This is a genomic window from Vibrio sp. LaRot3 (genome assembly GCF_027587025.1).
GTDB lineage: Bacteria > Pseudomonadota > Gammaproteobacteria > Enterobacterales > Vibrionaceae > Vibrio.
This window is the reverse complement of record NZ_JAPPTI010000001.1, coordinates 1,094,168-1,151,838: the sequence shown is the minus strand read 5'-3', so window position 1 is coordinate 1,151,838 and position 57,671 is coordinate 1,094,168. Positions and strand designations below refer to the sequence as shown.

The 57,671-nt window shown below is 44.2% G+C and carries 50 protein-coding genes and 4 tRNA genes (1 of these 54 cut by a window edge); 42 read left to right on the top strand and 12 right to left on the bottom strand.

Translation table 11 applies throughout. From position 1 onward, the window contains the following. On the bottom strand, window positions 1–71 hold the start of the coding sequence (locus OH461_RS05265; protein ID WP_270019555.1) for an EAL domain-containing protein. 2,941 nt of this gene lie to the left of the window's left edge; 71 of the gene's 3,012 nt are visible here — the first part of the coding sequence; its start codon is at window positions 69–71; its stop codon lies beyond the left edge, outside the window. A 319-nt stretch (window positions 72–390) separates the two neighbouring features. Between OH461_RS05265 and OH461_RS05260 the strand changes: the two genes are divergently transcribed. The 6 genes from OH461_RS05260 (at window position 391) to OH461_RS05235 (ending at window position 3,189) form a co-directional block, all read left to right on the top strand. Further along, window positions 391–464, top strand: a tRNA-Cys gene (locus tag OH461_RS05260). A gap of 4 nt (window positions 465–468) precedes the next feature. Next, window positions 469–544, top strand: a tRNA-Gly gene (locus OH461_RS05255). A gap of 86 nt (window positions 545–630) precedes the next feature. Next, window positions 631–717: transfer RNA gene (locus tag OH461_RS05250), tRNA-Leu, on the top strand. Window positions 718–732: 15 nt separating this feature from the next. Continuing rightward, window positions 733–808, top strand: a tRNA-Gly gene (locus OH461_RS05245). Between the two features lie 366 nt (window positions 809–1,174). Continuing rightward, window positions 1,175–1,681, top strand: a complete 507-nt coding sequence (locus OH461_RS05240) for a hypothetical protein (RefSeq protein WP_270019554.1) — start codon at window positions 1,175–1,177, stop codon at window positions 1,679–1,681. A gap of 17 nt (window positions 1,682–1,698) precedes the next feature. Then, window positions 1,699–3,189: a GGDEF domain-containing protein gene (locus OH461_RS05235; RefSeq protein WP_270019553.1), complete on the top strand. Its 1,491-nt coding sequence runs from the start codon at window positions 1,699–1,701 to the stop codon at window positions 3,187–3,189. 1 nt (window position 3,190) lies between these two features. On the opposite strand, the gene OH461_RS05230 is transcribed toward OH461_RS05235, so the two are convergent. After that, window positions 3,191–4,300 (bottom strand): PQQ-dependent sugar dehydrogenase, encoded by a 1,110-nt coding sequence (locus tag OH461_RS05230; protein WP_270019552.1) that lies wholly within the window; start codon window positions 4,298–4,300, stop codon window positions 3,191–3,193. Window positions 4,301–4,524: 224 nt separating this feature from the next. Here OH461_RS05230 and OH461_RS05225 point away from each other — a divergent pair, with 224 nt between their 5' ends. From OH461_RS05225 to OH461_RS05205, 5 genes are all read left to right on the top strand, one after another. Continuing rightward, window positions 4,525–5,298 carry a TetR/AcrR family transcriptional regulator gene (locus OH461_RS05225; RefSeq protein ID WP_270019551.1) on the top strand — a complete coding sequence of 258 codons (774 nt, stop codon included), beginning with the start codon at window positions 4,525–4,527 and terminating at the stop codon, window positions 5,296–5,298. 211 nt (window positions 5,299–5,509) lie between these two features. Further along, window positions 5,510–7,888 (top strand): efflux RND transporter permease subunit, encoded by a 2,379-nt coding sequence (locus tag OH461_RS05220; protein WP_270019550.1) that lies wholly within the window; start codon window positions 5,510–5,512, stop codon window positions 7,886–7,888. Between the two features lie 27 nt (window positions 7,889–7,915). Then, the gene (locus tag OH461_RS05215; protein WP_270019549.1) at window positions 7,916–8,716 is read left to right on the top strand and encodes an outer membrane lipoprotein-sorting protein; all 801 of its coding nucleotides are present in this window, start codon (window positions 7,916–7,918) and stop codon (window positions 8,714–8,716) included. 9 nt (window positions 8,717–8,725) lie between these two features. Beyond that, complete coding sequence (locus OH461_RS05210; protein ID WP_270019548.1) at window positions 8,726–9,913, top strand: hypothetical protein; 1,188 nt, start codon at window positions 8,726–8,728, stop codon at window positions 9,911–9,913. A 178-nt stretch (window positions 9,914–10,091) separates the two neighbouring features. Beyond that, on the top strand, window positions 10,092–11,207 hold the full coding sequence (locus OH461_RS05205) for a GGDEF domain-containing protein (RefSeq protein ID WP_270019547.1): 1,116 nt from the start codon (window positions 10,092–10,094) through the stop codon (window positions 11,205–11,207). Between the two features lie 28 nt (window positions 11,208–11,235). On the opposite strand, the gene OH461_RS05200 is transcribed toward OH461_RS05205, so the two are convergent. Continuing rightward, entirely contained in the window at window positions 11,236–11,721 is a 486-nt protein-coding gene (locus OH461_RS05200; protein WP_270019546.1) for a GNAT family N-acetyltransferase, read from the bottom strand. 236 nt (window positions 11,722–11,957) lie between these two features. Between OH461_RS05200 and pheS the strand changes: the two genes are divergently transcribed. Together pheS and pheT are read left to right on the top strand one after the other, a co-directional pair. Next, window positions 11,958–12,941: a phenylalanine--tRNA ligase subunit alpha gene (pheS, locus tag OH461_RS05195; RefSeq protein WP_260259188.1), complete on the top strand. Its 984-nt coding sequence runs from the start codon at window positions 11,958–11,960 to the stop codon at window positions 12,939–12,941. A 16-nt stretch (window positions 12,942–12,957) separates the two neighbouring features. Beyond that, a complete protein-coding gene (gene pheT, locus OH461_RS05190; RefSeq protein WP_270019545.1) occupies window positions 12,958–15,363 on the top strand; it encodes a phenylalanine--tRNA ligase subunit beta in 2,406 nt (801 codons plus the stop codon). A 302-nt stretch (window positions 15,364–15,665) separates the two neighbouring features. Here pheT and OH461_RS05185 read toward each other — a convergent pair whose 3' ends face one another. Next, complete coding sequence (locus OH461_RS05185) at window positions 15,666–16,226, bottom strand: hypothetical protein (protein WP_270019544.1); 561 nt, start codon at window positions 16,224–16,226, stop codon at window positions 15,666–15,668. 719 nt (window positions 16,227–16,945) lie between these two features. On the opposite strand from OH461_RS05185, the gene OH461_RS05180 reads away from it, so the two are divergent. The 4 genes from OH461_RS05180 (at window position 16,946) to OH461_RS05165 (ending at window position 22,968) form a co-directional block, all read left to right on the top strand. Further along, the gene (locus OH461_RS05180) at window positions 16,946–18,634 is read left to right on the top strand and encodes an Hsp70 family protein (protein ID WP_270019543.1); all 1,689 of its coding nucleotides are present in this window, start codon (window positions 16,946–16,948) and stop codon (window positions 18,632–18,634) included. A gap of 3 nt (window positions 18,635–18,637) precedes the next feature. Continuing rightward, window positions 18,638–19,396, top strand: a complete 759-nt coding sequence (locus OH461_RS05175; RefSeq protein WP_270019542.1) for a DUF1266 domain-containing protein — start codon at window positions 18,638–18,640, stop codon at window positions 19,394–19,396. After that, window positions 19,396–22,179: a J domain-containing protein gene (locus OH461_RS05170; protein WP_270019541.1), complete on the top strand. Its 2,784-nt coding sequence runs from the start codon at window positions 19,396–19,398 to the stop codon at window positions 22,177–22,179. Before OH461_RS05175 ends, OH461_RS05170 begins: the two co-directional genes overlap by 1 nt. 108 nt (window positions 22,180–22,287) lie before the next feature. Next, window positions 22,288–22,968 (top strand): pirin family protein, encoded by a 681-nt coding sequence (locus OH461_RS05165; protein ID WP_270019540.1) that lies wholly within the window; start codon window positions 22,288–22,290, stop codon window positions 22,966–22,968. Between the two features lie 53 nt (window positions 22,969–23,021). On the opposite strand, the gene OH461_RS05160 is transcribed toward OH461_RS05165, so the two are convergent. The 4 genes from OH461_RS05160 to OH461_RS05145 all read right to left on the bottom strand — a co-directional run bounded on the left by OH461_RS05160 (window position 23,022) and on the right by OH461_RS05145 (window position 27,374). Beyond that, a complete protein-coding gene (locus tag OH461_RS05160; protein WP_270019539.1) occupies window positions 23,022–23,486 on the bottom strand; it encodes a GNAT family N-acetyltransferase in 465 nt (154 codons plus the stop codon). A gap of 204 nt (window positions 23,487–23,690) precedes the next feature. Beyond that, on the bottom strand, window positions 23,691–25,052 hold the full coding sequence (locus tag OH461_RS05155) for an L-serine ammonia-lyase (RefSeq protein ID WP_270019538.1): 1,362 nt from the start codon (window positions 25,050–25,052) through the stop codon (window positions 23,691–23,693). Window positions 25,053–25,141: 89 nt separating this feature from the next. Further along, entirely contained in the window at window positions 25,142–26,395 is a 1,254-nt protein-coding gene (locus OH461_RS05150) for an aromatic amino acid transport family protein (RefSeq protein WP_270019537.1), read from the bottom strand. 367 nt (window positions 26,396–26,762) lie between these two features. Beyond that, window positions 26,763–27,374, bottom strand: a complete 612-nt coding sequence (locus OH461_RS05145; RefSeq protein WP_443088439.1) for a CoA pyrophosphatase — start codon at window positions 27,372–27,374, stop codon at window positions 26,763–26,765. 244 nt (window positions 27,375–27,618) lie between these two features. On the opposite strand from OH461_RS05145, the gene OH461_RS05140 reads away from it, so the two are divergent. Together OH461_RS05140 and OH461_RS05135 are read left to right on the top strand one after the other, a co-directional pair. Continuing rightward, a complete protein-coding gene (locus tag OH461_RS05140; protein ID WP_270019536.1) occupies window positions 27,619–28,161 on the top strand; it encodes a heme NO-binding domain-containing protein in 543 nt (180 codons plus the stop codon). Window positions 28,162–28,182: 21 nt separating this feature from the next. Then, window positions 28,183–29,874: an ATP-binding protein gene (locus tag OH461_RS05135; protein WP_270019535.1), complete on the top strand. Its 1,692-nt coding sequence runs from the start codon at window positions 28,183–28,185 to the stop codon at window positions 29,872–29,874. A gap of 8 nt (window positions 29,875–29,882) precedes the next feature. Here OH461_RS05135 and pabB read toward each other — a convergent pair whose 3' ends face one another. Further along, complete coding sequence (gene pabB / locus OH461_RS05130) at window positions 29,883–31,253, bottom strand: aminodeoxychorismate synthase component I (RefSeq protein WP_270019868.1); 1,371 nt, start codon at window positions 31,251–31,253, stop codon at window positions 29,883–29,885. A gap of 172 nt (window positions 31,254–31,425) precedes the next feature. On the opposite strand from pabB, the gene OH461_RS05125 reads away from it, so the two are divergent. Together OH461_RS05125 and OH461_RS05120 are read left to right on the top strand one after the other, a co-directional pair. After that, window positions 31,426–32,946, top strand: a complete 1,521-nt coding sequence (locus OH461_RS05125) for a fumarate hydratase (RefSeq protein WP_270019534.1) — start codon at window positions 31,426–31,428, stop codon at window positions 32,944–32,946. A 107-nt stretch (window positions 32,947–33,053) separates the two neighbouring features. Beyond that, window positions 33,054–33,239, top strand: a complete 186-nt coding sequence (locus OH461_RS05120; RefSeq protein WP_270019533.1) for a hypothetical protein — start codon at window positions 33,054–33,056, stop codon at window positions 33,237–33,239. A 60-nt stretch (window positions 33,240–33,299) separates the two neighbouring features. Here the strand turns inward: OH461_RS05120 and OH461_RS05115 are convergent, their stop codons facing one another. Further along, window positions 33,300–34,265, bottom strand: coding sequence for a sensor domain-containing diguanylate cyclase (locus OH461_RS05115; protein WP_270019532.1), 966 nt, complete (start codon window positions 34,263–34,265; stop codon window positions 33,300–33,302). After that, a complete protein-coding gene (locus OH461_RS05110) occupies window positions 34,262–35,242 on the bottom strand; it encodes a response regulator (RefSeq protein WP_270019531.1) in 981 nt (326 codons plus the stop codon). Before OH461_RS05110 ends, OH461_RS05115 begins: the two co-directional genes overlap by 4 nt. Before the next feature lie 248 nt (window positions 35,243–35,490). Between OH461_RS05110 and OH461_RS05105 the strand changes: the two genes are divergently transcribed. The 15 genes from OH461_RS05105 to OH461_RS05035 all read left to right on the top strand — a co-directional run bounded on the left by OH461_RS05105 (window position 35,491) and on the right by OH461_RS05035 (window position 50,765). Next, window positions 35,491–36,867: a YcjX family protein gene (locus OH461_RS05105; RefSeq protein WP_270019530.1), complete on the top strand. Its 1,377-nt coding sequence runs from the start codon at window positions 35,491–35,493 to the stop codon at window positions 36,865–36,867. Beyond that, on the top strand, window positions 36,864–37,892 hold the full coding sequence (locus OH461_RS05100; protein WP_270019529.1) for a YcjF family protein: 1,029 nt from the start codon (window positions 36,864–36,866) through the stop codon (window positions 37,890–37,892). The genes OH461_RS05105 and OH461_RS05100 overlap by 4 nt, the downstream gene beginning before the upstream one ends. A gap of 101 nt (window positions 37,893–37,993) precedes the next feature. After that, entirely contained in the window at window positions 37,994–39,538 is a 1,545-nt protein-coding gene (gene tyrR, locus OH461_RS05095; protein WP_270019528.1) for a transcriptional regulator TyrR, read from the top strand. Next, window positions 39,538–40,119: a ribosomal protein S5-alanine N-acetyltransferase gene (gene rimJ, locus OH461_RS05090; protein ID WP_270019527.1), complete on the top strand. Its 582-nt coding sequence runs from the start codon at window positions 39,538–39,540 to the stop codon at window positions 40,117–40,119. Before tyrR ends, rimJ begins: the two co-directional genes overlap by 1 nt. Before the next feature lie 2 nt (window positions 40,120–40,121). After that, window positions 40,122–40,709 carry an HD domain-containing protein gene (locus OH461_RS05085; protein ID WP_270019526.1) on the top strand — a complete coding sequence of 196 codons (588 nt, stop codon included), beginning with the start codon at window positions 40,122–40,124 and terminating at the stop codon, window positions 40,707–40,709. A 13-nt stretch (window positions 40,710–40,722) separates the two neighbouring features. After that, window positions 40,723–41,196, top strand: coding sequence for a DUF2947 domain-containing protein (locus tag OH461_RS05080; protein WP_270019525.1), 474 nt, complete (start codon window positions 40,723–40,725; stop codon window positions 41,194–41,196). Window positions 41,197–41,448: 252 nt separating this feature from the next. After that, window positions 41,449–41,625 carry a hypothetical protein gene (locus tag OH461_RS05075; RefSeq protein WP_270019524.1) on the top strand — a complete coding sequence of 59 codons (177 nt, stop codon included), beginning with the start codon at window positions 41,449–41,451 and terminating at the stop codon, window positions 41,623–41,625. A 198-nt stretch (window positions 41,626–41,823) separates the two neighbouring features. Beyond that, entirely contained in the window at window positions 41,824–42,462 is a 639-nt protein-coding gene (locus OH461_RS05070) for a GTP cyclohydrolase II (protein ID WP_270019523.1), read from the top strand. A 165-nt stretch (window positions 42,463–42,627) separates the two neighbouring features. Further along, complete coding sequence (locus tag OH461_RS05065) at window positions 42,628–43,890, top strand: imelysin family protein (protein ID WP_270019522.1); 1,263 nt, start codon at window positions 42,628–42,630, stop codon at window positions 43,888–43,890. Between the two features lie 148 nt (window positions 43,891–44,038). Next, the gene (locus OH461_RS05060) at window positions 44,039–45,454 is read left to right on the top strand and encodes a di-heme oxidoreductase family protein (protein ID WP_443088438.1); all 1,416 of its coding nucleotides are present in this window, start codon (window positions 44,039–44,041) and stop codon (window positions 45,452–45,454) included. Between the two features lie 9 nt (window positions 45,455–45,463). Beyond that, a complete protein-coding gene (locus OH461_RS05055) occupies window positions 45,464–46,486 on the top strand; it encodes an imelysin family protein (protein WP_270019520.1) in 1,023 nt (340 codons plus the stop codon). Beyond that, window positions 46,467–47,555: a DUF1513 domain-containing protein gene (locus tag OH461_RS05050; protein ID WP_270019519.1), complete on the top strand. Its 1,089-nt coding sequence runs from the start codon at window positions 46,467–46,469 to the stop codon at window positions 47,553–47,555. Before OH461_RS05055 ends, OH461_RS05050 begins: the two co-directional genes overlap by 20 nt. A 134-nt stretch (window positions 47,556–47,689) precedes the next feature. Continuing rightward, window positions 47,690–49,228 carry a L,D-transpeptidase family protein gene (locus OH461_RS05045; protein ID WP_270019518.1) on the top strand — a complete coding sequence of 513 codons (1,539 nt, stop codon included), beginning with the start codon at window positions 47,690–47,692 and terminating at the stop codon, window positions 49,226–49,228. Between the two features lie 208 nt (window positions 49,229–49,436). After that, window positions 49,437–49,979 (top strand): YcbK family protein, encoded by a 543-nt coding sequence (locus tag OH461_RS05040; RefSeq protein WP_270019517.1) that lies wholly within the window; start codon window positions 49,437–49,439, stop codon window positions 49,977–49,979. A 129-nt stretch (window positions 49,980–50,108) separates the two neighbouring features. Continuing rightward, window positions 50,109–50,765: an MBL fold metallo-hydrolase gene (locus OH461_RS05035; protein ID WP_270019516.1), complete on the top strand. Its 657-nt coding sequence runs from the start codon at window positions 50,109–50,111 to the stop codon at window positions 50,763–50,765. A gap of 48 nt (window positions 50,766–50,813) precedes the next feature. Here OH461_RS05035 and OH461_RS05030 read toward each other — a convergent pair whose 3' ends face one another. Beyond that, complete coding sequence (locus OH461_RS05030; protein ID WP_270019515.1) at window positions 50,814–51,476, bottom strand: DUF2982 domain-containing protein; 663 nt, start codon at window positions 51,474–51,476, stop codon at window positions 50,814–50,816. A 217-nt stretch (window positions 51,477–51,693) separates the two neighbouring features. Here OH461_RS05030 and OH461_RS05025 point away from each other — a divergent pair, with 217 nt between their 5' ends. From OH461_RS05025 to OH461_RS05000, 6 genes are all read left to right on the top strand, one after another. Further along, window positions 51,694–52,065, top strand: coding sequence for a MarR family transcriptional regulator (locus OH461_RS05025; RefSeq protein WP_260261831.1), 372 nt, complete (start codon window positions 51,694–51,696; stop codon window positions 52,063–52,065). A gap of 373 nt (window positions 52,066–52,438) precedes the next feature. Further along, window positions 52,439–53,527: a TRAP transporter substrate-binding protein gene (locus OH461_RS05020; RefSeq protein ID WP_270019514.1), complete on the top strand. Its 1,089-nt coding sequence runs from the start codon at window positions 52,439–52,441 to the stop codon at window positions 53,525–53,527. A 134-nt stretch (window positions 53,528–53,661) separates the two neighbouring features. Next, window positions 53,662–54,195, top strand: coding sequence for a TRAP transporter small permease subunit (locus tag OH461_RS05015; RefSeq protein WP_270019513.1), 534 nt, complete (start codon window positions 53,662–53,664; stop codon window positions 54,193–54,195). Window positions 54,196–54,204: 9 nt separating this feature from the next. After that, a complete protein-coding gene (locus tag OH461_RS05010; RefSeq protein WP_270019512.1) occupies window positions 54,205–55,488 on the top strand; it encodes a TRAP transporter large permease in 1,284 nt (427 codons plus the stop codon). Between the two features lie 106 nt (window positions 55,489–55,594). Then, on the top strand, window positions 55,595–56,950 hold the full coding sequence (locus tag OH461_RS05005) for a cache domain-containing protein (protein WP_270019511.1): 1,356 nt from the start codon (window positions 55,595–55,597) through the stop codon (window positions 56,948–56,950). After that, entirely contained in the window at window positions 56,943–57,578 is a 636-nt protein-coding gene (locus OH461_RS05000) for a response regulator transcription factor (protein ID WP_270019510.1), read from the top strand. The genes OH461_RS05005 and OH461_RS05000 overlap by 8 nt, the downstream gene beginning before the upstream one ends. Window positions 57,579–57,671 lie beyond the last annotated feature (93 nt).

Here is a 57,671-nt window from a genome sequence, read left to right as displayed (position 1 = left end):
ATGTAAAAGCCACTTAACATTGGCATTATAATGCCGATCGTTGGTCTGTAATCGTTTCGTTGATTTCTCATAACTTGAATACCAATCGAGCTCCCCGCAAGCATTACGTTTTGGAGCTCCATTTTAAAGGCGATTGAATAACATTGCATCGAATCTGTAAACTCGCTCACGAAGCGCGCGTGGCCAGTAGAATGGCAAAAGAGTGTGTTCAACAGTAATCGGCTTGTATTTTTGCGATTTGATGACTAAGAAAAGTACAAATTAAAGCGCCTTTGAACGTAATTTGCTCAAACGATTAGAAAAATTAAAATTAGTGTTGACTCGTTAGTTCGAATCCGTAGAATGCATCCCGTACCCAAGAGGAACGCGATAAACGTTCTGGGATACGAAGGCGCCTTGGCAGAGTGGCTATGCAGCGGATTGCAAATCCGTGGACCTCGGTTCGACTCCGGGAGGCGCCTCCATTTTGCGACACTAGCTCAGTTGGTAGAGCGCAACCTTGCCAAGGTTGAGGTCACGAGTTCGAACCTCGTGTGTCGCTCCAAATTAAAAGATAGCGATTAACCAAAATCGATATCTAGATGGTGTTTTACTTACTTCAGTAAAGGCCTCACAAATTTAGATTTGTGTGCCCTGGTGGTGGAATTGGTAGACACAAGGGATTTAAAATCCCTCGACGTTCGCGTTGTGCCGGTTCAAGTCCGGCCCGGGGCACCATCTAAACCTTACATTGCGACACTAGCTCAGTTGGTAGAGCGCAACCTTGCCAAGGTTGAGGTCACGAGTTCGAACCTCGTGTGTCGCTCCAAACAGAAAGCCTCGACTAACGTCGGGGCTTTTTTGTGTCTCTTTAGCGTCATGATCTCCTATTTCAGTAGCACTTTTTATGACAACTCTCACAGCATGATTAAGCGCTAAACAGCGAATAGTTAAGCAGATTCATTTAAAGTTAGCGCCATTTTAGCGAGGAAACTAATGAAACAGCGCGCTATTTTTATGATTCAGCACACACGCTTAAGAGTCGCTGTCGCTTCCCAAGCAAAAACAATACTAATCCCCCATAGAATCGAATAAGATCAATTTTGCAATAGATGTAAATCTTTATTTCAATTAGATAAACATCAATAAAATATTAATGACATTTGGCATTTCAGCGTGCATTGATAGGTTGAGAATGAAAGCACTGTCGATTTTTATCGTAATTCAGGCTCTTTTCCTTTCTCCAAGTTTAAGAGCTGAGTCACTTGCAAGTTATCCAGTTGGTTGGGAATCATGGACTGTGGTGAAAGAAACCATGAATTACCCAGCGGATACCGTTTTGCCTGCAGACGCTTCACTCTTTTTTCAACAAACCGTTCAAGCATACAGTTGGATTAATGATGGGCAGGGCTCTCCTGTCACCATTCGAGTCAACCCTGAGAAGTTGGATGAGTTTCTTACCCAAGGGCCATACAGTGACGGTCCAACCGCGGTGGCTTTTACTGAACTGCCCGGCATTTTATGGGTAACAGAGCATATCGGCGGCGAAGCTATTTATGGCAGTTACAATATTAAAGGCGAGGATATAAGCCATTCTCATCCCACCTTAAAACCCAGTTATTGCCAGAGTTGTCATAGCACTTATAAGGATATTTGTGTGAACGGAATATGTACTGACCTAGATCGAGTTGGAGTGAAGTAGGTAGAAGGTAAGCACAAATGATCAATGTCGTAAAAAGGCTGAGTATTAATCAGATGCTGTTGGTTTCGCATCTGTTATTGGCGTTGCTGATCATTAGTGGTCTCAGTATGGCGCGTTTTGATAGCGAATGGCATCGCCAAATCGACTATTCTGCGTCACTCGCAAAGCAATCTCTCCACCCTCACGTAAACACGTTCTCTACTGCTGTTTCAGGTATTAATTACGCCAACTTAACCATGCCACAAACCATTGAAGCGTTAGCTGTGGTAGATGATATCTTATTTGTCGATATTCAAGGCACGTCAGATTATTCCGGTCAATCCGTCCATGTTCGCTACTTGCCGATTGATAAAGAAGTATGGCGCGCTGATGTTGAACCACAAGAAATTGCCTCCGCACAACAGCGTGTGGAAAAACTGACGGCGTTGCTGAAAGAAGTCGAAAGCTTCAACACCATTAAAACCCGTAAACTGAGTTATTTACTCAACAAAGCACAAGCTGAGTACCAAGCACTGACACAAAGCTACAGCCAAGAAAAAACAGCCACTGTTAAATGGCAAAAGCCAACCTCAACGGATGACAATTACTTCTTACAAGAGCAAGGATATTTACTCCATGTGCTGCTTCCACTGAGAAATAAAAATGGTGGCGAGTTATGGGCGGTGATTGATGCCAGTAAGCTTGCCGATATAAAGCTTACTCTGATGAAAGATATTGTCTTCGAAGCCTTGCTGGCGGTGGTGCTTTCAGTCGCCGTGGTATTGTGGGCAACTCATTGGGTAGTCGCGCCGTTGAAAAACCTAGCTAAGAGTATGAGTGGTGAAGAGACCTACAGCAATATTAAGGATTTACCGGAACTGACACGTTCTGATGAAATTGGCCAATTGGCACAGGCATATAAAGGACTGCTGCTTAAAATAGATCGACAAATGAATTCTCTGCGGGCGAAATCGGATGCGGATCCACTGACTGGGCTAGGTTCGCGATACAAATACGCACGTACCTCTCAGCCTTATATCAAAAACAACGTTTTACAAGGTAAATACGTCGGCTTGATGATTATCGATATCGATAATTTTAAAGCATTTAACGATATTTACGGCCACATGCAAGGGGATGCGGCTTTGGCAACGGTCGCTTGCCATGTTCAAAAAGCGCTGACTAACGTCGATATGGCCTTTCGCTACGGCGGCGAGGAATTTGTGGTGTTATGTGCGCGTCATGATCGTAATGAACTAGAGCGCGTTGGTGAGTTGGTTAGAAGAGCGATTGAAGACTTGAATGTTGAGCATGTAGGTAACGGCCAACACGGGAAAATAACCATATCGATCGGTGGAGCATTAGCTCAGAAAGAGGCGTTAGGTAAGGAAGAAAGCACTTATGAGCATTTAGTCGAGTCACTGTTCGCAACTGCGGACAAAGCGCTTTATGAGTGTAAAAGCGCTGGCCGCAATCGCGTGGCATGGGCGAGTGTCTTTAGTGCTGATCTCGCTGTCGAACCTGCTTAAATTACAGCGTGATCAAACGGTAGATTTTGCCACTGTCTGAACTGAAATAGATCTCACCATCTTTAGATACTTCAATGTCTCTAATTCGTTCGCCTAACTGTTGCAAAATGCGTTGTTCAGAAATGATGTTACCTTGATCATCTAGCTTAACCACATTGATGTGCGCAAGTTTTAGTGCGCCGATTAATAAAGCGTTGTTGAGCCTTTTGTGCTTGTCATGACGATATATAGCGAGAGACCCGGGCGCGATGGAAGGTATATAGACTTTCAGCGGAGAGACAATGCCTTGTTTTTCTTTCGCTTCTCCAACTGCAATAGGCCCCCAATATTCTTTGCCGTGCGATGTAATTGGCCAGCCATAATTCTTTCCTTTGTCGATGATGTTAATTTCATCGCCACCTCTTGGACCATGCTCGACCGACCATAATCTATCTAATCGCTTGTCAAATATAAGTCCCTGCGGATTCCTGTGACCATAACTCCAAATGGCTGCTTGAGCGTTGGGTTTTGTTATAAATGGGTTATCACTTGGAACTGTACCGTCAGGGTTTAATCTGATGATGCTGCCCGCGTGAGTGGTTAGGTCTTGCCCGTTGTCGCGTTCAGCGCGATCCCCTATGGAGAAGTAGAGATATTTGTCATCAAAAGCGATTCGGCTGCCAAAGTGGCGACCAGACGTTGAGCCAGATTGTGCAGTAAATAAAACCGTGATTTCACTTAGAGAATCTTCATTTAGCGTGGCTTGCGCCAGCGTGGTTTCAATGGCTCCATTCGAACGCTTTGAATACGTGAAATACACTTTTTTGGGGGCGAAAGGGGAAAGCGCGATATCTAAAAGACCACCTTGCCCAGTAACCGCGACATCAGGTAGTTGATAAATAGGCTGGTAACGCTTGTCTGATATGTAAAGTATGCCTATTTGCCCATTACGTTCACTGACGAGCATTCTATTTTGATCAATCAGTGTTAGCCCCCATGGGACATTGAGACCGGAGTAGATGGCTTCTGCGTTCCAGTTATCCGCTTTTAAGTGATTGACCGTATTGGCATATACAATGCTGGGTGTCGTTGCGAGTAAAACAATGAGTAGTAGCCGATGAAGTTGAGCCATAAATATCATCCTTGTTGGTTTTCTTGATGTATAGCTTAGCAAAATGCTCTGTCGGGATAATTATTCACTGTTTTTATAAAATAGCTTGATCTGTTCAATTGATGAGCTATTATGACGAAGTGTCAAAAATGACGAGTCGTCATAAAAACGAGTTCGGAGCGTGTTTCGAATCGTGTTACAATATAATGGTTAGGGAGTAACTTAAGACATAGGCTTGGTAGAACATGTGTAGCTGTAAAAATGGGAAAAGCGAAGGCTGTATATTGGGATTAACCAAGAAACAGCAAGCCATTGCAGATAGAGAGATAGAGCTCATATTGCTGGCTAAGTCTCTTGTTCAAGAGCAAGGCTTCGGTAACTTGACGATGGATAAGCTCACCGCGATGAGCCCTTATTCTAAAGGTACTATCTACAATCATTTTTGCAGCAAAGAAGATGTGATCATAGCGTTATGCATTCATTCACTGAGAACCGAGTCGTTGCTATTTGCTCGTTCGGCTGAATTTGAAGGCAGTTCGCGTGAACGAGTGATTGCGATGCACGTAAGCTATCGTATTTATGCTCGAATGGAGCCTGTGCTATCTACGTGCGCTATTATGGCTAAGAGCCCATGGGTACTAGAAAAAGCTTCCCCAGAGAGAGTCAAAGAACTGAATGAGTTGGAAGAGCAACTTATTGATTACGCAGACGACCTGATCAATCGTGCTGTCGAATCAGGAGATTTAAAATTCTCTCCTGGTATTGGTTCTGACTCTATCGTCTTTGCCAACTGGTCAATTGCATTTGGTTCAAATGCTTTAGCCCAGAACGCATCAAACAGCCGTTGTATTAAGCGCATTCAAGATCCGTTTTCTGTATTACACAATGCCAATATGTTGCTCGATGGTCTCGATTGGAAACCACTGTCTACCGAGTGGGACTACCGTAAAACATGGCAACGTGTTGAAACAGAACTCTTCAATGATGAAATCGAATATTTACACTCAGTTGGACGTTAATCGCTTAAGCGAGATGGATACGTTCTAACGAGTAGATAATGAGGTCGGGCTGTTTATCTTCGACCTTTTATTTTGCCATTCGGTGACGATTCGTCAGTTTTTGATGCAGCTTCCTTGTTTGCTAGGAAGCTGATCGAGTTTATTCAAAATCCAGCGAATTGCTGGATTCTAAATAAACATAATTGACGAAGCGTCACAAATGGAGAGTGTGATGAACGCAACCAATCCCAATTCAAACGCATGGTTTACTTGGCCTACTCGATTCACCTGGTGGGTAGTTACGGCCATGATAGGCTTGATAGTTGCAGCGACCATAGGCGGTAAAAACCTCTATTTTCGAGGTGATTACGACATCTTTTTTGATGGTCAGAATAAGCAGTTAATGGCCTTTGATGAAATCCAAACGACTTTTGCTAAATCCGACAATTTATCCATTATCATTGCGCCTAAAGATCGCAATGTATTCACTGAAAGCACTTTAACGCTGATTCAGCAGTTCACTTATGATGCATGGCAAGTGCCGTATGCGAGCCGAGTGGATTCTCTAGCAAACTACCAGCATACCGAAGCGGAACAAGATGATTTATTAGTTGAAGATCTCCTGTTCGAAGATTATCCGCTGACGCCAGAGCGTATTGAACGAGCGAAAAATATCGCCCTCAACGAACCGGTTATTGTTGATTCTATGATCTCCAAAGCGGGTGATGTTTCGGTGATCAACATTACTGTGCAACTTCCTGAAATCGACAAAACAGCGGAAACCATCGAGGCAGTCGCTTATACCGACCAACTGATAGAAAAATATCAGCAGCTTTATCCTCAAGTAGAGTTCCATAAGGCGGGCATCATTGCTCTGAACGATGCATTCATGGTGGCAGCACAAGAAGACAGTGCGACGTTAGTACCCAGTATGCTGCTGGTGATATTGGTGTTCTTAACCATCATGTTGCGCTCGTTTGTCAGCGTAGTCGCCACGCTGATTGTTATCATCACATCGGTTAGCTCCACATTGGGGCTGTCTGGCTGGGCAGGAATGTTCTTAAGTACCGCAACGGTCAATATTCCTACCTTGGTAATGACACTGGCTGTGGCCGATTGCGTGCATGTTATTGCGACTATGCGTCAACGTATGCAGCATGGTGATAGCAAGGTTCATGCAATCAACCATAGTGTTGCGATTAATGCGATGCCGATATTGATTACCTCAGTGACCACCGCGATTGGTTTCTTGATGATGAACATGTCAGATTCTCCGGTGCTACGTGATTTTGGTAACTTAGCAGCATTGGGAGTCATGATTGCCTGCTTGTTGTCAGTTACCTTACTCCCAGCGCTGCTTAAGATTTTACCTATACGCGTTAAACCATATGCGCAGGGCAAAGATGAACCTCGTACCTTTATGGATGGCTTGGGTGATCTTGTTGTTGCAAATCGAAAACTGCTATTGCCTGTATCGGCATTGGTGATTGTTGCAACGGCAGCATTAATCCCTCTTAACAAAGTGAATGACGAGTCGGTCAAATACTTCGATCAACGTAGCGAGTTCCGTCAAGCCGCTGACTTTATGGAGGAGCGAATCAGCGGGATGACAAATATCAGCATTGCGATAAAGACTGCTGAATCGCAAGGCATTTCAGACCCAACGTTCCTCAGTACTTTGAATAGCTTTAGTGATTGGCTTCGTGACCAGCCTGAAACTGACCATGTTGCGACACTGTCAGACGTGTATAAACGTCTAAACAAAAATATGCACGGGGATGATGAAAGTTACTACCGTTTGCCACAAGACAGAGAGCTAGCCGCACAATATCTGTTGCTGTATGAGATGTCCTTACCGTTTGGTTTGGATTTGAACAACCAGATTAACGTTGATAAGTCATCTGTGAAGTTGGTTTTAACCACGGATAATTTAGGTAGTGTCGAGCTGGTCGATTTAGAGAACCGTATTTACGCTTGGTTTGCTACTCATGCCCCTCAATACGAAGTGGTTGCGTCGAGCCCGACCTTAATGTTTGCTCACATCGGTGAGACCAACATGGCGAGTATGCTTTCTACCTTGCCAATCACTTTAGTACTGATCTCCGCTTTAATGATTTTCTCTTTGCGTTCACTGCGTCTCGGCGTGATCAGCTTAATGCCTAATGTCGCTCCAGCCATCATAGGTTTTGGGTTGTGGGCGTTATTGTCGGGTGAAATTAACCTTGGCTTATCGGTAGTGGTGACTCTGACACTCGGTATCGTTGTGGATGACTCAGTGCACTTTCTATCGAAATATCAACGCGCTCGCAAGATGGGGCAGGATGCGGAACAAGCCGTTCGCTACGCTTTTCACACCGTAGGTCGAGCTTTATGGATTACCACGGTGGTGCTCGTAGCAGGCTTTAGCGTGCTGGCTATGTCTACCTTCCGCCTCAATGCCGATATGGGATTACTCAGTGCCATTGTTATTTTTATTGCCTTGGTAGTGGACTTTGTATTCCTACCTGCGTTGCTGATGAAGTTTGATAAGAAAAGCTACCCGCAACCTTCGCAGCAATCGACACCTCAAGTAGAACCTTACCCCACTCAACATGCTGACTCGCGCGCTTAAGCGAGAGTTTGAAAAGGACGACACACTATGAAATTTACAATTAAATCAATCGTAAACAGTTTAGCGCTAGCATCGCTACTCACTATTACAACAAGCTTTAATGCTATCGCAGATGCACAGCGAGGCTTAGAAATCGCCCAAGAACGTAAAGTGAGAGACCAAGGTTGGGGTGACTCGGTCGCAACAATGGAGATGATTTTGCGCAATGCTTCAGGAGAAAGCAGCACTCGTTTAATGCGTTTGAAGTCGCTAGAAGTTAATGATGATGGTGATAAAGGGCTGACCATTTTTGACGAACCTAGGGATGTGAAAGGCACGGCATTTTTAAACCACTCTCATGTGGTGGATGCTGATGATCAATGGCTCTATTTACCTGCGTTAAAACGAGTAAAGCGTATTTCATCGCGTAATAAATCGGGCCCTTTTATGGGCAGTGAATTTTCGTATGAAGATCTCAGCTCATTTGAGCTAGAAAAGTACAGCTTCAATTTGGTCAATCAAGAGCAGTTTGAAGGACAGGATGTTTACGTGTTGGAGCAGGTTCCTACGGATAAGTATTCTGGCTATACCAAGCAGATGGTATGGCTCGACACGGAGCATTATCGTCCGCTTAAAATCGAATTTTATGATCGTAGAGGCGCATTACTGAAAACGTTAGCGTTCAACGATTATCAGCTGTACCTCGATAAATATTGGCGTGCTCATAAGATGAAGATGGTCAATCATCAGTCGGGTAAAAGTACCGAGCTTAATACCAGTGATTTAGCTTTTCAGACTGGCCTTGAAGATAAAGATTTTCAAAAGAATATCTTGAAGCGTGTGAAATAGGTGAAAGGTATGGTGAAAAACAGTATTAAGGTTGGCGCAATGAGCGCTAGCCTTCTTATCGCCAGTGGTTTATCGGTTCCCGCATGGGCAATGGATATCGCTGGGCAGGTCAATCTAGAACATCGACAGTTTTTCCAACAAGGCCTGCAAGGACAAGATGAATATCAAACATCACTTGTCGTTGAGCCTGAGTTTTACTGGGAGTTACAGGAAGGAGGCGCAAGTTTTACTTTTAGGCCGTTTTTTCGTTTAGACAGTCTCGATGAAGAGCGTACACACGGTGACATTCGTGAGGCGCTGTATTTAACCTATTGGGATGATTACGAACTAAGAGCTGGGATTGGTAAGGTCTTCTGGGGAGTGACCGAATCAGCCCATTTGGTGGATGTAGTTAACCAAACCGATGAAGTGGAATCTGTCGATGGTGAGCAGAAGCTAGGTCAACCCATGGTGCATTTTACCAGCATCAAAGAGTGGGGCACCGTTGATGCGTTATTGACGCCCTATTTTCGTGAGCGAAACTTTGCTGGTGTTGATGGGCGATTAAGGCCGCCGACCGCGGTGACGGGCGAGGCGAAGTACGAATCGAGCCGAGAGCAAAAGCATGTGGATTTCGCACTGCGTTACAGCGTGATGCTGGATGATTGGGATGTAGGGCTGAGTTATTTTCAGGGGACGAATCGAGATCCCTATTATCAATTCAATGGCCAAGAACTTAGCCCATTTTATGCGCAGGCAAAACAAGTGGGGCTTGATGTCCAAGGTATTGCTGGCGATTGGTTGTGGAAGCTAGAGTCTATTTACCGAGATAGCCTAGATCATCACACTGCCTTGGTTGCCGGTTTTGAATACACTTGGGTTGGCGCACTTGATTCTGTGTGGGATGTCGGGTGGATAGCTGAATATCTGTACGATAGCCGCGGGGTCAATGCTCAGGGCATAGGGCAAAATGATATTTTTGTCGGAACCCGATTAGCGTTCAATGATGAAGATGGCACAGAGATACTGTTTGGTATTACCCAAGATTTGGATAACAGCGATGTGTACAACGGCAAGTTGGAAGCGTCGAGTCGATTAACCAACCAACTTAAATGGCGTGTTGACGCATGGCTATTTGAAAATGAAACACCATCAGATTTACTTTACTTCGGCAGAAAAGATGATTTTATCCAAGTCGCTCTGGAGTTCTATTTTTAATCGATAGTGACCAATTTGTTTAGCGAATAACCGCAAGGCGAGGAGGCTTTGCGGTTTATGAAACGTTTTGTGCATAAGCCCCATGAAATAGAAGGTTTTTTAAGTTAGTGTGGAAGTCATAAATAATAATTATTAATTGGCTACGGCGTATCGCTGTCAGTACTCAAAGAGGTACTCGATGAACTCATTCGTTTGGGATAGCTGTTACGAAACTGGTATTGGACTGGTGGACGAACAGCATCAGGTCTTGGTTGATATCATTAACCGCTATGGAGCATTAGTAAAAGAAAACAGTATTTCCCTTCAAGATATACGCACTATTTTGTTTGAGCTGTCACGTTATTCTGAGTTCCACTTTCGGGAAGAAGAAAACTTGATGCGTGATAAGGGCATTTACTCTGAACATCTCGATAAACACATTAAGGTTCACCGAGCGTTTATGACTGAGATCTTCAGTATGCAAGCGTTTATCAGTGAAGAGAATAAACAAGCGTCTGAGTTGCTGCTCAACTTCCTCATCCATTGGTTGGCTTACCATATCTTGGGTATCGATAAGAATATGTCGCGCCAAGTTGAGAAGATAGATCGCGGGGTTGACCCTAAGCTCGCTTATGAACAAGAAGAAAAAGCCCAAGACAATAGTACAGGGCCGCTTGTGAATGCCCTTACCGGTTTGTTCGATCAAGTTTCAGAGCGCAATAAAGCCTTGCTTGAGCTAAACCAACGTTTAGAAGAGATGGTTGAAGAACGTACTCATCAATTATTAAAAGCCAATAAGCAGTTGGAAGAACTTTCTTTAACCGATTCTTTGACTCAGTTGCCCAATCGACGCTGCGCGATGCGTCAGTTGAGACATTTTTGGCAACTAGCGGAAGAGAAAAATGAACCTTTAGTCGCGATTATGATTGATGTTGACCATTTTAAAGAGGTTAACGATAGTGCTGGTCATGATGCAGGTGACCTAGTGTTACAAGAAATCGCGCAGATGCTCAAAGATCATTTTAGAAACGATGATGTGGTGTGCCGGTTAGGCGGCGATGAATTTTTCGTTATTTGCCCAAACACTGATCAAGCGGGTGGGGTGCATATTGCTAGTAAAGCACAGGAAAACATAGCGCAAGTACAACTTGATCTGGGTAAAGCGTTTTGGCAAGGAAGTATTAGCGTGGGAATTGCAGAGCGAAGTGATGATATGGACAGTTTCCATGATCTGATTAAGCTTGCGGATAACGCGGTATATCAAGCCAAATCGAGTGGCCGCAACCGCGTATCTGCGTGGCTTAGCGTTGAGTAATAACGTTAGATGAAGAGTAAGGGCTAGATCAATCTAGCTCTTTTAACATCCACACATCACAACCACCATGTTCCGTTTCTGCTAGCGGAGCACTGAGATGTTCAAAACCGAGTTTTTCATACAGAGCAATGGCCGCGGTCATTGATGCGAGTGTATCTAAATAACACTGGGTAAATCCTTGCTGCTTGGCAAATTCAAAGCACTGCTCGCTGAGCTTTCTTCCCAAACCGTGTCCACGACCTTGTGGTAATAAAAATAACTTTTTCAGTTCACAGATGCTGTTTGACCCAGCAAAAGGGGCCAGCCCACAACCACCGACGATTTCTCCATTTACCGAGGCCACCAGATAGAGGCTTTTGTTTGACAGCGTGTAATGATGGCTCATCGCTTCAACTTCTATGTCTGACGGGCCAAATCCTTCGCCAACGGCGCCAAACTCCTCACCTACAGCTTTGATTATTTGGCAGATTTCATGGTCATGTTGGGCTTCAATCGGAGTGATAACCAGCGACATAATTGCTTCCTTAATTGCTCTATTTCACACTGGATATGGGTACAAAACTGCGGACAATCAACATTAGAGCCGAATTTTTACACAAAGGCGGTGAGAATACAGATTTCAGATTGGATTTAGACACGGCATTCGTTACTATGTAAGGCTATTTGAAGACCCAAGATCCCGTATGGGACGCTTATGGACACTACCACTTATGCTAAGGCCAACCTTAGACATAGGTAGATGAGGAAACGATGCAACATCTAGAAGAGATCATTGCTAATGCGAACGCAGCAATCGAAGCTGCAGATTCGCTAGTCGCACTTGATGAAGTGCGTGTTCAGTATCTAGGTAAAAAAGGTGAGCTAACGGCTCAACTTCAAAGCCTAGGTAAACTGCCACCAGAAGAGCGCCGCAGTGCTGGTCAAGAGATCAACAAAGCGAAAGGCGTTGTTCAACAAGCTATCGCAGCTCGTAAAGACGCACTACAAAGTGCTGAACTAGAAGCTAAGCTAGCGGCAGAAACTATCGACGTAACATTACCAGGTCGTCGTATCGAAAACGGCGGTTTGCACCCAGTTACGCGCACTGTTGAGCGTATTGAACAGTTCTTTGGTGAACTAGGCTTTAACACTGAGTCTGGCCCAGAGATCGAAGATGCATTCCATAACTTTGATGCGTTGAACATTGCGGAAGATCACCCAGCTCGTACTGACCACGATACTTTCTTCTTTAACCCAGATTTGATGCTTCGTACTCACACGTCTGGCGTTCAGATTCGTACAATGGAAAATGGCAAACCACCATTCCGTTTCATCGCACCTGGCCGTGTTTACCGTAACGACTACGACCAAACGCATACGCCAATGTTCCACCAAGTGGAAGGTATGCTAGTTGACGAAAACGTAAACTTCGCACAGCTAAAAGGCATCCTGCATGACTTCCTATGTAACTTCTTTGAAGAAGAAGTGGAAGTGCGTTTCCGTCCATCTTACTTCCCATTCACAGAGCCTTCAGCAGAAGTAGACGTGAAAGGTAAAAACGGTAAGTGGCTAGAGGTATTAGGCTGTGGCATGGTTCACCCTAACGTACTTCGCTCTGTAGGCATTGACCCAGAGAAATACTCAGGTTTCGCATTCGGTATGGGTGTAGAGCGTCTGACTATGCTGCGTTACGGCGTAAACGATCTACGTGCGTTCTTCGAGAACGATCTTCGTTTCCTAAAACAGTTCAAGTAATCCAGAGGCAAATCCTATGAAATTCAGCGAATCATGGCTTCGTGAGTGGGTTAACCCTGCGGTATCTACTGACGAACTGACACACCAAATCACTATGGCTGGCCTAGAGGTAGACGACGTTCTTCCTGTAGCTGGCTCTTTCACTGGCGTTAAAGTGGGTAAAGTTGTCGAATGTGGCCAACACCCAGACGCAGACAAGCTACGCGTAACAAAAGTAGATGTTGGTGCTGAAGAGCTACTAGACATCGTTTGTGGCGCATCTAACTGTCGTCTTGGCATCAAAGTAGCGGTTGCTACGGTTGGTGCTGTACTGCCAGGTGACTTCAAAATTAAAAAAGCGAAACTACGTGGTCAACCATCTCACGGCATGCTTTGTTCATTCACTGAACTAGGCATCGACGTAGAATCTGATGGCATCATGGAACTAGCAGAAGACGCAGTAATCGGTACCGATTTCCGTGAATTCCTAGGTCTTGATGACGTAACCGTAGACGTAGACTTAACAGCAAACCGCGCTGACTGTTTCAGCATTCGTGGTCTAGCTCGTGAAGTTGGCGTATTAAACCGTGCTGACGTAACAGAGCCATCTGTAGAAGCGGTTGCTGCATCAATCGAAGATACTGTATCTATCGAAGTGAAAGCACCTGCGGCATGTCCACGTTACCTAGGTCGTGTAGTTAAGAACGTAAACGTTCAAGCTGAAACACCACTATGGATGCAAGAAAAACTGCGCCGCTGTGGTATCCGCTCTATCGACCCTGTAGTCGACATCACTAACTACGTTCTTCTAGAGCAAGGCCAACCAATGCACGCATTCGATCTCGCTAAGATTGAAGGCGGTATTGTGGTTCGTATGGCTGAACAAGGCGAGAAACTCACTCTTCTTGATGGTAACGAAGCTGAGCTAAATGCAGATACTCTTGTTGTAGCTGACCACAACAAAGCACTAGCAATCGCTGGTATCTTTGGTGGTGAAGAGTCTGGTGTAACGACTGAGACTAAAGACGTGCTACTTGAGTGTGCATTCTTCGCACCTGACCACATCCGTGGCCGTGCGCGTAGCTACGGTATGCACACTGATTCTTCAATGCGTTTTGAGCGTGGTGTGGACTTCGCACTACAAGCAAGCGCAATGGAGCGTGCAACTCAGCTGCTTGTTGAGATCTGTGGTGGTGAAGTTGCTCCAGTGGTTGGCGTTGAGTCAGAAGCTGAACTTCCAAAAGCAAACAAAGTATCACTGCGCCGCACTAAGCTAGATAACCTACTAGGTCACCACATCGCAGATGCTGATGTGGTTGAAATCCTAGAGCGTCTAGGCCTAACTGTTGAAACAACAGCAGAAGGTTGGGCAGCAGTTGCACCGACATGGCGTTTCGATATCGCAATCGAGCAAGATCTGATTGAAGAAGTGGGTCGAATCTACGGTTACGACAACATTCCAAACCAGAACCCTGCTGCTGCACTTAAGATGCACAACCACGTAGAAGCGGATCTGCCACTTAAGCGTGTTCGTAACCTACTGGTTGACCGTGGTTACCAAGAAGCAATTACGTACAGCTTCGTTGAGCCAGAGCAGCAAAAACTGGTTGTTCCAGGTGTTGAGCCATTAATCTTGCCATTCCCAATTTCTGCGGATATGTCAGCAATGCGCATAGGCCTAATCCAAGGTCTATTAAACACTGTGGTTCACAACCAGAAGCGTCAACAGCCACGCGTTCGTCTATTTGAATACGGCCTACGTTTCATCCCATGTGAATCTGCTGAAAACGGCATGCGCCAAGAGCCTATGCTTGCTGGTGTTATCGCTGGTACTCGTAGCGAAGAGCACTGGGACATTGAAACCAACACCGTTGACTTCTTTGATCTTAAAGGCGACCTAGAGGCTGTTCTTGAGTTATCTGCTAACGAAAAAGCATACTCTTTTGCTGCACTAACAGCAGAAGACAAAGCGGCGAACCCAGCACTTCACCCAGGCCAATCAGCAGCAATCATCTTTGATGGCAAGCAGGTAGGTGTGATTGGTACTGTTCACCCAGAACTAGAGCGTAAGTTTGGTCTAAACGGCCGTACTATCGTATTCGAAGTAGAATGGTCTGCAATCAACACTAAAGTGATTCCAGAAGCGGTACAGCTTTCTAAGTTCCCATCAAACCGTCGTGACATCGCGGTAGTTGTTGACGAAGCAGTAGCTTCTGGCGACATCGTTGCTGCATGTCTAGAGCAAGGTGGTGAGTTCCTGAAAGATGCGAAACTGTTCGACGTTTACGTAGGTAAGGGCGTTGAAGAAGGTAAGAAGAGCCTAGCAATCGCACTGACGTTACAGTCAGTTGAGCGTACGCTAGAAGATGCAGACATCGCTGGTGCGGTTGATGCAATCGTTGCTCACGTATCTGAGAAGTTCGGTGCGTCACTGCGTGACTAATCACTTCTGATTAGATAGAAAACCAAAGGCCTCGCATTGCGAGGCCTTTTTGTTTGGAGTAAATAAGGAGTAGCGGCTAACTCGTAATTGAACAGAACCTTGTCAGTTACATTGATAAATTAGCGAATAACTACAGGTATGGTCATTTAACACTTCGTATAGTTTTGATAATACAGTTCAGATTGTGAATATTCGATGTTCTACAATATTCACTAATCTTCTTCTCTAATTAGCCTTTTGGTTATTCGAAGGTTAACTATACTTACATTAAGGTCAAACATTGATTATTTGTTCACCTTTGCTTATTGCAAGCGCATAGGAAACATTTCGTCTGTACTCTTTCTATAACTATCGACTAAATCCACTAGCAGTTTGGCTGCATGATCATTTAATGCGTCTATATCTTCTAGCAGTTCTGTTGGTGTACCTGATATCAACGTGTTGTAGATGTAGAAATGGTAGTCAACTCTCGTTGTAGTTTCGTTGGAACGCTGAATTACCGCATCGATTTTTAAATTAAGAAATGCTTCGTACAGTACAACACACTGTCCATTGTCCAGTTTTTGTGTGAACAGGTGCACCCTGAACCCACCGTAATCATACTGGTTGTACCCTTTAGAAATAATCCGCGACCAATGCTCGTTTCTATCAATAACTTCCAAGCCGTCGATAGAATCTAATCCATGTTGCTTCACCGCGACCATTACCTTTGCATCCAATTGAGGTTCAGACAATAACGAAGAAAGGCATGTCGAACCGTGATGATAACTGACAATGTGAATGGTTTTTAGAGAGCCTACCAATGGGCTTGCGCCGACAATACTATCGTCGGCACAGGTTTGCGATGCTATGACTAAGTTCAAGGTTATAGTAAATATACTGAGTAACGTTCTTGTTTTTATCATTACCAAGTGAGCATCTCCATTATATATCTAAGATCGATTTTTACTTCAGGATAGCAGTGAGCCATTGCATTTTATTAGTCATAAATAAAGCAATTCTCATCACATCCTTTTGCATGCCAAAATGTTTATTACTGAACATTCTGTTTATATAGTATTGTGAGCTATCGTACCGTTCGTAGTCTTTTCCGTATCTATGTTTTTATTACGTTGCTATCGTACATTATGAAAATCAATCAATATAATGCTATTTTATGAATCGAAAGAGATATTCGTGAGAAACCTACGAAAAATATCCGTATAGCAGTCATACACATGGATTAAATTAATTTGGTCTCTTCTATAACGTTTGAAGGACTCCGTTCGGCGGAGCTATGAAGCAATGGGGCAGAAATGAGTCAGGACTTTTGTCCTATATCTACTAAGTTAGATAAGGCAAATATCGAAGACCTACATCGTAAATATTCAGGCTAAAACACAGCCGTCCACCTCAACTTCCTTGATATTCTTTATCTCCTTCGGACACTCTATAGTCTTAAAATACCAGTTAAACAGTATAACTCATTGTAAATTCACAGTTTTAATTGTGAGAGGCAGGTTTTTCTGGAACGTCAGTCAAGGTAATTTGCACGTAAAACATGCAAACTACGCCTAAGTAAATTCAACTGGTTTCTTATTCTGTGAATGATATCAATACGATTCAGCCATTAGCCATCGGGATTGACTTGGGTACAACCAACAGTGCCATTGCCGTATGGCAAGGTGACAGCGTAGAGTTTGTGCCTAATAGCTTAGGTAAATACCTTACACCATCAGTGGTGGCGATTGATGAAAATGATGCTTTGTTAGTCGGTGAAGCGGCTAAATCTAGGTTAGTCACTCAGCCTTTGAGCTCGGTCGGCTCGTTTAAGCGTTACCTCGGGACAAATCGTAAGTTTAAATTGTCCAAAAAAGAGTACAGCGCAGTTGAGCTCTGTTCGCTAATTTTGTCTTCATTAAAACAAGATGCTGAAGCGCATTTGTCACAACTTATTCAAGATGTGGTGATATCCGTTCCTGCTTATTTTAATGACACACAAAGAAAAGAGGTCAAAGCTGCGGCACAACTTGCAGGGTTAAATGCGGTAAGGCTAATTAATGAGCCGACCGCAGCATGCCTTTCTTATAGTTTACACAAGCAATCACAAAGTCGATTTCTGGTATTTGATTTAGGCGGAGGCACCTTTGATGTCACGGTAGTAGAGAACGCAGATAGCTTCATCGAAGTTCGAGCTTCTACAGGAGATAACTTCTTAGGCGGAGATGATTTTACCGAAGATTTGATTCATGCCGTGTTGGATAAGCTCGACCAATCTCTGGAAGAGTTGCCATTGGCGTTTTTATCATCACTACGCTCAAGTTGTGAAGTGGCAAAGCATCGTTATAACGATGGTGTCACCGTAGATGTGCCAGAGCCTTTTGCGCAGTCGATGAGTTTTAATAAACCAGAGATGGATAAAATTTGGGAAAACTCTTTGAGCCGAATTGTGCGCCCATTGAAGCAATCTTTGACGGACGCTCGCCTTGAATCTAAACAGATTGACGAACTGATTTTTGTCGGCGGCTCTACTCGTCTTAAAGTGGTTCAACAAGCTGCAAACCGTTTGTTAGGCCGCTTTGGTCACAGTGAGATTGATCCTGATCTAGTGGTGGCTCAAGGCGCAGCCATTCAAGCAGCTTGTCGCCTGAGAAATGAGCACGTTAGTGAGATTATCTTAACTGATGTGTGTCCATACAGTTTGGGTATTAAGTGCGTGCGTGGCGATCGAGACGGAGTATTTTCTCCAATTATAGACCGCAACACAGTAATTCCAGTATCAAGAGTAGAAACCTTTTCAACTTGTTATGACGATCAATCAGAAATCCGAATCGCCATTTATCAAGGTGAACGTTTGTGGGCTAAAGATAACATCTTTATTGATGGCTTTGATGTTGAAGTGCCTAAAGGGAAAGCTGGGCAAGAGCTGATTGATGTTCGTTTTAGCTATGACATTAATGGCTTGTTAGAAGTCGATGTTACGCCAAAATCGACTGGTGAAACGGTGAGCAAAGTAATTGATAAGTCGCCTGAAGGGATAAGCCAAGAGCAAATCGCTGCCAGTCAAGATAAGTTAAGTCAGCTTAAGTTTCATCCAAGAGAGTCAGTTCCAAACATTACTTTACAAGAGAAACTGCATCAGCTTTATGCCGAAAATACAGCGGAACTACGTGGTGTAATTGAGCAGTTTATATTCTCGTTTGAGTCAGTTCTAGATTCGCAAAATGAACGAGAGATAAGAGAGCATAGAACAGAGATATATCAACAGCTTGATAGGTTAGGTTTTAAGTAAATTATGAGTATTCCAAAGTTAGATACGGTTCAGTACGAACCATTTTATGCGTGGTTTTTTGCTGTTACGGCGCCGATGCTACTGCTTAACGACAGTTCTCAGCTTAATGAAATATGGATGTACGAGAGCAACAAAAATCGCACTCTAGAAGAAAGCCGAGAAGGTATTGATGAATCTTGGGGAATTAAAAGTCGCCAAGAGCATATAGAAACAATCAACCGATTGATAAATTTGGATGTTCATGGTCATGGTATTAGAGATGCGTTTGATCGAATTGCATTCAGTGGCCCTCAAGAGCTTGATGAACTTGAGCAACGTATGACGAACGAGCAGCAAAGGAATGAGTTTAGGTATCATCGAATGACTTATGATCTCGTTGGAGATGCTCGTTTCTTTGGGTTTGATTTAGCGCGAGCTTCATTCCTCACTCGTCATGCCACCATACTGCAATGGCTTTCTGAAGAAGAAATCCTGTTTTATTTATCGGTGATCGCTCATCGAGTTCAACAGCTTTTTCCTGATTGGGATACTTACCATAAAAGTTATGTTCTCGGTCGTAATTGGTGGTGTTATACCGTCGAAGACTATGGTCCAGAGTTGATCTTGAATAAAGGTGACTTCGGTGGATTTAATGCCTTCTTTGAGCGCTTAACTCAGCCTAGAGCACCGGTATGGAGTAGTCTACCGTTTGATATGGTTCTTCCTCGCTATGAAGCGCCGGCATCATTATTTGAGCAAGAGCAAGAGGGGAGTGAGGCATAATGGATATTTGGAATATTCTCGGTATTGCTCAAACAAATGATGAGAATGAAATCAAACGTGCTTATCGCGAGCAACTAAAACATAATCACCCAGAAGTGAATCCCGAGGGATTTAAACGTTTAAAAGAAGCGTATGATCAGGCCCTTAAGTTTGGCGTGGTCGAAACAACGGTTCAAGCATTCCCCGAACGAGAAGAGAATAAATCGCCTATAGAGGAATATAAGCTCTCCTTTGACCAGCGTTTTTTGGATACGAAAATTCGCTTTGAGATAACTGGTTGGCAACAGTGGGCAGAGAAATTGGCCTTACTCGACGTTTCTTCTCAGCTTAAGATCTCGGATTATGCCTTAGCCAAAATCATGGATGCACGTTGGTTGCCCGGAGAGCTGATTCATTGCTTTTGGGAAATTTTTGATTGGCAGCGCTTAATGAAAGGCTCTGAGCGAGACCAAGATTTGGCGGACTTTCTTGTTTATTGGGGGGGGATAAAAACGCAGTTTCCTCTAGAAGCTTTAGCAGAGTTTAGTGCTGTTCAGCAAAGGGCCATTTTGTTGCGTATAAGCCCGCTGTCATTTTCTGTTACTCACTGTAATCCTGATAGTTTTTCATACTGGTGGCACACTCCGATGCCATCACTGACGGTTTATCACCCAACGCAATACTTGTTCTTTTTAAAAGGCTGCAAGTTAGACGCAAGATGGCCAAAAGATTGTTTACCAGAGGTAATCGAGCAACTACTAAAATTGCATAGTACGGCTTTGGCTTGCGATGATTGGTTGCTGGTTGCTCAGGCAAGTAAGCAAATCGGTATAAAAGATCTGCTTGAACGATCGCTTGCGAAAGTGCTGGAACTGAATGCCAGTAACTATGGCTATGTAGCGGATTGCCTCAAAGATTGGTTTGATGGCCTAAACCAAGATATTTCTATGGCAATGGCCATTATTGCCGCTGATGTTATGCAAAAACCTAAAGGTCAGTGGATGTTTAAAACTCATTGGCAGAGTAAACACAGTAAAGAAGATACGCGTTATCAAATACTGAATGATTGCTTAACCTCTGAAGAGTTATATGCCAAAACAATGCGTCCACTGGAACATGACAAGGTGCAAGATTTAAGTGATGAGGCGTATTTGTCGGTTTGGAGTGGTCTGTTTGGCTCTGCCCATGACCTAGAAGCGTCGCTTACAAGAGTGACTAATCAACAGACATCCAGCGAATGTGATATTGCATATCAGGTAGTAACACATTGGCTAAGTCATAAAAAAAACCAATTGGCCTACCCTGAATGGTTAGAAGAGGTTGCTTTAACGTATGCTTCTAAGCAGTGGTTTGAACTTGAACCACTCACCGAGGAACAATTAGAGAGTTTGTCTGCCGAGCAGTGGCGAAGTTTTTACTATCGACATCCCCTAATGCCAGACCAATGGTTTAGGCAGTTAGAAGCCCATAAAGTACTTGACTACGATTACTTCTCAGAACAAGACTCCGTAGCTAGTTGGCTTGCTCGGCTAGGTTTTTACCGGACATACATCCCTGGTTATGAGGTGCTTAGTCCCTTGGCTGGTCAGAGCTTTTCTCACGATATTGATTGGCTATTGCACTACTACCATTTGACGCCTGAGCCACATAAACGTGAGGTTGACCTCCCTCCTTCATCATTAGATGGTGTCGGCGAATGCCCATTGGTTGCTGCTAAAGCGTTTATCATCGATTCGGAAAATGACAATTTCGAACAGTTTATCGATATGAGAAAATTTGGTGATCAATATGTACTCAAATCGATTGTGGAATACAAAGTAAAACGTATCGCTGAAAATAATGACTTGCAGCAACTAGCGAAGGAAGCGTTAACGAGTGGAATTTATTTGGCGGCATTGACTCGGAAACTACTTATCAATGACAAGTTAGAAGAAGGGGCGGCTTGTTTAGCACTTCTAAGAGCAAAAGCGACTGATTGGCCATACCTTGATATGTGTATGGACTACTATAGATATTCACTTGAAAGAAGATTGAAGAGCAAGGGCATTAGTATTGCTGAGTTTTCGTATGACGAGACTTCGTATCTTAATGCAATTTGCTATTTCAATATTACTGCGCAAATGGTTCCTAATGAGTTCCTTAATAGCGAATTGTCACGTGGTAGTTACCAATACGCAATCAACTACATTGTAACTTTGGTTTATGCAGGGTTAGACAACCATAATTTTGATCTTTCTGGCGTAGAATGCTTGGTCAAGAAGCGTGAAGAATTCACCGATGAACAGGCAATAGTAGCCGAGGTGGCACTGTACTACTTAGATAAGGCGTTACAAAAAAATCTTGAAGCAGACATAGAGAAAAAAGGCAGTAAAGTGAAATCTCATAGTGTTGGCCTATACGCTAAATTAGCGCTGGCTAATACGGTTTTTTATGGCGTATTCCGCAATCAAGTTATGAGTGTTTCCGAACTTTTCTCGACTCAAAATATGATGAACTTGTATGTGAGTTCAGGGTTATTTTTGTTCTCATTGTTAATGTTTTTCTACGCTTATGCCAAGAGCGCTAGATCGAACCGAAACGTCGTTGTTGTTCTGTACCCAGTGACCTACGTGTGTTTGCTTTGGTTTGGTAGTTTGTGGTTGGGTATTCTACAGGGCTTGATGTTGCTCTTATTTGCGGTTTGCATAACCAAGTTTAATTTAAATGGTAAGTGGGAAGCTTCAACCGTCAAGAAGAGAAGAGTTCCACTGTTTGAAGAACTTTATGATAGCAAGATAGAACCGAAGCTATTTAAGGTTGACTAAATCGCGAAGCATCAAATTTTCCAATCAACTTGTTCAGATTCATCAAATCACAAGGCTTAACTTATTCAGTATTGTTGTGGGAAATAAAACGAATTAGAGGAATCCCATATGAAAATACTGACACTAGACCAATTGCCACAAGGTGGATTTGCAGGCTTAAGTGAAAAACGAGTGGTCACCGATAAGCGTGTGTTTGGCCCTTACAAACATCCGGCCGCGAGCAATGGAATGGGTAGCTTTGTCTATCTGGCGGATGCGAATTTTCACCCATATGGTGAAACGGGAATGCATCCACATAGTGAAATTGACGTGATTAGTGTGATGGCTAAAGGTCGGGTGGAACATCAAGGTTCGTTAGCACATGGAGAGGGCTTAAACCAAGGGCAAGTTCAGGTACAACGAGCGGGAGGGGAGGGCTTCTCTCACAATGAGGTTAATCCTGATTCTGTACCTAATCAGATGATTCAGATTTGGGCACTGCCAGAGCAATCTGGTGAACGGGCAGGCTATAAACTTTACACTCCACAAGTGAATCAACGAACGCGAATCTATGGCGGCAGCCGAGAGCAAACTGAGACCTTCTATAGCCAAACCATTATCGAGATTGTAGAAGCAGAGCAAGGCTATACCACGGTGCAGTCGGGCGAGGTAATGGCATACTTAACTAAAGGCAGTGCTGAAGTGAATGGCGTAGCGATTGAAGCGGGTACGTTGGTAACAGCAGAAGGCATCGAGTTTGTCGCGATATCAGATGCGCAGCTGATCTTGTTCTATGTTGAAGGGAGTTGATTATATAAGCCCTTGAGTGCCTCGATGGACGCTCAGGGGCTTTGAGATAACATTTACAGCTTGTGGTGTAAGATCCACTCTTTGCCGTTGTCGCCGCGATAGAACTTCTCTGAATCAACAAAACCAGCGGCAATAAAAAAGTCATAAGCGGGTTTGTTTTTTACCGGAATAGTCACGCAGACAGAGTTACTGTCCGGGCTTACTGCATAGGCGTACACAAACAACTTTTGCAGTGCTTGTTTGCCATAACCTTTGCGTTGATGATTCTTATCGATAACGAAATATTTGAGGCCTAACTCATGACGCTCTGCGAATGTCGCGTAGTGAGCAAAGGCTTTATCCAGCACCAAATAACCAATCGCTTGTTTACCAGAGAAGAGGGTCAGGATGACCTCTAATTTAGAGCGATCGTGATAAGCGGTTTCAAATGGAATATGCCACTCTTTTTGATCAGGTAGCACTTCTATTTCCATTAAGTTTGCAAAGTCTTTCAGCTTTGCTTGTTTGATGGCGATCATATGACCTCATTTATACAACAAACTTACTTGTCGAAGCGCGATATGTTTCGAACAAGCACGATACCTGTATGATTTAATTAATAGCAAAACTATCGATATAGTGTCTTAACAGGCATAAAAAATGGCGACATATGTCGCCATTGTATCATCAGTCGTTTTATAAACGCGAGGTATATCAAACGATAGCTTGTTGCTATTGATGTATTAGCAGATAACCTTGATCGCTAGACCACCTTGAGAAGTCTCACGGTATTTCGCGTTCATGTCTTTACCCGTTTCAAGCATCGTTTCGATAACTTTATCTAGCGATACTGTTGGAGCTGAAGAACGACGAAGTGCCATACGAGTAGAGTTGATTGCTTTAACAGCAGCAATACCATTACGCTCGATACATGGAACCTGTACCTGACCAGCAACAGGGTCACATGTTAGGCCTAGGTTGTGTTCCATAGCAATCTCTGCTGCCATACATACTTGCTCTGGGCTACCGCCCATAAGCTCAGCAAGGCCAGCCGCTGCCATAGAACATGCAACACCAACTTCACCCTGACAACCTACTTCAGCACCTGAGATAGATGCGTTACGTTTGTATAGGCCACCAATCGCGCCAGAAGCTGCGAAGTAACGGATGTAGTCTTTCTCTGTTACTGTTTGGATGAACTTGTCGTAGTACGCCAATACAGCAGGGATGATGCCACACGCGCCGTTTGTTGGCGCTGTTACTACACGGCCACCAGCAGCGTTTTCTTCGTTAACAGCGAAAGCAAACATGTTGACCCAGTCAACCACAGACATAGGGTCGTTAGTGGTTTTTTCAGAGGTTAGCAGTTGTTGGCGAAGTGCAGCAGCACGGCGAGGAACACGCAGTGGACCAGGAAGAATACCTTCCTCGTTCATACCACGTTCCATACAATCGCGCATGGTCTTCCAGATGTTCGCAAAGTAAGTGCGAGTCTCTTCGTCTGAATGCATCGCGTGCTCGTTTTTCATAACTAGCGCGCTGATTGAAAGACCGCTTTCTTTACAATGCGCCACAAGCTCTTCTGCAGAAGTGTACTCGTAAGGCGACTTAATTGGGTTCTCTTCAGACTTACCAAAGTTCTCTTCGTCAACGATGAAACCACCGCCGATAGAGTAGTAAGTTTTTGAGTATGCTTTTTCGTCATCGATCCAAGCGTGGATCTGCATGCCGTTTTCGTGCAAATCAAGGTTAGTAGTATGGAAGTTCATACCACCATCTTTCGGGAACGATACTGTGTGACAGTGCATGCCAACAGGAAGGCGTTCAGTTTCCTCTACGCGAGCGATAAAGCTCGGAATAGAATCGATATCTACTCTTTCAGGGCTATTGCCAGCAAGGCCCATGATGATTGCGATATCTGTGTGGTGACCTTTCCCTGTCAGTGATAGTGATCCATAAACGTCAACGGTGATTTTAGTGATGTCGCGCAATTTTCCCATTGAACGAAGATCATCAATAAATTCTTTACCCGCTTTCATTGGGCCTACAGTGTGTGAGCTAGAAGGACCAACACCGATTTTATAGATGTCAAAAACACTAATCATATCGATTACCTCAGAAGTAAGCCCCCCAAAAATGGGAGGCCCTTTATTATCATTATATTCTTGGTTTAATCACCCAAAAGTATGGGAAATTAAAGAGCGCTGTAGATTACAGAAGTAATTGCGCCAAGACCACAGATAACTGTGAAAATCTGTACAGGTGCAGAAGTTTTGTACTTCGCCATCGATGGAACTTTTTGCATTGCGAATACTGGCAGCAAGAACAGGATAGCAGCGATCATTGGAGCGCCCATTGTTTCAATCATACCTAGGATGCTTGGGTCGATGATTGCAACAATCCACGTTGTAACAACGATAAATAGTAGAGAACCTTTTTCGATTGCACTTACAGGTGCAGATGAGCGAGATTTGATTAGACCTACTAAACCTTCGTGAGCGCCAAGGTAGTGACCGAAGTAGCTAGAAGTGATAGCCGCAAATGCAACTAGAGGACCTAAGTAAGAAATCAACGGAGACTCATGTACGTTTGCAAGGTAAGAAAGTACAGAGATGTTTTGTTCTTTTGCTACCGCTAACTCTTCTGGAGAAAGAGATAGAACAATAGAGAATACGAAGAACATTACAAAGCCCATTAGCATCATTGCTGCGCCACCAGTGATAGCGTCAGTTTTCTTCACTGCGTTGTCACCGTGAACGCGACGTTGCTCTTTAGAGAACTGAGAGATGATTGGACTGTGGTTGAATGAGAACACGATGATTGGAATTGCTAGCCAAACAACAGATGGCATTGCAGACCAGTCTGGTGCTACGTCTACCATTGAAGTGTTCCAGTCAGGAATTAGGTAGAAAGACAGCGCTAGTAGGATGAATACTAGAGGGTAAACCATTGCTGAAGTTGCTTTCAGCATTAATTCTTTACCAAACACTACACCTGCAGTCATAGCAGCAATCAGTGCACCAGAAAGCAACCAGCGAGGAATAGATTCCATACCCATTTGGTTAACTAGGAATGAGTCAACTGTATTAGTGATACTTACACCGTAGATAAGAACGATAGGGTAGATGGCGAAGAAGTAGGCAAAAGTAATAAGGTTTGCGCCAGTCTTACCAAAGTGTTCTTCCACTGTGTCAGTGATATCAGCTTCAGGGTTTTTCGCAGAAAGAACGAAACGAGCTAGAGATTTGTGTGCGAACCAAGTCATTGGTGCTGCGATTAGAGCAAGGATAACTAATGGCCAAAAACCACCGATGCCCGCTTTGATAGGAAGGAAAAGTACACCCGCACCTACTGCTGTGCCGAAAAGCGACAGACACCAGGTGAAATCTTTGTAAGTAAACTTACTAGACGATTGTTCGGCATTCGCCGAAGTAGTTGTTGTATTCATTTTGGATTACTCATTTTAGGAACAGGAAATAAGTTGAGTGCAATTCTGCATAAATTGATTACACAAAAATTAGATCTAAATCATAAATTGATAGGACTAATAATATGATATTTCAAAAAGACGTTTCTTGTCACGAAATCTACGTGCCACACGTGATTTTTGCTAATCCGTAAAATTAGAAAATCTAATGTGATGAATGGTTAGTCGAAAGTGATCTTTGGGTAAACGTTTGCGTGCTGCGAGGTCAATTAAACTAATGTGTTTAGATGTTGAACAATAGGGTTTGTTGTTAGTAAAGCTATATAAAATTTACTAATAATACGGAGATTTTCAGTAGCACGCTGGTTAAGTGTTGGTGGAATATTCATCAATCCAATGGCTTGGGTAATTGACGCTGTAGAGCATGGATTATTTGCGCCGTCATTCCCCATATGAAATGGCGCTGATAATTAAGGGCAAATACTCGGTGATGGTGGTCTTTAAAGCGAAACATTTCGCTATGGAGATGGTCAGGGTTGAGAACGATATCGACGGGTACTTCGAATATTTCAGCGACTTCGTTTTGATCAATCTTGGCTTGGTAGTTTGGTTTAATAAATGCCAAGTAAGGGGTCACCGAAAATTGACTAACTGTTGGCAGCTCGTTCATCTGGCCAAAAATCTGAATAAGGCTTGGGTTTATTCCCGTCTCTTCTTGGGTTTCGCGTATAGCGGTGGTCACGAGAGATTTGTCATCGAGTTCATATTTCCCTCCGGGAAAGCTAACCTGCCCAGGGTGATGTTTTAAGTGTTTCGCCCGTTTGGTAAACAGTACATGCAGCCCGTTATCTCGCTCTACAAACCCTATCAATACAGCGGCTTTTCGAAGCGCATTTGGGTTTAAATGATTTAAACGTTTTAGTGACTCGGAGTGATACTCAACAGGTGTGTTCAGCTGAAAGCTTTGGATTAAGGTCTGTCGGTTGAATAACTGCGCCACAATAACTTCCTTTGTTGATTTGAAAAAGCCCGCTTTATGAACAATGCTTTGCAATATAACAGGGGCTTCAAGTTGCTGAATTATTAACCAAGTCATTCGTTTTTGCCATCGCAAAGCGTTTTGATTTAGCGATACAGCGCATGCAGTACCACAATAAATCAGTCGGATATATTAAGCATAATATCAATCGAAGTGTGTAATAAGTAAAACACAGCGTGCAACATCAGACAGGCGAGGTGGGCAAATGAAGGGAATCATTTTTACCGAGTTTATGGATTTGGTTGAAGAGAAGTTTGGTTTAGAAGTACTTGATAAAGTGCTGACTGAATCGGGCGATGAAGGGGTTTATACCTCGGTTGGTAGCTACGACCATAAAGATTTGGTCAAGTTGATTGTTCAGTTGAGTAAGGAGTCCGGCATTTCACCAGAGGACTTACAAAAAGTCTTTGGTCAATCGGTGTTTAATAACCTCTATTCAACATTGCCACAAAGTGCCAGCTTGGCGGAATGTAAAAACAGTTTTCAGTTTGTTCGCTTAGTAGAGGACTACATCCACGTCGAAGTTAAAAAGCTTTATGCGGAAGCAAACCCACCAAAATTTGAGTTTATTTCAGAGACAGAGACGGAATTAGTCTTCGATTATCGTAGCGCACGTTGTATGTCTCATGTTTGTCTTGGCCTCGTGGCGGGGTGCGCCGATCATTTTGGCGAAGAGATTAACATCGAAATGGATGAGCAATCTTCAGATAACAGCCATGTTAGATTTCGCTTATCGTTGGTAAGTTAGTGTTTGGAGTAGCCTGTTTAGATGGATGATAAAGGTTTTCTTGAGCGAAAGGTAAAGCGAGAGGTTGCAGCGCGCAAGCAAGCCGAGACGCTGTTGGAGCAAAAAAGCCTCGAGCTGTACGAAGCCAATCAGCAACTTAAGCTAGTACTTGGCCAGCTTGAATCGCAAAATTTGCAAGGCTTGAAAAAGCTCGAATTTGAAGGGCAGGTGAGTGAGGCTTTGATTCATTTTGGCCGCGCTTTTTTATCGCGCAGTTTAGACGATGGATTGTTACTTCGATTTTTAGAGCGACTCTCAGATAACACTGCGTTATTTACGCCAAATATCTATTTGCTACCCAACATACTTTCGACCGTCCTCGGTACTGAATTTGGCGTAATGTATGATGCGCCACCGAAGGAGATCAAACCTTACAGCTTTTGGGTCGAAAATCGTCTTTACGTACCGCTTGAAGTTGACCATAAAGCAGTTGGGCAGTTTAGCGTTGAAATAACGGACATAGAGCCTGATTTTGCTGAAAGCCAAATGACCTTAGTGGTTGAGCTAATTTGTAGTGCGATCAGCCGACAAAATATGGTCACCAAAACCCAACAAGCGCGTAAGCGAGCCGAGGAATCAGAGCGCTCGACCAAAGAGTTTGTTGCGATGATAAACCATGAGCTGCGTACACCGCTTAATGGCTTGTTGGGCAGCGCGGAGCTTTTGGCCGATACAAGCCTAAATAGCGATCAACGGAATCTACTCTCTAATTTAACCCATTCGGGTGACATGCTTCGCCACATCATTAATGACTTGCTCGATTTTAGTAAGATGAACGCAGGCATGATGGAGCTGTTTCCTAGCCAGTTCACTTGGCAAGAGCTTAAAGCTATGCTGAACGGTATCTTTGCACCTAAGGCCCAAGAAAAGCGCATCGCCTTTTTACTAGAAGAAAGTGGTGATATACCGGGGGCCTTTGTGGCTGATTTTGAAAGGTTGAGCCAAGTATTGGTCAACCTGATAGGTAATGCGATCAAGTTTACCTCATTTGGTAAGGTCGAAGTATTGGCCAAATGGGAAGATGACCAACTTAAAATTTCAGTGGAAGATACAGGTTGTGGGATTCCACAAGAAGCGCAAGCTCAATTGTTTGACCCGTTTGTTCAAGCGGATAGAACCGCAAAGCGTAACTTTGAAGGCACAGGCTTAGGGCTTGCCATCTGCTCAAATTTAGTTCAATTGATGAAGGGCACACTCGGTTTTGAGAGTGAGTTAGGCGAGGGGAGTATTTTTACGGTTTGTTTACCTTTAGAGTTGGCAGAATCCGTCGAAGTAACCACCAAAGAAACTGAACTCACTCACCCCGTCAAGGCATTGGAAAGTCTAACCATCTTGGTGGTGGATGATATTCGTATGAACCAAATCATCATTAAGCAAATGCTGAAGAAATTTTCAATTGAGCCCGATGTTGCGACCAATGGTTTAGAGGCGATACACGCCGCCGAGAAATGCCAATATGATTTGATCTTTATGGATTGCCGTATGCCAGAAATGGACGGCTTTGAAGCGACAAACTATTTGCGAGAACATGACTATCAAAGCCCAATTATCGCGCTAACCGCTGGTACAACGCTTGAAGAGCGAGAGCGGTGCATCGAAAGCGGTATGGACGATATTCTAACTAAGCCCTATACCGCTGTAGATTTGAAATCCATGATTCAAAAATGGATGTAAGTCTTTTATCAATGATCCGCGAGCACGGGTAAGATTCGACAAAGCTTATCGAGCGTCTCTTGATATTCAGCATCACACTGACTGTCAGCCACTAAGCCGCCACCAGCCCAAACATGCAATTGTTGTTGCTCCGCTACTAGCGTGCGAATGGTAATGCTGGTGTCCATTCTGCCATGGCGGCTAATGTAACCAATGCTGCCGCAATAGGCGTTGCGACGATGTGGCTCAAGCTCTTCTATGATTTCCATTGCTCGCACCTTTGGCGCGCCAGTTATCGACCCTCCGGGAAAGCTTGCGCGTAAAAGATCTACCGGACGATACTGCTCATCTAAAGTCGCAGTAATGGTACTCACTAAGTGATGCACTGCGGGAAAACTCTCAATATCAAACAGCTTTGGCACGGCGACGGAGCCCGGCTTAGCAACCCGTCCGACATCATTACGTAGCAAATCGACAATCATTAGGTTTTCAGCTTGATCTTTCTCTGCGTTGGCCAGCTCGTTGGCAGAGGCTAAATCTTCTGCTTGGTCCTCAAAACGAGGGCGAGTCCCTTTAATTGGTTTTGTTTCAATCTCGCTTTGGTTAACTTGCAAGAAACGCTCGGGGGAGACACTGAGAATCGCACCATGTGGAGTGCGAATAAAAGCGGAGAATGGTGCTTGGTTAAAGCGTTCGAGCTTATTGTAAGCAGTCCATTCACTACCTGTGTATTCTGCGGTAAAACGCTGGGCTAAGTTGATTTGATAGCAGTCACCAGATAACAAATATTGCTGCACTTGATTAAACTTGGTTTGGTATTCTGCTTTGGTCATGTTTGATGCCCAATCGCACACCAGCGAGAACTCTTGATGAGTCGTCGTGGCTTGATTGGTAAGCCATTGCCAATGCTCTTCTACGTCTACACCGACAACAAATGCTTGTTGCAGTTTATGGTCAACTACCACAGCCCACGAGTAAATGCCGACCATCATATCGGCACTTAATAAGTCATGTTTTGCCACACTTGGCATATGCTCAACACGGCGGCCAAGATCGTAAGCGAAGTACCCCAACGCGCCGCCAATGAATGGCAATTCACCTTGGTAATCGAGATCTGCAAGGTAGGTTTGCTGCACTTGTTCAATCAAAGTGAAAGGGTCATCGCTTGATTGGTAATTCTCTTGCTCACTACGAACGGTCGTCTTATCACCTTGGGTAATGAGAGTTGCTACAGGTTTGGCGACTAAAATGTCAAAGCGACTATCAACGTGTTGCTCGGATGCAGAGCGTAACAACATGGCCCAATCTTGCTGCTCAATTGGGGTAAAAAGCTCAAGGGCGAGGTGGTTGGTGTAGTTAATCTGCTTGATTTGCAAGCAATTTGGCTGACTGTTGTTCATTTGTTTAATTTGTGACAAAGAGATCGTTCGCTTCATGGCGTGTTGAGGAAAGCAAGAGTATCATATCCCTATCAACCCCCGCTACACCGAGATTTGGCTGATAATCGCAGTGACGCATTATCTAAAGCAAACGATTACCGCGGGAGACACGGAAGCAAAAAAGAGGCAAGTAATGACAGTAATTCGCAAGCAAGATGTGATCAGCAGTGTTGCTGACGCACTTCAATACATTTCTTACTATCACCCGCTTGATTTTGTTCAAGCGCTGGAGAAAGCCCATCAACGTGAAGCTAGCCAAGCCGCAAAAGATGCGATTGCGCAGATTCTGATCAACTCTCGCATGTCCGCCGAAGGGCACCGACCAATCTGCCAAGATACTGGAATCGTAACCTGTTTTGTTAATGTTGGTATGGCGGTGCAATGGGATGATACCGACATGACCATTCAACAGATGGTCGATGAAGGTGTGCGCCAAGCTTACACTAACCCAGATAACCCACTGCGCGCTTCGGTGTTAATGGATCCTGCGGGTAAACGCGCTAACACCAAAGACAATACGCCAGCGGTAGTTCACATCAACATGGTTCCGGGTGATAAAGTTGAAATTCAAATCGCGGCCAAAGGCGGCGGTAGTGAAAACAAAACCAAAATGGTGATGCTAAACCCTTCAGACGATATTGCTGAGTGGGTTGAAAAAACGGTACCACTGATGGGCGCAGGTTGGTGTCCACCGGGTATGTTAGGTATTGGTATTGGTGGTACCGCTGAAAAAGCAGCAGTACTGGCTAAAGAGTCGCTCATGGAGCACATTGATATTCATGAGTTGATCGAGCGTGGTCCACAAAACGCAGAAGAAGAGTTACGTTTAGATATCTTTAATCGAGTGAATAAGTTGGGTATTGGCGCGCAAGGTCTTGGCGGTTTGACCACTGTGGTTGATGTTAAGATCAAATCGGCACCGACTCACGCGGCATCAAAACCTGTGTGCATGATCCCAAACTGTGCGGCGACTCGTCATGTGCACTTCACTCTTGATGGCAGCGGCCCTGCTGAGCTTACTCCTCCTATACTGGAAGATTGGCCAGACATTACTTGGGAAGCCGGTGAGAGTACGCGTCGCGTCAATCTTAATACCGTGACAGCGGAAGAAGCTCAAGAGTGGAAGACAGGCGAAACATTGCTTCTATCGGGTAAAATCCTTACTGGTCGTGATGCCGCGCATAAACGTATTCAAGGCATGCTTGAATCGGGTGAAGGTTTACCAGAAGGCGTCGATCTTAAAGGCAAGTTTATTTACTACGTTGGTCCAGTGGACGCGGTTGGCGATGAAGTGGTTGGCCCTGCAGGTCCAACAACCTCGACGCGTATGGATAAGTTTACCGACATGATGTTAGAGCAAACCGGTATCATGGGAATGATTGGTAAAGCGGAACGTGGCCCTGCGACGGTTGAATCTATTAAGAATCATAAAGCGGTTTACCTGATGGCAGTAGGTGGCGCGGCATACTTAGTAGCGAAAGCGATTAAGAAAGCACGCGTGGTTGCATTTGAAGACTTAGGTATGGAAGCAATCTACGAGTTTGACGTAGAAGATATGCCAGTGACAGTGGCAGTGGACTCTCGCGGTGCGAACGCCCACCAGATTGGCCCAGATACTTGGAAAGTGAAGATCCAAGAGATGGAAACCGAGTAACCTGTGACAAGGTATTGAAATATTTACCTCGTAATTGACAAAAGTGCAGCAAAAGCTGCACTTTTTATCTATATACTGATTATAAAGGTTTTTATTGGGAGGGCGTAATGCCTAAGTTCATTCAATTTCTTCAAATTCTCATCGTCGCTGTGGTTGGCTTTTTTGTCGGTTACGATTTGATTCTGCACGGCATCAGCATTTTTAATCAAAAGTACGTGGTCATCAGCTGTTCACTATTGTTGTTACTTGAGATTGCATTGTTTGTTATCTACAAACTGATTGAAGATGATTAAGCCATTTTAACTAACTAGAACTCAAAGCCCGCAATCACTTGCGGGCTTTTTGTTTTCTCGTCACTTAATCAGTGTTGGGTCAAACACAGTGGAGCGGTTGCGGCCGGTTTCTTTTGAGAGATACAGCGCCTTATCGGCGTGTTCTAACCAAGTCAAATGGCTAACCTGATAGGCTGAGATTTCGCATATCCCTAAGCTAACGGTGTATTTTACCGAGCATCCTTCATATTCAACCACTGAGCTTTCAATTCGCTTACGTAGCCTCTCGGCAAAATAGAGCGCTTGGTTGGCACATGTGCCAGGTAAAATGACCGTGTATTCTTCACCACCATAACGGCCACTGATGTCTGAGGCGCGAGAGGCTTTTTTCAACTCTTGTGCGGCTTTACGTATCACTTCATCACCGACGGTATGGCCATAGTTGTCGTTAATTTTTTTAAAGTGGTCGATGTCAAAAATGACCACCGAAGAGACGATACCCGAGACTTGGCACTTCTCAAATTCATGCAGTAAGCAGCTTTCCCAGTAACGACGATTGAACAATTGGGTCAGGCCATCGGTACGGCTTAAGTCAGAAAGTTTTTGGTTAGAGTTCAATAAATGCAGTTTATTGCGCGCTATGTCAGTCACGTCGTTAATCATGATGCTGACATGGGTCACTTCTCCGTTCACCGAGGTCAAAGGCGTAAAATTAATGTTCTGATGCATTAATTCCATGCCGTTAGAGAGCGGGCTAAAGTATTTAAACTTAAACAGGTATGGGCGGTCTTCCCAGCATGAGAAACTGCGGCTTTTAAGTGCAAACACACTATCGATTTTGCGGCGCAGCCATTTTTCAGGTAGGTCGCTCACGCATTCAAATAGGGATTTCCCGACGATTTTATCCGCGCGGATACCACTGTATGCCTGCATAAAGGAGTTCCATGCGCATACGTTGAACTCTCTATCGATAACGATTAATCCAGCATCGAGTTCACTAAGGATCTGCATGGCCCAATGCAAGTCGGCAATTTCGTTGGCGTTCATATTAACGTCTCCAAAATAGAGGCAATGACCTTGAGAGATTCGCCATCCATCAAAAAGATGGCATCGCAGGCGATATCAAGGTCTTTACTTTGGAACACGAACTCGATGGTAAAGATGTCTTGCTCGTAATTGGCTAAAAACTGGCTACTGCTTAAAGAGCCTTGCAGTAATTCTTTCTCGAGTACGATGGGTGGTCGAAGCGAGACTGCAATGTCCAATTGACGACTAAATGAGACCAAAAAGGAGGAAACAACAAGGTTAGAGAGGTCTAAGATAATTTCGTTAATTGAGCTTTGGGAGTCGTCGACGATTTTATTGGGTAAATCGGATAAGCCGTCACCATGAATACAAACTAAGGCTTCACCGCTAATGCCATTACCGACAAACCGCTGGCTAATAGCACGATAATTTGAGTTGCTGATGATGTCTTGCATGGTCATACGTAATTCAGACTGATGCAAGGATGCGACGTTGGGCAGCGGCATTTCAATAAAGCGCCCAAGTTGTTCAGAGATCAGCGCCGCACTGGTGCCCAGTGCCACGTTACTCATTTCTTGGATATAACCGATGGTATCGATTGATTTAGAGGTTTGTGGCTGAGGTTTTGGCATTTTAGCCGATGGCACGAGGTACTGGTCTAGAATCACCGCTAGCTCCATGGGGGCAAACGGTTTATCTAAAAAAGCTTTGGCGCCTAAGCTCATGCAGCGTTGTTTTGCTTCACTTTGAATGTCAGCTGATACCACAATAATATGAGTGGGATGGGTGCTGACAGGCAGGGCTGCCATGGTCTCGAACCCATCTAATACTGGCATGGTGAGGTCGAGAAACATCAAATCTACCGGGTGTGCTTTGAGGAGTTCTAATGCTTCTTGGCCATTTTCTGCTTGATAAATGGTAATATTTGAAGATAAATCAATATGCTTAATGATTGATTTTCTTGCGATCTTGGAGTCATCACAGACAACGATATTCATTGAACTAACATACTTATGGTCGTGGGTACAAAAGCATGCTCGTAATCCCTGTTGCAGCAGTTATACGCTGCCCATTACGTTAACAACGTAGTCTTTCTTAATCATCGGAAATTTACGGCATAATGAAATATGAATGAAGGTGCGGCTAGCTATTCATTTTGGATTAAGGTTACTGAGGTTATTATTCATACCAAAGGGCTAAGACGATTAATTTAGACCGTAATCACTTTAATAATACGAGATATTGAATGAACAGAATTAAACAAGAAGTGAATGATTTCATCCATCGTAGTATGGACTCTCACGTGCGCATTGCAGTGACGGGGCTTTCTCGTGCCGGTAAAACCGCTTTCATTACTTCACTGGTTAATCAGTTACTTCATACTTCGACTCATCATCAGTTGCCACTACTTGCAGCAGCACGGGATAAACGCATTATTGGCGCGAAGCGTGAACCGCAAACCAACATGATGGTGCCGCGCTTCGCATACGATGAGGCGATGGCTGAGCTTCAATCTGATGTTCCAGCATGGCCTAAACCGACCCGAGACGTGAGCGAGATTCGCTTAGCGATAAAATATAAGCCAACCAAGAAAACCAAGAAGTTACTGGGTAGCAATGCCACGCTCCACCTAGACATTATTGATTATCCGGGGGAGTGGCTACTCGACCTTCCTTTGCTTGATATGGACTTCGCTCAGTGGTCAGAAAGCCAGTTTGCTGCGATGAAAGGCCAGAGAGCTGAGTTAGGCAAAGAGTGGTTAGCGCAATTAAACACATTAGATCTACATGCTGAAGCTGACGAGAAACAGCTGCAAAACTTGGCAGAATCGTACACGCAGTATCTCCATGCGTGCAAAGATTCAGGCCTACACTGGGTACAACCGGGGCGATTTGTGTTGCCGGGAGAGCTTGCTGGTGCGCCAGTGCTGCAATTTTTCCCGTGTCGATTTGATAGTGAGCAAAAGCCGCAATCAAACAGCAACTTGGCATTGCTAAAAGCGCGTTATCAGGAGTACCAACAGAAAGTCGTGAAGGCGTTTTATAAGCATCATTTCTCAACGTTTGATCGCCAAATTGTGCTGGTGGATTGCCTACAGCCATTAAATGCGGGTCATGAGTCATTTCACGACATGCGTTCAGCACTCGAGCAAATTATGCACAGTTTCCGTTATGGTCGAACTGGGATGCTCAGCCGTCTGTTCTCACCAAAAATCGATAAGATTTTATTTGCCGCGACCAAAGCGGACCACGTGACGCCTGATCAACACACCAATTTGGTGTCATTGCTTCAGCAAATGGTGCATCCAGCATGGCAAACGGCGTCGTTTGAGCATATCGATATGAGCTGTATTAGCATGGCTTCCATTCAAGCGACTAAACCGGGCTTCATTGCTCAAAATGGTGAGTCGCAACCCGCGTTGCAGGGCACTACGTTAGCTGAACAAGCGATGACGGTTTTCCCGGGTGAAGTGCCTAAAAAGCTACCACAAGCAAATTACTGGCAACAAAGTGGATTCGAGTTTACCGCCTTTAGGCCATTGCAAAGTGATGTGGATGATCCTTTGCCGCATATTCGAATGGATAAAGCGTTGGAATACTTAATTGGAGACAAGCTGAAATGAGTCAATACAAACAAAAACAAGTCTTCACTCAAGATTTAGATAATGATGAAAGCGTTCAAGTAGAGTTAACGGCGCAAAAGCAGTTCGAACAACAAGACAAATTTGTTCCTGCTGAAATTGAAGTAGAGCAAGAGCCCGAAGCGGAACAACAATTGGAACAGATTATTCGCCCGAGCAAAGGCCGTAAATGGTTCGGCGCAGGACTACTACTGAGTTTTTCCGGTTTAGTGGCATGGCAGGCGGTTGATACCGTCATTACTGCGATACAAAGTGCAGACTGGTTATCACTGGGTTGGGCAGGGTTCATCTCTGTTCTTGCTGGCCTTGGCTTAAGCGCCATCGGTAAAGAGTTATGGAAACTGAAAACGTTACGCCATCACTTTAGTGTCCAAGAGCAAAGTGAAGCGCTACTGACCAGTGATAGTGTCGGTCAAGGTAAGGCATTTTGTCAGTCGTTAGCAAAGCAGGGGGGTATCAAAGCTGAGTTGCCAAGCTACGACAGATGGTTAAATGCAGTGAACGAATCCCATAGTGATGCTGAAGTATTGGATATGTACGATGCTATGGTGGTTGCGGAGCAAGATAAGCTCGCGACCAAAATCGTATCACAACATGCTACTGAGTCAGCGGCCTTAGTGGCGATTAGCCCGCTAGCGGTGGCTGATATGTTGCTGGTGGCTTGGCGAAATTTCAAAATGATCGATAACTTGGCGCAGGTCTATGGCATTGAACTTGGCTATTGGTCACGTTTGAAACTGTTTAAAGCCACGCTCATTAATATGGCGGCAGCAGGAGCAAGTGAGTTGGCTATTGATGCCAGCATGGATTTGATGTCGATGGATCTGGCGGGCAAGGTTTCTGCAAGAGCAGGACAAGGCCTAGGGGTAGGTATTTTGACTGCTCGCCTAGGCTTAAAAGCCATGTCTCTATTGCGCCCTATGCCTTGGCATAACGACCGAAAAGTTAAGCTATCGGCGATTCGTAAGCAAATCGTCGCGAAAGTCGCGGCAATAAGCATCAAATAGCACGAATGTGAAGCAAGTAATATCGCTTTGCTTGACGAGGATCTAGGCTTAGGGGAAACTACTGTCAACTTTTTCTGACACCTTAATCTTGGAGCATTTCAGTGCGTTTAGAAGTTTTTTGCGAAGATCGACTCGGCTTAACCCGCGAGTTGCTCGATATACTTGCTTCAAAAAGTATTGATTTACGTGGTATTGAAATCGATGTCTCGGGCATCATTTATCTAAACTGTCCCGATATTGATTTCGATACCTTCAGCGAACTAATGGCAGAGATTCGCCGCATCGCTGGTGTAAAGGACGTGCGTAAAATCCAGTTTATGCCAATGGAAAGGCATAACACTGAACTGCTTTCTTTATTGAACAACCTTCCAGAACCCGTATTGGCGATTGACCTCAAGGGCAACGTTGATATGGCCAACCACGCAGCCCTTAGCCTGTTTAGTCGCGAAGAGCAGGACGTGATCTCTTATCCAGTCAGTCAATTGATCTCAAGCTTCAATTTTGCTCAATGGGTAGAGGGCAACATCACTCGTCAGCGTGAAGAAATCGTCATTAATGGCCTTGATTACGTGATGGAAATCATGCCGGTTTACATCACTACAGAATCGAATGAGTCGATTTTGGCCAGCACGGTAATGATCATTCGCTCGACGCAAGAAAAGAGCTTAGCGGCCGACTCGCTTCCAGTGCACAACAATTTGGGTTTCGAACATTTTGTTGGTGTATCTAATCGCCATAAAGCACTGATTAGCCAAGCTAAAAAACTATCTGGTTTGGAGCAGCCTCTGCTTATTCAGGGGGAAACGGGCACGGGTAAAGAAATGTTGGCGCGTGCGTGTCATAGCCGTTCAAGCAGAGCGAGTGCCCCTTTCCTTGTGTTAAGTTGCGCCTCTATGCCTGACGACGTCGCAGAGACAGAACTATTTGGTCATGCGCCGGGTTCATTTAACCATCAAGAAGGTCATAAAGGCATTTTCGAACAAGCGAATGGCGGTACTGTCTTCCTTGATGAAATTGGTGAAATGAGCGCCCATTTGCAAATCAAACTGTTGCGTTTATTGCAAGATGGTACTTTCCGCCGTGTGGGTGAAGAGCACGAAGTGAAAGTGGACGTGCGCGTGATTGCGTCAACCCGACATAATTTGGCTGATCTTGCCGAGTCAGGTAGCTTCCGAGAAGACCTGTTCTATCGATTAAACGTGCTTACTTTGAACATTCCATCTTTGCGTGACCGTGCCAATGACATTGCGCCGCTACTGGATTTGTTTGTTAGTAAATACATCAATCAGCTTGGTATTGCGAAGCCGCGCCTGAACGTTGACCTGATTGATCAGCTGTCATCGTACAACTGGCCGGGCAATATGCGTCAGTTAGAAAATATGGTACTGCGCGCGCTCACTGAGTTAGAAAGCGATACACTAACCATTGATTTGTTCCACTTACCTCAAGTTGAAACGTCAGTCGGTGGTGGCGTAAGCCTAAATCTAGATGGCTCTTTGGACGAGATAATGAAAGAGTATGAATCTCAAGTCTTGGAGCGTCTTTATCAAAACTTCCCATCAAGCCGTAAGTTGGCTAAGCGCTTAAACGTCTCACATACTTCAGTAGCAAATAAGCTACGAGAATACGGAATTCGTAAAGTTTGATGTCTAAAGTCAGTACCCCACAGCAAATGTATGAAGTGGATGGTGACATCATAGTACGCACTGCTGAGGCAACGGATGCGTCGATGATATGCGCTTACTTCATTGAGAACCGCCGTCACTTACAACAGTGGGAGCCTAAACGTGAACCTGAGTTTTTTAGTCAAGCAGGTTGGGCTCAACGACTCATAAAGCTCAGTGAGCTGCACAAGATGGGGCTGGGTTTCTATCTTTTAGTTCTAGATAGAGAGTCGGGCGATATGCTTGGAACTATCTCATTTAGTAATCTGGCTCGTTTTCCATTTCATGCGTGTAATGTCGGCTATTCACTTGCCAAAACCGCTCAAGGCCGAGGTGTAATGACTCGTGCGCTGACGCTGGCGACTCAATATATGTTTAGCATTCAAAACATGCATAGAATCATGGCCAGCTATATGCCCCATAATCAGCGCAGTGAAGCGGTACTAAAGCGTTTAGGTTTTAAAGAAGAAGGCTTTGCAAAAGATTACTTACTTATCAATGGACAATGGCAAGACCATAAACTGACGTCATTGGTTAACCCTAACTGGAAAGCGGCAAGTTAACGATGGAAAGATTGGAAAAGCAGCTCAACTTGTTAATGGAATTAGATAAGCTGAAATCGGTTTTGCGCAGAACTCGCGTGAAAAGTGCGGAAAAACGTTTAGAAAATAGTGCTGAACACAGCTGGCATGTGGCGTTGATGGCTATTCTTATGGAAGAACATGCCAATGAACCCGTCGATATTGCCCGTGTGGTTAAAATGCTTCTGTTGCATGATATTGTTGAAATCGATGCAGGCGATACCTTTGTGTATGACCAAGTGGCTTCAGAGCAGCAAGAAGAGAAAGAACTGGCGGCAGCACAACGCTTATTTGGTTTGTTACCCGAATCTCAAGGTGACGAGCTAATGGCTATCTGGCTTGAGTTTGAACAGGCTCAAACCGCAGACGCAAGATTTGCTAAAGCATTGGATAGAATTATTCCAATGCTTCTTAATTATCATAATGACGGTCAAAGTTGGCGAGAGCACCAAGTCACTAAGCAACAAGCGTTGACCGTTAATCAGAAAATAGAACTTGGCTCGACCGTGTTATGGGATAAAGCCAAACAAATGATACAAGATGCCAGCGAAAAGGGCTGGCTAAAGTCGTAATCGAGGAACTTTGATGTCGTACTTACCTTTGGAACAATACCAAAGAAAATGGATTTTCACGCACCAATCGATGCCTATACCAGAGCAAGATCTTGCGGCGATCAAGCCGATGGATCAAGCAAGGGCGGCTCAGTTATGGAAAGAAAATATCAGTGCTCAAAGTCCTGATGCAGATCGTTTAAGCAGCAGCGATTGGCCTAGTAACGATAATAATTGGCAGAACAGCGTTGATTGGATGGCTGCTTGGGAAAATGACGAGCAAGGCTTACCGGAAGAAGTGTTGCAACATATGGATTGGCAAGATGACGTAACTGTATATTTTTGCTACGAAAAATATAACGTCATTGAAACCAAGTGGATCATATTTAAAAAGCATTGGAAAAACTTCCTGTTTTACGATGATGGCCCAATTCTGATTGGTCGCCGTCGTAACGAAGCACTTTGGTTTGATTCAGAAGGCCAAGTTAAGTTAGGCAAGCGTAATTAAGCCACTTACCATCGAGTAAAAATTAGAGCGGCGAATGGATAAAAAAGATCCATTCGCCGTTTTTTATGGGCAAATGATCAAAAAACGGATCTTAATTGTTTTTGTAAATCAATGATATTTTGTGTGATTTTTGTCCCATAACTTAAACTAAAATATGCACGATCTGTCTCATTTGTTATCATATTTTCTTAGTTATCGCATACGGTATGTAAGCGAAATATACGTTTAATGGATTGTTAGTAGGAAAGTGCTGTGGAATCGTTGTTAGTACAATTAAAGAAAGATTTTTATACGCATATCAGTTCGTTACAAGCGTATACTTTGCCGCAAACTAAGCCAACTCTTACGGTTTTGACTGATGAAGAGTTGAGAGAGCTAGAGCACGTTTGGGTTGAACTTTCAGTATGGCAACGCCAACAAGCGCACTAATCGCGTTTTAACGATTTAAAAATTTTTGCCGCCCCAGCTTATGAAAATAGGCTGGGGCGGCGTCGTTTCTGAGCAAAAATATGAGTTTAGGTGCCCATAGACAAAATTTAACTTTAATTGTTATATTATAACAAATGTGATCTAACCATTGAATTCTGAGGTAATAGTCCTCATAGTTAGTCACGAAAGGCGTTTTAGATGAATGCGATAACAAGAAACGAGATTCAAGTGAGTATAAATATGGCGGAAGTACGAGCCAGAGTAGATTTTAAAGTCGGCCTCAACAGCAGCATCGACGCAGAAATTCTTTCTTTTAAAGGCCTAAATACAGACAAAGAACACGTAGCGGTCATCTTTAAACAGGCAGACCAAACCGATGCAGTGCCGTTGGTTCGTATGCATTCTGAATGTTTGACCGGTGATGTTTTCCATTCCTCTCGTTGTGATTGCGGTGAACAGTTAGATGAGACCATCAACAAGATGGGCGACGCGGGCGGCATTATTCTTTATTTGCGCCAAGAAGGTCGTGGTATCGGTTTGTACAACAAGATAGATGCGTACAAACTACAAAGCCAAGGCATGAACACTTATGAAGCCAATAACCACTTAGGTTTTGGTGATGATTTGCGAGACTTTACTGAAGCTGCGCAAATGCTGCTTGCGTTGGGTGTAACTAAGATCAAACTCGTTACAAACAACCCGAAGAAAGTCAGAGAACTCAAAGAGCATGGTATTGAGATTGTTGAAGTTGTTAATACCCTTGCTCATGTTAAAGAGGGTAACGAGAGTTACCTGCAAGCCAAGAAGTCTCACGGTAAGCATCATTTAAAAGTGTAGTTGTCACTTCTCTAGCACGATAAAAACCTCATTTTTATGAGGTTTTTTTGTATTCTTCTTGAAAATAAATTGTAAATAAGTATTATCCCCTCCAGAAAGTGCAAATGATAATAATTAGCACTCAATAACAAGAAAGTGATATACAGCTCAACAAGGACTTTTTCAATGAAGGTAAAATCAGTCTTAGCGCGTTCAATCGCGACTTCTCTAGTACTCGCAAGTAGCACAGTATTTGCAGCAGATGTAACGAAGGAGCAGGTAGTAGAACACTATGCTGACCTTGCTCATGCCGTATTTGCTGATGCATTGACGACCGCCAACACTCTAGACCAATCAATCGAATCTTTTCTTGCTGCACCATCAGCAGCAAAGCTAGAACAAGTAAAGCAAGCATGGCTTGATTCACGTGTACCGTACCAACAGTCTGAAGTTTTCCGTTTTGGTAACGTGATCGTTGATGATTGGGAAGGCCAACTTAACGCATGGCCGTTAGATGAAGGTCTTATCGACTACGTAGCATCCGATTACCAATATGAGTTGGGTAACGAAGGTGCAACAGCGAACATCGTGGCAAATAAAGAGCTAATGATTGGTTCAACAAAGTTAGATGTTGCGAAAATCACCCCAGAACTGATTGCTGATCTTAATGAAGTTGGTGGTTCTGAAGCGAACGTAGCCTCTGGTTACCACGCGATTGAATTCCTACTTTGGGGTCAAGATCTAAACGGCACTAATGCAGGTGCCGGTGAGCGTGCTTACACAGATTTTGTTGTTGGTGCTGAGTGTACTAACGGTAACTGTGATCGTCGTGGTGAATACCTACGCGCAGCGGCAGATCTTCTAATTCAAGATCTAGAGTGGATGGAGAAACAGTGGTCAGCGTCTGAAAAAGGCAACTACCGTGAAGAGCTAGTCAATGGTTCGGCGGAAAATGGTCTACGCAAAATGCTATTTGGTATGGGTTCACTTTCTCTAGGCGAGCTAGCGGGTGAGCGTATGAAGGTAGCTCTAGAAGCGAACTCTACTGAAGATGAGCACGATTGTTTCTCAGATAACACGCACAACTCTCATTACTACAATGAGCAAGGCATCTATAACGTCTACACTGGTACATACGACAAAGCAGACGGTACTAAACTAGAAGGCCCAAGTATTTATGACTTGGTAGCAAGTAAAGACCAAAAAGCCGCAGACGAGATTCAAAAGCAATTTGATAATACTCGCGCCCAAGTTGGTGAGCTAGTGACTGCCGCTGAGAAAAACAACCAGTTCTTTGACCAGCTAATCGCAGCAGGTAATGAGCAAGGTAATGCGCTTGTGAACAAGACAATCATGTCACTTGTTGCTCAGACTGCTTCTATCGAGCGCGCTGCGGGTGTTATCGGTATCGATAGCCTAAACCCAGATACGGCCGATCACGAGTTTTAATGCGATTTAACGTAGTGCTCTAACTGTATCTCGAATCAATAGAGATGGTTAGGTATAGAAAGGGCTCTTATGAGCCCTTTTTGTTTTTAATCACCCGAACAAAATTAACTATTACTCATAGGGTGATGATGTCAAAGAGATCACTGGAATGAAGTTGTACATGAATTTCTTTTTCGCCTTGAATAGGCGCTTATCTATTTTACTGGTCGCTGGGCTATGTTCATTGCCTAGTGCTGCAAACGAGGTTAAATCTGGCGGTAATACTTCGGTTAAAAAAGAAGGTGCAAACGCATTTTCATTGCCTGCCCGAAACTTACCAATGAGTAAGCAACTCGATTTTAGCGTCGGTAACAGTTTTTTCCGTAACCCTTGGGTGCAAGCCCCAGCATCAACCGATGCGCGCGACGGTCTAGGCCCACTATTTAATACTAATGGCTGCCAAAACTGTCACATTAAAGATGGTCGTGGCCATCCCCCAGAAAAAGGCGATCTACACGCCGTGTCTATGTTAGTGCGTTTAAGTATTCCTGCGATGACGCCAGAGCAAAAGAAAGCTTTTATCAAAGATGGTGTCATTCCTGAGCCAACTTACGGTGATCAGTTACAAGACTTTGCGCTGCAAGACAAAAAGCCGGAAGGCAAAATCAATATTTCTTATAGTGATGTACCTGTAACGTTTGCTGATGGAACAGTCGTTACTCTTCGTAAACCGAATTTGACCATTACGCATCTTGGCTATGGAGCGATGCACCCTGACACCATGATGTCTGCCCGTGTCGCGCCGCCGATGATTGGTTTAGGCTTGTTAGAGAGCATTCCCGATGAAACGCTGCTAGGGTGGGCGGACGAAGAGGATGCGAATGGCGATGGCATCTCAGGCAAAACCAACAAAGTGTGGGATATTGAGAAGAAAGGTTTCTCAATTGGTCGCTTTGGTTGGAAAGCGGGTCAGCCGAGCTTAATGCAGCAAAATGCCGCAGCATTTAATGGCGATGTCGGCTTAACTAGCAATCTATTCCCAGTTGAAAACTGTACAGAGAAGCAGACCATCTGTCAGGAGATGCCACACGGCGGTAAACCAGAAGTCAGTGACAATATTTTAGACTTCGTTGAGTTCTACTCTCAACACTTAGCTGTGCCAACTCGTCGCAACGTCAATGATCCTCAGGTGATAGCGGGTCAAAAGCTGTTTAAAAACATTGGTTGCGACAGCTGCCATAAAACAGAGGTGAAAACTGGCCATCGAGAGGGTTTGCCTGCGATTTCTAATCAGCTTATTCATCCTTATACTGATTTACTGTTGCATGATATGGGCGAAGGGTTGGCGGATAACCGACCTGAGTACTTAGCAACAGGAACGGAGTGGAAAACACCGCCGTTGTGGGGACTTGGCTATACCCAAGAAGTGAACGGCCATACCTTCTTATTACATGATGGCCGCGCGCGTAATGTGATGGAAGCGGTACTGTGGCACGGTGGGGAAGCAGAACCTGCAAAGCAAAAAGTGCTAAAGCTTAATAAACAAGAACGTGAAGCGCTGGTTGCCTTCCTAAACTCGTTATAAGGATTAGAGATGAAACTACAGTCACTCTCGATATTGGTGTTAGCGGTGCTTACCGGTTGCCAATCTACATCTCAAGCTCTCCATGCTGATCAATCTAGCCACATCAGTCAGGCGGTTTACTTTGTTGAGTTTGACGCCGCACAAAAGTTTGATGCCCAAGCGGCTAAACTCAAGCAGAGTCTAATAGGGTTTTGTGCAGAAAGTACTGACATTCAAACGGTACAGGCTCAGTGGCATTCAACCATGGAGTCTTGGATGGCGCTACAAGGGCAAGAGCGAGGTCCACAAGCGGCACTCGCCCAAAGTTGGAATGTACAATTTTGGCCAGATAAAAAGAACACCACTGGTCGCAAGATGTCAGCGTTGATCAAACAAGATAAACAATGGCAGACGAGTGAAATAGCGAAACAGAGCGTGACAGTTCAAGGCCTAGGTTCGATTGAATGGCTGCTTTATGACAAGCAATCGGATATTGCGACCAATCAAGCGACTTGCCACACAGGCGTTGCGATCAGCCAAAACTTAGCCAATAACGCCAAAACCATTGCGAGTAGTTGGCAACAGAATCCATGGTTAGAGCTAGACCAAAAGGGTTGGGATTCTGAGTATATAGCGCTGTTATCTAATCAGCTTGATTACAGTATGAAAAAACTCAGCCGTCCACTCGCTAAAGTCGGTAAGCCGCGTCCATATTTTGCTGAGTCTTGGCGATCGAAAACATCCATGTCTAATTTAAAAGCCAATATCGCCGCCATGCAGTCGTTGTATTTGGCGAACGGTCAAGGTTTGGATAATCTTCTGCGATCACGAGGAAAACAACAGCTCGCTGACAGTATTGTTCATCAGTTTAATTACACCTTAGAAACTTGGCCAATAGAGACAAGTTTGTTTGATTTACTCCAGACAAAGCAGGGGTATCAAACCGTTTTAGCGCAATACAATAAACTAGAGCAGCTTAACTACCTCATTCATGAAGAGGTCGCGATAGAGCTAGGTGTGGTTATAGGATTCAATGCAACCGATGGTGACTGATAAAACGAGAAGAACGCTGCTTAAGGCTGCGTTATTTGGCTCTGCGACGCCATTTTTACCTTTTGGTTGCGCATCGACTTCGGTGTCTGGCAATGAAGCTCTAATTGGCTGTGCTATCAAAGGCAGAGAGCAGTTTTCTGTCGTCGTCGCTGATCAATTCGGTATGCCTATAAGGCAGTTACCTTTACCTGCTCGCGGGCATGGCATTGCAACCAGCACTAAAAAAAGACATGCCGTTGCATTTGCTCGTCGGCCAGGTGAGTTCTTCATGGTGTTTGACTATCAAACAGGAGAGCTCGTTTCCCTTCATAAAGCAGACTATAATCGCCATTATTACGGGCATGGCGTGTACTCGCTAGATCAGTCGCTGCTGTTTGCTACCGAAGGAGAGAGAGGCTCAAGCAGGGGTATCATCGGCGTATATGATGTTGAACACGGCTATAAAAAAGTGGCCGAATTTACCGGTTTTGGCCTTGGACCACATGAAGTCATCATCATGCCTGATAGCACCTTAGCGATTGGCGTTGGGGGTGTGCATACCAATGGTCGTCAGCCTCTAAACTTGGATGTGATGCAGCCAAGCCTGAGTTATGTTAACCAAAACGGGGAATTGGTTGAGCAAGTGTCGTTACCTGATCATCATCTTAGTATTCGTCATTTAGCCCATGATGGCAGTAAAACTGTACTTTGTGGCCAACAGTATCGCGGTGAGCCGGATGAGTATCCGGCGCTACTGGCGATGCATACTGCAGGTGGTGAAATGCAGTTCCTTGAAGCCGAACCAGAACAGTGGGCGAGGTTCAATCATTATATTGCCAGTATTGCCGCGACTGAAGATTGGATCCTTGCGACTTCGCCGCGAGGCAGTTGCTATGGCATTTGGTCTAAGAGGACTATGCAATTAATGGAACTAGCACCACTTCCTGATGCTTCGGGAGTTGTCGTGCAAGATAAAGCGTTTAGAGTAAGCTCAGGAGCTGGTGGCGTTATCACTCAGTATAATCCTGACAAAAAGTCTCAAATCAACTCAGGAATTCAGTGGGATAATCATTGGACGGCAATTATATAATTATCTATTTGTCAGTAACTTACTGTCACCATGATTATTAAGTGATTGATATTTCATTCTCAAAAACAAGTCATATAATTGTTCAAAAAATCTGCCATACTTTAACTAGCAATTGACAGAAAGTGAAAGTAGAGATGTTAAGGAACAACGTAGTACTTTTAGTGCTCATCCTAATGCCCATGCCTTCATGGGCATTATCGTATTTTGAGCAAATTGGTTGGGTCAATGACCAAAGCCAAGTCCCTTCGATGATGCAATACACCGATGTGGTTGAAAGCATTTACCGAAATAATGGTGAACATCTAGTTTGGTTCGATCTACAGCAAAGTAGCCAACTAGAATTTCAGCTTGAAGTGATTCAAGCCGCGAATTTTAGCCCGTTGTTTTCCCGTAAGCTGAACCACCTTAGATATCTACGCAAAAGTAACCGTTGGTATGAATATGATTTGTTAGCCACGGATACGATGCTGGCTTACATGGTTTATGCCGAGCAAGCAAAACACAAAGGGATGGAATGGTTCTTTGAATCTAAACTGACGCAACCGCTGCCACCAGCGAGTGACGAAATCATTCTCGCTTTACGCGCGTCAATTGAAAGTCAGCAATTAGGCGCTTTGATTGATGCTTATACACCGGACGGGGATGGGTACAACGCGTTAATTCAAGCTTATTTGCATTTAGTGAAATTGCATGAAGAGCCGTTGCCTGCTTACCATCAGCACGAACGCGTGCTGCGAACAGGTGATTTACTCCCTAACCGAGAAGCATTACTTAGTCGCCTCGCTGTCCTCGACATTAACATAGAGAATGTTGATCGTAACGTAGCGTATTATGACGCCACGTTAGAGCCGGCTATCAAATCGTTTCAACGTATGCATGGCCTAAATCCAGATGGTGTCATTGGTCCTAAAACGGTGAAATGGCTCAATCGTTCGATTAAAGAGCGCTACACAACATTAGCGTTGAATGCAGAGCGCGCTCGAATGTGGCCAGAGCAGCGAGACACCATCATTCTGGTTAATGTACCAAGATTTGAGATGACCTACTGGCATGATGGCGAAACTGTATTTGAATCGAGAGTGGTTGTCGGACGAGAAGCTCGCAAAACGCCAGTGATGACGACTAATTTAGATTCAATTGTGCTTAATCCCACGTGGAATATCCCGTGGAAAATCATGGTAGAGGATATTATCCCGAAAATTAAGCAAGACGCCGCCTATTTGCAACAGAAGAACATCGCCATTATCCCAAAATGGGGATCCGATGAAGTCATTGATCCGGCTGAAATTGATTGGCAACACTTAAACCCAGAAGCCTTTCCTTATCGCATGCGTCAAATGTCCGGAAACTACAATGCGCTAGGCTTATACAAGTTCAATACGCCGAATCGACGTGCCATCTATTTGCATGATACTCCAAGCAAGTCTCTCTTTAACAAAGAAAGCCGAGCCTTTAGCTCTGGGTGTATTCGGGTAAAACACGCCGACAAGTTTGCCACCTTATTGATGGAGAATCAGGGCTTAGACATTGAACGTATTGCTCAAGCAGAAGGGGAGCCAAATAAAGCGATTCCGCTGCGCCGTCGCATTCCCGTGCATATTATCTATCAGACTGCATGGTCAGAAGGTGGCGTTGTTCAATATCGTGACGATGTATACAGTTTCGACCGCTAAGAGCGGCAATGAAGCGGCAAAGATGATCTTGACCTAAATTTTGCATAAAGATTATTTAAGAAAAATTATCAATTAGTTCAATAATTAACCGTGAATGACAAAATTTAGACGCATAGTTAGCACGGTTTATGCATTTGCACTTATCACAAGAGTTATGTAGTGTCCTCGACGACACAGTGTAGAAATAGATTTGTGAAGGTGTTTTATAGTGCAAGTTACGCGTAGAAATTTTGTTAAGTTGGCAGGAAGTGGTTTAGTTGTCGCAAGTTGTGCTCCGAGCGTAGCATTGGCATCTTACCCAGATCTTTCTCGTTCGCTAGCGTTAAATAATATTCATACTGGTGAAGCATTAGAAACGCGTTACTACGATGGTCAAGATTACCTGAGAAGCGAGCTGTTTCGTTTAGATCACTTGTGTCGTGATTTTAGAAGAGAAGAAGTACACCCTATGGATAAGCACCTGTTTGATCAGATTGCTCTTATCCAATCTCAATTAGGTGTGAGCTCTGAAGTGCAAATCATCTCTGGTTATCGCTCTCCGGCAACTAACGAGGCATTACGTGCCAAATCGAACGGTGTTGCAAAGAAAAGCTATCACATGCTGGGTCGAGCGATTGATTTTCGTTTAGAAGGCGTATCACTAAAACGCGTGCGCGATGTTGCCCGTGAAATCAGCGCTGGTGGCGTTGGTTATTATCCAAGCAGTAACTTTATTCACATTGATACCGGACCTGTTCGCTACTGGTCTTAACACACCACCATAACTAATTGATTAACGACGCGGCTATTGCCGCGTTGTTTTTTATGGCCATTCTTGAGCTTGGTTCTCTATCGTGTCATAGTTCTGCCAGATTCGACTTTTATATGGAAAGGTTTCGTTATGTCTCTTAAGTACCAAGTGGTGCCAGTCACTTCGTTTTCTCAAAACTGCTCAATCGTGTGGTGTGATGAAACCATGAAGGGCATTGTGATTGACCCAGGCGGCGATGAAAAACAACTCGCGATGTTGATTAAAGAGCTTGGCGTTGAGGTTGAAAGTATCGTTCTTACTCATGGTCATTTAGACCATGTTGGCGGAACTGAGCCTTTAGCCGCGGCGCTAGGTAATACGCCAATTATCGGCCCTCATAAAGACGATAACTTTTGGTTACAAGGACTAGAAGGCCAAAGCCAAATGTTTGGTTTCCCGTTAACCACTCCGTTTGAACCGACACAATGGCTAAATGAGGGTGATAAAGTGACATTCGGCAATGTGAGTATGGATGTTTATCATACGCCGGGTCATACACCAGGCCATGTTGTTCTTTACTCGGAAGAAGCTAAGCTAGCGTTTGTTGGTGATGTTTTGTTTAACGGCAGTGTTGGCCGTACAGACTTTCCAAAGGGCGACTTTAATACTTTGATTGATTCGATCAAAACCAAACTGTGGCCGTTAGGCAACGAAGTTCGCTTTGTTCCAGGGCATGGTCCGGAATCCACCTTTGGACGAGAACGTACGTCTAACCCTTTTGTGGCTGATGAAATGCCACTGTATTAAATACTTAAAGGCCGCAATCGCGGCCTTTAATTTACCTGCCTTATTTCATTAGGTTTGATTGGCAGCTAAATAGCGCCGGACAAGGCCAACAAACTCTTCCGCAGACCTATCTAAATCGCTGGTGGAAATAAACACGTCGTAGTCGAAGAAATTACGTTGGTAGTGCATTCTATTGGCGAGCATCGCTTGTAAACCGGTATACACCGTACCATTCTCACTAGTATAGGGATGAGAATCTAGCACCAGATCTTCGAATTTAGCTACGTTGCTGTTTTGCTGTGTACCGAGGTAGAGCAAAGCCCTTTGCCCAAGTAAAACCTCGGTGGCTACTCTTGGGCATATTGCGTCTAAGTAGGGTGAGTAGCTTTTCAATTTGATGCCAATCCATGGCAGTGATTGATACCAACCTTGCTGCTGGCATTGGCAAATTCCCACTTTACTTATGTTGCTCCACTGAACCACCCAACCTCCTTTAGATAAATGTTGCTGAAAATGGCTAGAGGTGAGGGTGTAGCGCACGGTACTTTTCAGGATCAGCCCGTAAGCGAAAATAGAAAGTATCAATAAAAGCAGCAAGCCAATTAAGAACTGGCGAACATCGTTGGCAAAGTATGCCATCATCCCCATACAAGCCATAACCAAAATTAACGCCCAGCGAAAATGTCGAGCGCGAGAAAACAAGCGATGGTTGATGAGATGAAGTGTGGGCATAATTTAAGCCTAATCAAACAAACCTATGGTTATATATTCAGTATAGGTAAAAACGATCATAAGCATTATTGATTAAATTCTAGACTTACACGACATGTTCGGGTGTTTTTGTCCCAGAATCACGTTGTTACCCTATAAAAGGGGGCAATTTTTTGGTATAAATCGCGCTTCAAATTTTCACCACTGCTCCGTATGCAGTGAAATGGAGAAACACTCGATGAGACTTGCTCATAAGCGCAAAGTGCAGCTGAAACTGCAAAAGCACATTAAAGCGACAGTTGCGAACATCCAAGCAACTAAAAAAGCTAAGCCTGTAGTTGAGAAAAAGGTCGCTGTAGCACCAGCTGCGGAGAAAGTTGTTGTAGCTAAGAAAGCTGACGTAGCTCTTACGCCTAAACAGCAACAAGTACTAGACATTGTTGTTAGCAATGCTGAGGGTATCAACCCTAAAGGTATCGGCCTAGCCGCTGGCCAAGAAGAAGCAAAAGCAGCTTCTTGGGCGACTGGCGCACTTAAGAAACTACTAGAAGAAAATCTAGTAGCGAAAGAGCAGCTATCAGGTAACAAAGTTATCTATAAAGCTCTTTAATTCGTTAGCCATACGATTGCAAAAAAGCCTCGACACTGTCGAGGCTTTTTTGTGTCTGTAGGGTTGGTTTACAAAAATTAAAACGCAACATCACATTTATTCAAATAACTGCAAACTTTATTTGGTTTTTCTACGTGCGTATTTATTCGTCATATAGATTGCACGCTCTAAATAAAAACATATTTTAAATCAGTTGTATAAGTCCATTATTGGTTTATGTACTACGTATAACTACGTATATGTACGTATAACTTCAAAATTCATCTGTTAATTTCCTGCGTGTTCACGCCGATTTTTTATTGCTCTTTGATGATTCATGCTGTCAATGAAACAGGATGTCTCTACAAAGAACCTTATAAGAAAGGACGTAAACATGAGTCTTATAAAACAAACCATTAAACGTGTAATGAAAGGAACCGCAGTCGCGGCAACGCTAGCGATGTTTGCCGTTACAGCAAACGCAGCAGATAAAGTCTACAGACTGAAACTGGCTGAAACTTGGGGACCTAACTTCCCAATCTTTGGCGACGCGACTAAGAATATGGCTAAGATGGCCGAAGAAATGTCTAATGGTCGCCTGCAAATTCGTATCGATTCTGCCAACAAACACAAAGCGCCACTGGGTGTGTTCGACATGGTGAAATCTGGTCAATACGATATGGGGCACTCCGCTTCTTACTACTGGAAAGGTAAGGTGCCAAATACGCTTTATTTCACATCAATGCCGTTTGGTATGCTGCCGACCGAGCAATACGCTTGGTTCTATTATGGTGGCGGTATGGAACTGATGGAGCAGGTGTATGAACCTCACAACTTGCTGTCATTCCCGGGTGGTAATACTGATACTCAGATGGGCGGCTGGTTCCAAAAAGAAATTAACTCAGTAGCGGATCTACAAGGTCTGAAAATGCGTATTCCAGGTTTTGCGGGTGAGATACTGGCAGAGCTGGGTGCGAAACCAACCAACATCGCACCGGGTGAGCTTTACACATCACTAGAGCGTCGAACCATCGATGCGCTAGAGTGGGTTGGTCCGTCTCTGGATTTACGAATGGGCTTTCACAAAATTGCTCCTTATTACTACACAGGCTGGCACGAGCCGGGTACAGAGCTGCAATTCTTAGTCAACAAACGTACGTGGGATCGCCTACCAGAAGATCTACAAGCCATCTTACAAGTTGCGATGAAAACAGCCGCTTACGATATGTACACCCAATCGAAACATGAAAGTGGTAAGAACTGGGCGTCTATCCAATCAGAATACCCGAATGTTCAGGTAAAAGATTTCCCTGCGGAAGTGATGACGGCATTACGTGAAGCGAATGATCGCCTTCTAAAACAACATGCAGAGAAAGATGAGTTGGCAAAAGAGATTCAAGCTTCTCAAGCTGAATATCTAGAGCAAGTTCGTCCTTGGTCAAACATTTCACACCGCGCTTACCTAAATAGCCAAGCACAATAATCTTTCTGGTAAGTGGTGACAATGTCACAAAAAGCCCAAGAAACTTAAACCAACGCGAGATTGGTTCTACAACGATGAAGCTCCGCCTTGAATATCAAGAGCGGAGCCATTTTCAAAATTCCATGGAGTTAGGGATGAGAAGTCTTATTTATATAGAGCGAATCTTCAATCGCTTTGGCGATTTCCTCGGCTGGTTATCCAGTATCTTATTCATTCTTCTGCTCGCCAATGTCGTGTACGACGTGGTGATGCGTTATGTGTTCAATGATGTCTCTATTGCCTTCCAAGAGATGGAATGGCACTTATTTTCAGCTGTATTCTTGCTCGGTGTGCCATACGCGATTAAAGCGGGTGGACATGTTCGAGTGGACTTGTTCTACGAGCGCTTATCGAACAAAGCTCAAGCGATCATCGATTTGCTCGGTACGTTGATATTCCTATTCCCATTTTGCCTATTGGTGGCATGGTACGGTATCGACTTTGCTAAGGAGAGCTACTCGCTTGGTGAAACCTCGGGCGACCCAGGTGGGCTACCTTATCGTTGGATCATTAAAGCGATGATTCCATTATCGTTCTTTTTTATGGCAGTGAGTGGCATCGGCTTGATGCTGCATTCTCTAAATAAAATCGTTAACCCTCATCTACTTCAAAATCACACAAGCAAATAGGAGCTGACAATGATTGGTATTGTAATGTTTTTCGTTGCCCTGTTTGCGTTGCTTCTAGGGTTTCCGGTTGCCTTTACCTTTGGTGGTATCGCACTCATCTTTGGTGTTTGGGCCGAAGGCATGGATATGTTTGCCTTTATGCCGTATCGGATTCAGTCCATCATGGAAAACACGGTGTTGATGGCTGTTCCACTGTTTGTATTCATGGGGCTCGTGTTACAGAAAACACGTCTAGCTGAACAGTTGCTCGAGTCTATGGGTAAGTTGTTTGGTGGCGTACGCGGCGGTATTGCCATATCAACGGTGTTGGTTGGTGCATTGCTTGCGGCTTCGACAGGCGTTGTGGGTGCATCCGTGGTGGCGATGGGGTTAATTTCGTTGCCTGTCATGCTGAAATATAACTATGACAAAGGGCTCGCGTGCGGCACTATCTGTGCCTCGGGGACACTGGGTCAAATCATTCCGCCGTCTATTGTTTTGATTCTACTCGGTGACGTATTGGGCGTACCAGTGGGCGACCTTTTCCAAGCAGCTGTATGGCCGGGGCTAGTATTAGTTGGCGCGTATGTTGTTTATATCCTTATTTATGCCAAGTTAAACCCTGAAGCTGCTCAGCCTATTGAGCGTGATGAATCAGTCAGCCGTAAACAAGAAGTGATTGAAGCGCTAAAAGCTGTGATTCCGCCTTTAGCTCTGATTATTGTGGTGTTGGGTTCTATCTTTGCCGGTGTTGCAACGCCTACTGAATCTGCGGCTTTAGGTGGTGCTGGCGCTATTGTGCTCGCGGTACTGTATAAGCAGTTTAGCTGGAGAATGGTTTACGATGCAGCGAAAGAGACCGTGAAAGTGACCGCCATGGTATTCGCGATTCTACTTGGTGCGACAGCATTCTCGATGGCCTTTACTTATACAGGTGGCGATTACCTAGTGGAAGAGTGGATGCTACAGCTACCGGGTGAGAAATGGGGCTTTTTGATCATCACAATGCTAGTGATTTTGATTCTTGGCTTCTTCATTGATTTCGTTGAGATTTGTTTCATCATCGTTCCGATTATCGCTCCGGTTGCAGAGTTAATGGGGATCAACATGACATGGTTTGCCATCTTAATCGCGATGAACTTGCAGACCTCTTTCCTCACGCCGCCATTTGGCTTTAGTCTGTTTTACCTCAAAGGTGTCGCTCCGGCAGGCGTGACCACCCGTGACATCTATCGAGGGGTAATGCCTTTTATCGGTATTCAGATAGCCGTACTCGCTTCATTGCTGGTGTTCCCAGAATTCTATGGAATGTGATCACAAAGAGTGTTGTTAATGACATGTAAATGATAGAGTTAAATGGCTTGCTTTACGCAAGCCATTTTTGTTGTTGCACGCTTTAAATTCATTGAGAGGAGACGGAATGCCTCTTAAAGCCAAACTGATATTATTAAGTTTATTGCCGCTTTTACTGGTTACCGCCAGCATGAGCTGGATTGCTGTATATCAAGCAAAAACGTTGGGTGACAAAGAGGTAGAGATATTTCGCTCGGGGTTAATTCAGTCAAAAGAGTCGGCATTAAAGGACAGTGTAGATTTGGCATTTGATGCGATTTCACATGTTTACAATGATCCCAACCTCGATGAAGTGACGGCCAAAAATGCGGTTAAGTCCATCATCAGTAAACTCAGGTATGGCAGTGATGGCTATTTCTTTGTCTATCTGCACGATGGCACTAATCTTGTGCATCCAATCATGCCTGAGCTGCAAGGGCGTAACTTACTGCATATTCAAGACGAAAATGGTGATTTCTTAATTGTCGAATTGCTGAAACAAGCTCGCTCTGGTGGCGGTTTTCATCAGTATCTTTGGCAAAAACCTTCGACGGGCGAAACAGTACCTAAGCTAAGTTACGCTGCGTGGTTAGATAAGTGGGACTGGATGATAGGCACTGGCCTATATATTGAAGACGTCACCAAAGAGGTGGCAAATTTACAGTCGGCGGTTAACAACAACATTGAGACGACTTTCTTTTCTTTGATCGTCATTGTGGTGATTACTGTCGCGGTGATTGTGGTGATTACGTTAGCGGTCAATATGCATGAACATCGTATTGCGGACAAAAGCTTAAAAGAGCTGGCGCATAAAACCGTGATGTTTCAAGAAGATGAGAAAAAACATCTGGCTCGAGAGCTGCATGATGGCATTAACCAATTGTTGGTTTCAAGCAAGTGCCATTTAGAGCTGCTTAGCCATAAACTTGAAGACCAAGCGCAGCGGCAATATTTGAATCAATCGCAACAGTCATTGATGATGGCCATTAACGAAGTGCGCCATATTTCTCATAATCTGCGCCCAAGCGCGTTAGATGATATCGGCTTAGAAGCGGCAATGAACACTTTGCTGCAAGATTTTCAGTCTCACTCTGGCTTAACCGTCGATGTTTCTTTTGATACCCAAAAAGGCAAATTGAAATCAGAAATTGCTACGACCTTGTATCGAGTCGCGCAAGAGTCATTGACCAATATAGAAAAGCACTCTCAAGCGTCTAACGTGACGGTGATATTGCAGCAAATTGAAAATATGCTGCAATTGATTATTCGCGATGATGGGGTAGGTTTTGATGTGGGTTCTACACTTAGAAAGACGGGAATAGGTTTGCGCAATATGCGCGAGCGGGTGGAATTTATCGGCGGTGATTTTGAGTTAGATAGCGAACCGGGGTTTGGCACTGAAATTACCGTATTACTCCATTTAGAAGGGATCACCTATGGATGAACCGATCAAGGTCGTGATTGTTGATGATCACCAAGTGGTACTCGAAGGGTTTAAAGCGCGCTTGAGTTTAGAAAGCGACATTGACGTCATTGGCACTGCCAGTAATGGCGTTGAAGCGGTGGAAGTGATCAAAGCATTGAACCCTGATGTGGTGCTGATGGATGTCAGTATGCCATTGATGAATGGCATTGATGCGACTCAAGTGGTCAAGCAGGAACGACCAGATGTAAAAGTGTTGATGCTGACCATGCACGATAACCGCGAGTACATTATGAAAGTGATGCAATCTGGCGCGGTGGGGTACATGTTGAAAGAAATTTCAGCGGATAAAATGGTTCAAGCGATTAAAACCGTGGATCAAGGCTCTACTTACTTTTGTGAATCGGTCACTCAGACTCTGTTCTCTCAACAGGTGATTCCCGCAGCGCAGAAGCCGAACCCGCTAAGCCGCAGAGAAGAAGCGGTTCTCAAACTTGTCGCACAAGGACACAGCAGCAAGAAAGTGGCGACTATCCTCGATATTAGTTATCGAACGGTCGAAACACATCGACAGAATATCAAACATAAATTAGAGCTGCATAGCACGGCCGAGTTGGCCAAATACGCTGTAGAGCAAGGGATGATTTAGGCAAAAAATACCCCACCGAAGTGGGGCTAAGCTAAATAGCTCTATTAAGGAGGACACCTGATAACATCGATGGATGTTCATAAGCGATTAGTC

Coding starts and splice junctions, on each gene's coding strand:
- OH461_RS05240 (WP_270019554.1), top strand. CDS start 1,175: ATGAAAGCACTGTCGATTTTTATCGTAATTCAGGCTCTTTTCCTTTCT.
- OH461_RS05235 (WP_270019553.1), top strand. CDS start 1,699: ATGATCAATGTCGTAAAAAGGCTGAGTATTAATCAGATGCTGTTGGTT.
- OH461_RS05230 (WP_270019552.1), bottom strand. CDS start 4,300: ATGGCTCAACTTCATCGGCTACTACTCATTGTTTTACTCGCAACGACA.
- OH461_RS05225 (WP_270019551.1), top strand. CDS start 4,525: ATGTGTAGCTGTAAAAATGGGAAAAGCGAAGGCTGTATATTGGGATTA.
- OH461_RS05220 (WP_270019550.1), top strand. CDS start 5,510: ATGAACGCAACCAATCCCAATTCAAACGCATGGTTTACTTGGCCTACT.
- OH461_RS05215 (WP_270019549.1), top strand. CDS start 7,916: ATGAAATTTACAATTAAATCAATCGTAAACAGTTTAGCGCTAGCATCG.
- OH461_RS05210 (WP_270019548.1), top strand. CDS start 8,726: ATGGTGAAAAACAGTATTAAGGTTGGCGCAATGAGCGCTAGCCTTCTT.
- OH461_RS05205 (WP_270019547.1), top strand. CDS start 10,092: ATGAACTCATTCGTTTGGGATAGCTGTTACGAAACTGGTATTGGACTG.
- OH461_RS05200 (WP_270019546.1), bottom strand. CDS start 11,721: ATGTCGCTGGTTATCACTCCGATTGAAGCCCAACATGACCATGAAATC.
- pheS (WP_260259188.1), top strand. CDS start 11,958: ATGCAACATCTAGAAGAGATCATTGCTAATGCGAACGCAGCAATCGAA.
- pheT (WP_270019545.1), top strand. CDS start 12,958: ATGAAATTCAGCGAATCATGGCTTCGTGAGTGGGTTAACCCTGCGGTA.
- OH461_RS05175 (WP_270019542.1), top strand. CDS start 18,638: ATGAGTATTCCAAAGTTAGATACGGTTCAGTACGAACCATTTTATGCG.
- OH461_RS05170 (WP_270019541.1), top strand. CDS start 19,396: ATGGATATTTGGAATATTCTCGGTATTGCTCAAACAAATGATGAGAAT.
- OH461_RS05165 (WP_270019540.1), top strand. CDS start 22,288: ATGAAAATACTGACACTAGACCAATTGCCACAAGGTGGATTTGCAGGC.
- OH461_RS05160 (WP_270019539.1), bottom strand. CDS start 23,486: ATGATCGCCATCAAACAAGCAAAGCTGAAAGACTTTGCAAACTTAATG.
- OH461_RS05155 (WP_270019538.1), bottom strand. CDS start 25,052: ATGATTAGTGTTTTTGACATCTATAAAATCGGTGTTGGTCCTTCTAGC.
- OH461_RS05150 (WP_270019537.1), bottom strand. CDS start 26,395: ATGAATACAACAACTACTTCGGCGAATGCCGAACAATCGTCTAGTAAG.
- OH461_RS05140 (WP_270019536.1), top strand. CDS start 27,619: ATGAAGGGAATCATTTTTACCGAGTTTATGGATTTGGTTGAAGAGAAG.
- OH461_RS05135 (WP_270019535.1), top strand. CDS start 28,183: ATGGATGATAAAGGTTTTCTTGAGCGAAAGGTAAAGCGAGAGGTTGCA.
- pabB (WP_270019868.1), bottom strand. CDS start 31,253: ATGAACAACAGTCAGCCAAATTGCTTGCAAATCAAGCAGATTAACTAC.
- OH461_RS05125 (WP_270019534.1), top strand. CDS start 31,426: ATGACAGTAATTCGCAAGCAAGATGTGATCAGCAGTGTTGCTGACGCA.
- OH461_RS05120 (WP_270019533.1), top strand. CDS start 33,054: ATGCCTAAGTTCATTCAATTTCTTCAAATTCTCATCGTCGCTGTGGTT.
- OH461_RS05115 (WP_270019532.1), bottom strand. CDS start 34,265: ATGAACGCCAACGAAATTGCCGACTTGCATTGGGCCATGCAGATCCTT.
- OH461_RS05110 (WP_270019531.1), bottom strand. CDS start 35,242: ATGAATATCGTTGTCTGTGATGACTCCAAGATCGCAAGAAAATCAATC.
- OH461_RS05105 (WP_270019530.1), top strand. CDS start 35,491: ATGAACAGAATTAAACAAGAAGTGAATGATTTCATCCATCGTAGTATG.
- OH461_RS05100 (WP_270019529.1), top strand. CDS start 36,864: ATGAGTCAATACAAACAAAAACAAGTCTTCACTCAAGATTTAGATAAT.
- rimJ (WP_270019527.1), top strand. CDS start 39,538: ATGTCTAAAGTCAGTACCCCACAGCAAATGTATGAAGTGGATGGTGAC.
- OH461_RS05085 (WP_270019526.1), top strand. CDS start 40,122: ATGGAAAGATTGGAAAAGCAGCTCAACTTGTTAATGGAATTAGATAAG.
- OH461_RS05080 (WP_270019525.1), top strand. CDS start 40,723: ATGTCGTACTTACCTTTGGAACAATACCAAAGAAAATGGATTTTCACG.
- OH461_RS05070 (WP_270019523.1), top strand. CDS start 41,824: ATGAATGCGATAACAAGAAACGAGATTCAAGTGAGTATAAATATGGCG.
- OH461_RS05065 (WP_270019522.1), top strand. CDS start 42,628: ATGAAGGTAAAATCAGTCTTAGCGCGTTCAATCGCGACTTCTCTAGTA.
- OH461_RS05060 (WP_443088438.1), top strand. CDS start 44,039: ATGAAGTTGTACATGAATTTCTTTTTCGCCTTGAATAGGCGCTTATCT.
- OH461_RS05055 (WP_270019520.1), top strand. CDS start 45,464: ATGAAACTACAGTCACTCTCGATATTGGTGTTAGCGGTGCTTACCGGT.
- OH461_RS05050 (WP_270019519.1), top strand. CDS start 46,467: ATGCAACCGATGGTGACTGATAAAACGAGAAGAACGCTGCTTAAGGCT.
- OH461_RS05045 (WP_270019518.1), top strand. CDS start 47,690: ATGTTAAGGAACAACGTAGTACTTTTAGTGCTCATCCTAATGCCCATG.
- OH461_RS05035 (WP_270019516.1), top strand. CDS start 50,109: ATGTCTCTTAAGTACCAAGTGGTGCCAGTCACTTCGTTTTCTCAAAAC.
- OH461_RS05030 (WP_270019515.1), bottom strand. CDS start 51,476: ATGCCCACACTTCATCTCATCAACCATCGCTTGTTTTCTCGCGCTCGA.
- OH461_RS05025 (WP_260261831.1), top strand. CDS start 51,694: ATGAGACTTGCTCATAAGCGCAAAGTGCAGCTGAAACTGCAAAAGCAC.
- OH461_RS05020 (WP_270019514.1), top strand. CDS start 52,439: ATGAGTCTTATAAAACAAACCATTAAACGTGTAATGAAAGGAACCGCA.
- OH461_RS05015 (WP_270019513.1), top strand. CDS start 53,662: ATGAGAAGTCTTATTTATATAGAGCGAATCTTCAATCGCTTTGGCGAT.
- OH461_RS05010 (WP_270019512.1), top strand. CDS start 54,205: ATGATTGGTATTGTAATGTTTTTCGTTGCCCTGTTTGCGTTGCTTCTA.
- OH461_RS05005 (WP_270019511.1), top strand. CDS start 55,595: ATGCCTCTTAAAGCCAAACTGATATTATTAAGTTTATTGCCGCTTTTA.
- OH461_RS05000 (WP_270019510.1), top strand. CDS start 56,943: ATGGATGAACCGATCAAGGTCGTGATTGTTGATGATCACCAAGTGGTA.